The sequence below is a fragment of the Planktothrix tepida PCC 9214 genome (assembly GCF_900009145.1).
GTDB classification, from domain to species: domain Bacteria; phylum Cyanobacteriota; class Cyanobacteriia; order Cyanobacteriales; family Microcoleaceae; genus Planktothrix; species Planktothrix tepida.
In genome coordinates, this window is the sequence record NZ_LN889817.1 from 36,132 (window position 1) to 93,802 (window position 57,671).

A 57,671-nucleotide genomic window follows, 5' to 3' on the forward strand; every position below is an offset into this window, starting at 1 on the left:
TAGAAGAACCAGATTTTTAGCCATTTTAACCGCTTTATTAACCCGTCCCGAAGGCAGTTTAATTGTGATTGAAGAAGTTGATAATGGTTTACATCCCTCTCGCGCTGGTTTACTTTTACAAATGTTACGAGAAATTGGGAAAAAACGGAATATTGATATTTTAGTCACGACTCATAACCCCGCTTTAATGGATGAATTAACCCCTGATTTTATTCCTTTTGTTATGGTTGCTTATCGAGATCAAGATACGGGAGAAAACCAGTTAATTCCTTTAGATGAAATTGATAATTTACCCAAATTAATCGCATCAGGTTCTTTAGGAAAAATCACGCAACAAGGATTATTAGAAAAAAGTTTAGCTGAACATCGGGAATATCAATAATGGGAAAAGTATTAATTTTTGATACTTCTATCCTCTTGTTCAGAGTCAAGGTTTGTGATTCTACTTTGATCTTTTTCAGGAATAAATTCTCCGGTTCCTTCACAGAAAAAACAAGTTTCTTCCCGTTGAATTTCTCCTGAACAATCTCGAATTTCTATATATCCTTTTCCCTCACAGTGAGGACAGGTTTGAGGAATGATTAGGTCTTTTTTCATATTTATAGAGAGGGGAATTAAGCCCTGAAGGGCTTACTACAATTTAATGCTCGATACCGACTATGGGTAAAGATAAAGAATTGAGTTGAGTCACTTTTTCGGGGGTGCTTTTTAAGGGAGTTTGATTTAAACGGTCAAAAATATAGCGGGAAATTTGAGGAAAAACCTTTTCATTTTTTGACCATGCAGGATCATCTCCAAATACGACTAGAATATAAATGGCTTTATCGTTTAAAGTTCTAACAAAGGCAACTTCTTGACGAGAACGACTGGTATAACCTACTTTAGACCCATAGTAAATGTCAGGAGGTAAAGATTCTCCTAAAAATCCTTCAACGGAGTTAGCATCAATATTTTTCCAGGCTTTGGGGTTTAAATCACGAGTTAATAAATAGGCCATTTTGGTACTGGCTACAGGAGAAATGGCTTGTTTTGTATAAATTTCATACATTAATCGTGCGGTTTGGTCTGTGGTGACAAGATTTCCTTTAGAATAGGGGGGATTTTCTCGCAGTTGTAAATCTCGACCTGTGGGTTCTTCTCCTATCCCTGTAATGGGATAATTTTTAGTGGTTAAATTAATCCCTTTATAACCGGATTTTTCAAAAAATTGATTGACTTGACTGCGTTTTTGCACCCATTTATCTAATTGAGGTTTGTCTAAATTTTCCCCCGATTCAGTTTGTGTAATAGCATCAACAATGCGACTAGCGGCATCATTATCGGAAATTCGCATCATGTGGGATAAATCGGTATAAAAGGGGGATTCTTGGGGAATATATCCTTTTTCGGCATAGCCAAAAAATGCCACCATCCAAAATAATTTAGCAACACTGGCGGGAAATCTGAGGGTAGTATTGTTATATCCAGCAATAGTATGGGTTTGAGGATTACTAACATCAATTAAGCTAATCGATAAAGATTCGGTTGGTAATCCTTGGGTTTTGGCAATATTAACAGCCCCATCAACAATAGTTTGTAAGTCTTTACTAGAAGTTAAATTAGGAGGAGTTTTAATATTATAAACAACGGTTTTATCGGTATTGGTAGCTACTGGGGCAGAAATCGTAGTATTTTGAATTTGGGGTTGGGGTTTTGCGGGTGGAAATAATAGTTTAAAAATCCCTCCCATTGTCCAGTTAAAGGTTAATAATAGGGCAATTAAAAATAGAATTCGAGAGTATTTTAACCGTGCTAATGGATGGGGAGGTTTAGTTCTAACTTTAATAGGCGAGTGCCTTAAAGAATAGCCTCGAACAGAAGAACGTCGCACAGACCGACGGTGCTGGGTAAGAGAAGCCATATTAGAGGAAATAGGAAAATTAAATATAGAATAATACAATAGCAGAAGACAGCAATTGTAGAATGATCCATTATCGCCTTATTAACCCAAATCAGGTAAAGTTAAAGCCAGTTGATAGATTTGGCGACGGGAAATGGAGGTGGCTTCGGCGATTTGGCGACTGGCTTCGGAATGGGACATCCCCTCTTGAATTAGACGTTGGAGTTCCGCTTTAATTTGATCTTCTGTCAGAGGAGTTGCCGTTTCCGTAATACCTGCAATCACTAATGTGAGTTCACCTTTGGGGTTATGATCTTGATAGTATTGTACGGCTTCTGCTAACGTTCCGCGCCAAAATTCTTCATGCAGTTTTGTGAGTTCCCGTGCGATGACAATTGACCGTTTTGATCCTAAACTTTGCGCTAAATCGGTTAAGGTTTCCAGAAGACGATGGGGCGCTTCATATAATATTAAGGTTCGAGATTCAGTTTGTAATAAAGTTAAACGGTTTTGACGTTCTTTATTTTTGGTCGGTAAAAAGCCTTCAAAAACAAATCGATCCGTTGGCAGTCCCGCCGCACTTAAAGCTGTTAAACTCGCACTAACCCCAGGAATGGGAATCACGGGAATTTCCGCTTCAATACAAGCTTTAACCAATTCATATCCGGGGTCAGAAATGCCTGGCATTCCGGCATCAGTCACTAAGGCGATCGCATTTCCCTGACGTAGAGATGCAACCAGAGTGGGAATCCGGCGATGTTGATTATGTTCATAATAACTTAGTTGCGACGTTTTGATGTCAAAATGGTGTAATAACTTGGCCGTATGACGGGTATCTTCAGCCGCAATCCAATCAACACTTTGTAAAATTTTTATCGCGCGTAAGGTTATATCTTCCAGGTTGCCAATGGGAGTACCAACAATATAAAGGGTTCCAGCTTGAATCGTCATGTTTAATTTAAGACCTTACGCAAATATAACTGTGATATAACGCACCATACCTCAAGGATAATATTAGGTATCTTAGAGAAGTATAGAGTACATCTCCAGTTCATTTTTGATCTTGAGATTAAGGCTTGTTGCTCTTGACCCCGAAAATCATGAACTGAACCAGAATGCTGACACTATCAGGATTTGGCACAACTACTTTACTGTATAGCAGTCCCACCAGTTTAGTGTATCGGGGCTATTGGGTTGACCATGAACAGCCGGTTGTGCTGAAAGTCTTGCGGGAACAGGGACATAATCCCAAACAGTTAGCTCGGTTTCAGCGAGAATATGAACTGATTCAGTCTTTAAATCTGCCCGGTGTGGTGAAAGTTTACGGCTTAGAACACCATCACCCTCACCCGATCATGATTTTAGAAGATTTTGGGGGAGAATCTCTGACGAAATTGGGATCGGCGGGTCAGTTGAATTTAATTGAATTTTTGCAATTAGCGATCGCCATTACTAAAAGTTTAGGTCAAATTCATGGATTTAATATTATTCATAAAGATATTAACCCTAGTAATATTATCTTAAATCCTCAGACGGGAATTGTTAAACTGATTGATTTCGGCATTGCGAGTGTTTTATCTCAAGAAAACCTTACCTTTATTTCTCCCAATACCTTAGAAGGAACCTTAGCTTATCTCTCCCCTGAACAAACGGGACGCATGAATCGTCCAATTGATTATCGCAGTGATTTTTATGCTTTAGGGGTAACGTTATATGAATTACTCACGGGTCGATTACCGTTTCAAAGTGATGACCCTTTAGAATTAGTCCATAGTCATATAGCTAAAACTCCGATTTCTCCCCGTCACTATACAGCCTTTAGCTTACCTGACATCCTATCCGGTATTATTTTAAAATTAATGGCTAAAAATGCCGAAGATCGATATCAATCTGCTTATGGAATTAAAAGTGATTTAGAACAATGTTTAGAACAAATTAAAACCCAGGGTGATATTGAACCTTTTCTATTAGGAAGCCAAGATTTATCCGATAAATTACAAATTCCAGAAAAATTATATGGTCGAGAACACCACCTACAAACCTTGTTAAAAGCGTTTGAACGGGTGAGTCAAGGAAACCGAGAATTAATTTGGGTTTCGGGCTATTCTGGTGTGGGAAAATCGGCCTTAGTTCGAGAAATTCATAAACCGGTAACGGCTAAACGAGGCATTTTTATTTCAGGAAAATTTGATCAATATAAACGAAATATTCCCTATTTTGCCATTGCTCAAGCCTTAAATGAGTTTTGCCATCAAATTTTAACAGAACGGAAAGAAATATTAGAGCAATGGAAACAAAAAATTTTGGCTTTTGTAGAAAATAAAGGACATCTTTTAATTGATGTAATTCCCCACTTAGAAAGAGTCATTGGCAAAACATCTGCCCCTAAATCTCTGGATTTACAAGCCACTCCGAATTGTTTTTTATGGACTTTTAAAAAATTAATCCAAGCGTTAATTCAACCTCAACATCCGTTAGTGATTTTTTTAGATGATTTACAATGGGCAGATTGGGCATCTTTAAACTTGATTAAAACCTTAATTCAAGATGAAACAATTCAATATTTAATGATTATTGGAGCCTATCGCCATCACGAATTAAATCTCAATCCCCCCTTAAAATCAATCCTAGAAGTGATTAAAGAAAGCCAAGATAAAGGGTTTAAAATTATTCTCAATAATTTAAGCTTATCAGATGTTAATCATTTAATTGCTGAAGGATTAAATTGTTCTCTGGAAATCAGTCAATCCTTAGCAAATTTAGTTTATCAAAAAACTCAAGGAAATCCTTTTTTTACTAAAGAATTTTTGAAATCCCTTTATACAGAAGGATTATTGCAATTTCAATACCCAACTCAATTATCGTGGATACAAGGCAACCACAAAGGCAACTGGACATGGAATCTGGAACAAATTCAGGCTAAAAATATTACGAATTATTGTAATAATCGTCCTAAAAATTTACAGAAACCTGATAATATTAATTCATCCAATTCCTTAGATATTGCCAGTATTTTTAAAGCCTCTCAAGCTCTTTCACGGGAAATTTCTATTGAGCATTTACTCACCAAAATCATGAAAATTGTATTAGAAAATGCGGGAGCCGAGCGAGGATATTTAATTTTAGAATCTGATGAACACTGGTTTATTCAAGCATCGGTAACAACTGTTCCTGATCAAGTTCAAGTTCTACAAAAGATTCCGATTGAATGGATAAATCCCCACACGAATACCCCGGAAGTTTGCAACGCTATTGTTAATTATGTAATTCATACCCAAGAGAGTTTAGTGATTCATGATGCTACGGAAGAAAATAAATTTACCAGTGATGATTATATTCTTCTCTATCAACCTAAATCTATTTTATGTGTTCCCCTCTTGAACCAAGGAAAACTGATGGGAATTTTATATTTAGAGAATAATTTAATGGCTGGAGCTTTTACGTCAGAACGGTTAGAAATTTTAAATTTACTGTCTTCTCAAGCCGCAATTTCCATTGAAAATGCTCGTCTTTATCAAACCTTAGAAGAAAAAGTGACCGAACGAACCCAAGCCTTACAACAAGAGATATTAGAACGTAAACGCATTGAACAAGCACTACGGGAAAGTCAAGAACGATTTGAGTTAGCCATGCGAGGTGCTAATGATGGCTTATGGGATTGGAATATTATTACAGGTGAAGCTTATTATTCCCCTCGATATCAAGAAATGTTAGGATACACCGAAGAAGAATTTAGTTCCAAAATTGATGAATTTATTTATAGAATTCATCCAGAAGATCGAGATTCCGTTCTTAACCAAGTTTATAAATATATTTATCGGAAATATTCTCATTATGAAATTATTTTGAGAATGCGACACAAACAAGGTCATTACATTTGGATTTTAAGTCGAGGAATTGGTTTACCTGAACGTCCTCATAAAATGACTCGAATTGTGGGAATTAATATTGATATTACGGAACGAAAAAAAGTTGAAGAAGCCTTGAAAGAAGCCAAAGAAGATGCGGAAGCCGCGAGTCATGCTAAAAGTGAATTTTTAGCCAATATGAGTCATGAATTACGAACCCCCTTAAATGGAATTTTAGGATATACCCAAATTTTAAAACGTTCAACAACCTTATCTGAAAAAGAACAAGCGGGAATTCAAATTATTCATCAATGTGGAACCCATCTTCTGACCTTGATTAATGATATCTTAGATTTATCAAAAATTGAAGCAGGAAAACTAGATATCTCAGTTCAACCGATCAATTTAGAAACTTTTTTAAAAGACGTTATAGAAATCTGCGCGATTAAAGCTAAACAAAAAGGTTTAACGTTTATCTATATGCCTTTATCTCCACTTCCAACCGTTGTGGAAGTTGATGAAAAACGCTTAAGACAAATTTTAATTAATCTTTTAGGAAATGCCGTTAAATTTACGGACTCTGGAAAGCTAACTTTTAGTTTAAAAGTCATTGATAAAGAAAAATTAACTACTTCTTTATGCACTCATCATCCTATTGATACAACCCTTAAATTTCAAATTGAAGATACCGGAATTGGCATGAATCCTGAACAATTAGAGCGGATTTTTTTACCCTTTGAACAGGTGGCAGAGATGTCCTATCGTGCCGAGGGAACTGGATTAGGGTTAGCGATTACTCAACGATTAATTAAACACTTAGGAGGAGATTTATTTGTAGAAAGTAACCCTGGAAAAGGGAGTAAGTTTTGGTTTGAATTAACTCTTCCGGCTTCAACCCAATGGCAACCGATACCTGACGGTAATTCCTTATCTTCTATTGTAGGATTTAGAGGAAAAAAATTCAAGATTTTAGTCGTGGATGATAAACCTGAAAATCGCTTAGTGTTAGTCGATTTATTGCAACCTTTAGGGTTTGAAGTGTTAGAAGCAAGTAATGGTCAAGAAGGGTTAGAGCAACTGGAAATTACCCAAGCTAATTTAGTGATTGCTGATTTATTAATGCCGATTATGGATGGTTTTGAAATGACTCGCCGCATTCGTTCTTTACCCAAATTCAATAATATTCCTGTGATTGCAACTTCCGCATCTGTTTATGAATGGGATCGACAGCAAAGCCATGATGCGGGATGCAATGATTTTCTTCCTAAACCCTTACAAGTTGAGGATTTACTACATAAACTTAAAACTTGGTTAAAGTTAGAATGGGAATATGATCGCCCCCAAGAAACTTGGCTTCCACCCCTTTCAGAAAATCCGCTTACTTTAGTCATTCCCAGTCCTGAAATTTTAGATAATTTAGTTAAATTAGCCAAGCGAGGGAGAGTTTTAGAATTGGAAGAGGAAGTGATGAAACTCAAAGCTTTTGATCCGCGTTGGAGTTTATTTGCAGATCGGATTAAGTCCATGACTCAAGAATTTCAATTAACACAAATTAAGGAGTTTCTAAATCAATGCACAATCAACTCATTTTAATTGTTGATGATAATCCCACCAATTTAAAAATTCTGTCACAAACTTTAACCAGTGCCGGCTTTCAATTGGCGATCGCAACCAATGGAGAAGAAGCTTTAGAGGAGGTCATGGAAGAATTACCAGAACTGATTTTACTCGATGTAAAAATGCCTAAAATTGATGGATTTGAAACCTGTCGTCGTCTGAAAGCTAACCCAAAAGCTCAGGATATTCCGATTATTTTTATGACGGCATTATCAGAAACGATTGATAAAGTTAAGGGTCTTTCTTTAGGGGCTGTAGATTATATTACCAAACCCTTTGATGAACAAGATGTTTTAGCAAGAGTTCGAGTTCATTTACGGTTAAGAGCCGCCCAAAAACAAATTATTGCTCAAGAAAAATTAGCGTCTTTAGGAACAATTACCGCAGGGGTTGCCCATGAACTTCGTAATCCTTTAAATTTTGTGATTAATTATGCTCAATCTTCTATTGATAGCTTAAATGAATTATTCGTAAATATCCAGGAAAATCCTCAGCTAGAACCCCAGAAAATTATCAATCAATTGCAAGAGGTAATCCAGGATTCTCAGGCGGTTTATGAACATGGAGAACGGGCTAGTCAAATTATTGAAAGTATGATGCAGTTGGCTCGTTCTGAACCGGGAGAATATCAATGTATTAATCTCAATGATCTTTTACCTCAAGCCCTTAAATTAGCTTACCATAGTTTTAGAGCTAAACATCTACAGTTTTTAATGACAATTCATACACAATTTGATTCTAATTTAGAACCCATAGAAGCAATTGCCTCGGATTTACATCGGGCTTTTATTAATATAATTGATAATAGCTGTTACGCCCTTTATTTAAAATTCTTAGAAGAGCAGCATGGAAATACTAATTTTAGCCCTACTTTATCCTTAACGACAAAGAATCAAGAATCTTATATTGAAATTAAAATTCATGATAATGGAATTGGGATTCAACCTGACACGATTGCTAATGTTTTTACCCCTTTTTTTACAACCAAACCCCCCGAACAAGGCATGGGGCTAGGCTTATCTTTAACCCATGATATTATTGTTTTACAGCATGGAGGAAGCATTCAACTTGATACAAAATGGAAACAATATACTGAGTTTACTTTAACTTTACCTAAAATTCAGCAGGAGAATTAATCGCATCGGATTTTGTGTCACGAATAATATCTCATCTAATTCTATTGAACCGGAGGTGATTAAAATAAAAAAATGATGAGGGTCATAAACTACTGTTCCCTGTTCCCTGTTCCCTGTTCCCTGTTCCCTACACGCTATATTATTATGCCTCAAACCCCAGCTTGTATTTTAGTAATTGATGATGAACCGGAGTTACAACGGTTGATAGAAAGACGATTAAAACATCAAATTGAAATTGGAGAATTCCAGTTTTTGTTTACCACCAGTGGTATTGATGCTTTGGATATTTTGCGTTCAACTCCCCATATTTCTATGGTTTTAACCGACTTAAATATGCCGGGGATGGATGGATGGGCATTGCTCGAACAAATCCCTAAAATTGATCCGCTCCTTAAAGCCGTTGTTGTCTCAGCTTATGGCGATATTCAAAATATTAGAACGGCCATGAATCGAGGAGCTTTTGATTTTTTAACCAAACCCATTAACTTTCAAGATTTAATTTTAACCATCCGCAAAACGATTGATATTGTCACTAAAAGTCGCCTGCAAAAAGAACAACTAGAAGCTGCTGTTGAGAATTTACAATATTTGGCTCTTTATGATAAACTTACGGGGCTGCCGAATCAAAATCATGTTTTAGAATGTATTCGAGCCGCTATTGATCAACGGTTAGATTTTGCTGTCTTTTATCTAGCCTTAGATCGATTTAAAGTAATTCGATATGGTTATGGAAAGACTTTAGCTGAAGAGTTTTTAATTCAAGCAGTTGAACGGATAAAATCTTGTCTTCACACTACTGATGTATTAGCTCGAATTTGGAAAGATGAATTTGTTTTGTTTTTACCCGGTATTCAATCAGAAAATATTGCCTTAGAAAGAGCAAATCAAATTCATAAAGCTTTGAAATTATCCCTGCGAGGACACCGAATTATTGCATCAGGAAATACCAGCATTGGGATTGCATTATCAAGTTTTCCCTGTGAACAAGCAGAAGATTTTTTAAGGGTAGCAGATACAGCGATGCACTATGCTAGAATGCAGAATCAAAAAAATTGTACCGTTTTTTTTAATCCTGAAATGCAGATGGCAGTTTTAAATCGATTGCAGTTAGAATCGGATTTAGAATTAGGGTTAGAAAATCAGGAATTTCGGGTTTATTATCAACCGATTTACAGCTTAGACAATCAACATTTAGCAGGGTTTGAAGCCTTAGTTCGTTGGCAACATCCGAGTCGAGGCTTAATTCCGCCCTCAGAATTTATTCCTTTGACAGAAGAAACTGGACTGATTATTCCCTTGGGAGAATGGGTACTTCGAGAGGCTTGTCGCCAATTTAGTCGCTGGTACAAAGAATTTCCTGAACAATTTCCTTTAATACTCAGTGTTAATTTATCCGGTTTACAAATCTTGAATTCGGATTTTACTAGCTTAATTGATAATATTATTCAATCTAATCCCTTGGAAGGATTCACGTTAAAACTAGAAATTACGGAAAGCATTTTAATGGAAAATCCTGAAATTGTAACCCAATACATGAGTCAATTCCAATCCCGAAAAATTCGATTAGCAATTGATGACTTTGGAACAGGTTACTCTTGTTTATCTTACTTGCAATCTCTTCCTTTAGATACATTAAAAATTGATCGTTCTTTTATCTCAAACCTTAACTTAAATCCCAAAAGCTTAGATATTATAAAAACCTTAATTACCTTGGCTCATAGTTTAAATTTGGATGTGATTGCAGAAGGAGTAGAAACAGAACAACAAATTGCTATTTTAAAGGATTTAGGCTGTGAATATGCACAAGGGTATTATTTTTCACCGCCTGTTGATGCCAACTGTATTTTTCGGCTTTTCCAGAAAAAAAAAGTTTATTAAACTCGATTTAACCTTTTGTTAACTTCTCAATTTTTAAAATCATTTTATGGCTAAACAAGGCTTATTTGTGGGATTAATCACCCTTGATTTCATTTATTCGGTTAACACTTATCCCCATAAAAATCAAAAAATTGTGGCTTCAAATTATAGCGTTGTTGCTGGGGGGCCAGCAACCAATGCTGCTGTTACTTTTAACAGTTTAGGGAACCAATCTACCTTACTGGGAGTATTAGGTAGCAATCCTTTAACACAACTGATTCGAGCCGATTTACAATACTATAATGTTAATCTGGTAGACTTAGATCCCACTCGTTTAGAAGCACCTCCCGTCTCATCAATTATTGTGACTCCTGAAACAGGTGATCGGATGGTTGTTTCCATTAATGCGACAAAATCCCAAGTTTCCAACTTCTCAAATTTACCTCAATTTTTAGATAATATTGATATTATTTTAATCGATGGTCATCAAATTCCGATGAGTCAAATTATCATTCAGCAAGCCAAAACCCAGAAAATACCTATTATTTTAGATGGAGGCAGTTGGAAACCGGGATTAGAAACAATTTTACCCCATATCACCTATGCCATTTGTTCTAATGCTTTTTATCCTCCTAACTGCCAAACTTCCGAAGATGTTTTTAATTATCTCAAAGCCTTAAATATTCCTTATATTGCCATTACTCAAGGAGAAAAACCCATTGAATATGCTACCCTTAAAGAAGGAAGTGGGAAAATCTCGGTTCCCAGCATTCAAGCTATAGATACTTTAGGTGCAGGGGATATTTTTCATGGTGCTTTTTGCCATTTTATTCTATCCCAAAACTTTACCACCGCCTTAGCTGAATCCGCCAAAATTGCCGCCCAATCTTGTCAACATTTTGGAACTCGTCAATGGATTCAATTCTGGGAAAACTAACCGGGTTGATTGCAGTTTTTTAATTTCCTATGACTCTGATGATTGTTTTTCTCTTCAATTCGGCTAACAAAACTGAGAATTATAGACAATTTGCAACCCTTGGGATATAATTATAGTATGCTCTTGTGTTTTTTGATTTTATTTTATTAAAATATCCTATTTTTAACGATAAAAGGTTGCCACTCTATGACCGATATTCAACCCTTAAAAATTACCCTTCCCCCTTTACAAATCACCTTAAACGATGGCCAGAAAGTCAGTTTACAATGGCTTCCTCAACCTCCCATTCATGAACCCCAACAACCGTCTCAACCGCCTGAAATAGTTCACCCTCCTCAACTTCCTGATGGTTGGAAAAAATGGGTAGCCGCCAATAAATTAATTAATCAATCCGATGAGGCTTTAATTGAATGTATGGTTAAAAATGGGATTGATGTTAAGCTTGCCATTGAAGAAGTTACAGGCATCACCAATCAACCTTATTTTCAAGCCGGACAAGAAATTCTGCAAAAGTTAGAAAAACTAGAATCTCTTTTACAAATTCAAAATCAACTCGCTGCTTTATCTTCCCATTCTAACACTATTCCTCGAATTCCCTTTTTATCAAAAGATGAATTTTTAGACCAATATTATTCACAAAATAAACCTGTTATTTTAACGGGTCTGATGAACAATTGGGCAGCTTTGCACCGATGGACACCTGAATATTTAAAAGAAAAGTATGGTAATGTTAGCATTCAAGTTCAAGGAAATCGCAACGCTGATCCCAATTATGAAATTAATTTAGAACAACATCGGAAAACGATGTTATTTCAAGATTATATTGATTGGGTTGTTCATGCGGGAGAAACCAATGATTACTATATGGTGGCGAATAACCATACCTTAAACCGTGAAGAAATGCAGGGTCTCTTTGAAGATATGGAAATTTTTCCTGAATATTTAAACCCTGATATTAAAGCCGGAAGAACATTTTTTTGGTTTGGTTCAGCCGGAACTGTAACTCCTTTACATCATGATCCTATTAATATCTTTTTAGCTCAAGTTTCGGGGCGAAAACTAATTAAAATGATTCCCCCTCAACAAACCCCATTTCTTTATAATACCATTGGGGTTTTTAGTCCCATTGATCCGGCTAATCCTGATTATAGCCGTTATCCTTTATATCGAAACGTTCGTTCCATTGATGTGATTCTACACCCCGGAGAAGTGATTTTTCTTCCGGTGGGATGGTGGCATTATGTCAAAGCTTTAGAGATCAGTATTTCAGTATCTTTTATTAATTTTATATTTCCGAATGATTATGATTGGAAAAATCCTTCCTTTGGTCACTATTAAACAAAGGGTGTGCCAACCTATTATAGGACTCACACCCCAATAATTTTAATTTAAGCTATAAACATCCTTGGCTTGACCCATAGCAAATTTGAGAGAAAGGTGAACCGTTTTATTAGAAAATCCTGCAAAGGTGATGACCGCTATTAAAGCTAAAATTGCATCCAAAGCAAAAATACTCGAATAACCTAATTGTTCAGCAAGGCTTCCAAAAATAGGCCCAGCCAGGGCAATTCCGACATCAAAACCCGTTAAACAAAGGGAGAAAAATTGACCTCGTTCTTCTGGAAGACACCGATCTGTAATTAAGGTAATCATCATGGGAATAACGATCCCTGCTCCCATGCCTTCTAACAATGCAGCTAATAAAATAATGTTACTACCTGTTGTTTTAGATAAGAGTAACATTGCCAAAAAATAACAGATTAAACCCCCTGTAATAAATATACCTCGACCATAGCGATCAGAAGCTCGACCTGTAGGAACCCGCACTAAAAAACTAGCGATCGCGGCGGTACTATAAAATAAACCTGAATTAAAACTTAACCCAGATTCTTTCACGGATAAGGGTAAAAATGTCACTAAAGTTCCAAAGATTAAACCCACCATTAACATCACAAATGCGGGAATTCGTAGACGGGGACTCCACAACATTTTGCAGTACCATAATCCTTTTTCTAGGAACGAAGTAGAAGATGAAGTTAGTGTCGGTTGATTTCGTTGGGGTTCAAAGACTTGAGAAATTCCTAGAAATGCTAAAAACGCAAACCCCGCACTAGATAAAAAGATGGGGTCATAGCCAAAAGCGGTTTGCAAAAATCCCCCCAATGCTGGGCCAATTGCCATTCCAATTGGGGCGACTAAACTCATATATCCGATGACTTCTCCCCGTTTATCCACAGGGGCAATATCAGCTACTAAAGCACTATAACCGAGGGTAAATGCCGCTACACTGATGCCATGAAATGCCCGCAAAAACAGCATCAATAAAATTGATTGTGTCCATAAATATCCTAGAGGCGCGATCATCGCCACTATCGTTCCAATGAGTAGGACTAATTTACGACTTTTGCGATCTGCTAAGGGGCCAAACCAAAATCGAGAGGGTAATAAACCCAAGGCAAAAGCGCCCATAACCCAGCCAATTTGTTGTTTTGTTCCACCCAAAAATTCAACGTATAAAGGGAGTGTTGGTAACAGTGCGGTTAGACTTGTCCAAAAACATAAACCGGCGATAAATAGTATCAGTAAACTCCGTTGGCTCTTGGAATCAAAACTACGAAAAGCGTTCAAAATACCTATTCCTTAATAGTGTGCAATATCCACTTAAACCCAACAAGAGTTAGGCGCGTGTTTTTCACTGAATTCTTAACTCATTTCTATTGTGTAACAATTTGTTAATTTTTGCCCTGCTCCTCAAGGGAGTTCAGATTAATATTGGCAATTTGTTGATAAAACCATAGGGCTGCCATGCCGTTATCTACTTGAGTTAATTGTTCTAAAGTTTGTTCTAAAAGGAGAATTGGCAAACCCGAAAGAGCTACAGAATATTCAATTTCTTCATATTTTCCGTTTTCTCCTAACCGAAAAGCAATCACCTGTTTCCCTTTAACATTTGTGACCCAATATTCAGGAATTCCTAATGCGGCATACAGTTGTTTTTTCTCATCTAAATCAGTGGCTAAGGTGGTATCAGAAACTTCTCCCACTAAATCAGGAACTCGCCAACGATTTAAGTCAATACGACGGGGTTCTCCAGCTTGCCAACGAGGTGCATTTTCACCAATATATAAAACATGATCGGGGGCAGATGCGCGAGTGTTCGCTTTTTCGAGTTGACAGCGACCGAGTGAACTAAAACTAGCAACGGGAAATCGAGCAAACCAAAAGGCAAATAGCATGGTTAATAAATCGCTAATACTAGCATGATTAATTCCTTCTGAACCCATTTCACTCCATAAATATCCATCTTGATAAAATACTTTAACTCGTTCTAAAGTAGGATGATCTCGATAGGCTAAATAATCATCCCAAGTTGCAGTTTGCCATTGATGAATTTCAGAATTGTATGAAGGAAGTGTTAATGAGGATAGAGTCATAATAGCAACAACCGATGTCAAAAATTAAGAATCCTAAGCAGGTTCTGAAGATTAAGGGGAATTAGAATAATTTTGTTGTAACTATAGCATATTTTTTTGATTTTAGGGGAGTCTTTCTCAGGATAGACGTAAAAACTTGAGAAAACTTGCAATATTCAGACTATGGGAAAATTAAATTGGGGTTAATCCATGTTATTAAAAGATAAAGTTGCTGTCATTAGTGGGGCGGGTTCAGGAATTGGTCAAGCAACAGCATTGTTATTGGCAAAAGAAGGGGCAAAAGTAGCAACCCTAGATCGCACACCTGCCAAAAGTCAACAAACCGTTGATCAAATTAAACAAGCAGGTGGAGAAGCGATGATGATGGTTGCAGATATTTCCCATTGGGAACAAGTGCAACCATCAATGGATAAAATTGCTGAAAGTTGGGGCAAAATTGATATTGTTTTTGCTAATGCGGGGATTAATGGGGTTTGGGCTCCTTTAGATGAACTTTCACCGGAAGAATGGAAAACAACCATTTCGATTAATTTAGATGGAACCTTTTATACTTTAAAATATGCCTTACCTTATTTAAAAAAACAAGGTGGGAGTGTGGTAATTACCTCTTCTGTTAACGGAACTCGAATGTTTAGTAATAGTGGCGCAACCGCTTACGCTTCTACAAAAGCGGCTCAAGTTGCCTTTGCAAAAATGACAGCGTTAGAATTAGCAAAATATAAAATTAGAGTTAATGTCATTTGTCCGGGGGCAATTACAACAGAAATTGATCAAAATACTGAACGAGAAGACTTAGAAGAAGCTCAAGAACCTGTAGAATTTCCTGAAGGTGAAATTCCCTTAACCAATGGTCAACCGGGAACCTCTGAACAAGTTGCACAACTGGTTTTATTTTTAGTCTCTGATGCCTCTAGTCATATTACCGGAACTGAAGTTTGGATTGATGGCGGACAATCTTTATTACAAGGATAAAGTTTTTTAGGATAGAATTAATTAAGTGCTATATTGTTAATCCCTACGGTCTTAGATTATGCCTCAATACTTTGGACAATTACACACCCTCGATCCCAATTGGTCACAAATTGAATCTGTTAAAACAGTAGAAGTAAGCGATCGCTCTATACTATTTAAATGTGGGAATGTTTGTGTTAAAATTAGTATATTAGCTGATAATTTAATTCGAGTTCGTTATGCCCCATCCGGTGACTTTCTGCCCCGTCGTTCTTGGGCTGTTACGGTGGATGATTCAGACTGGCAACCTATTGAATTTAAAACTCAAGACATCGAACAAACGACAGAAATTGTTACTGAAAAAATTAAAATTATTATTCAGCATCATCCATTCCGTATTCAATGTTATGATAATAATAATAACCCTTTTGCAATTGATGCCGAATTAGGTTTTGCATGGCGACAAGGGTTAATGGCAGTTTGGAAAAAGATTGAAGCAGAAGAGCATTTTTATGGCTTTGGAGAACGCACTGGATTTTTAGATAAAATTGGAGAAGTCAAAACCAATTGGACAGTTGATTCTTTAGATTATGATGCCTTAACCGATGCCATGTATCAAGCCATTCCGATGTTTATGGCATTACGTCCTGAGTTAAGTTATGGCATTTTTTTGAATAGTACCTATTGGAGTCGCTTTGATATTGGAGTTGAACAACCCGGAGTTTGGCGCATGGAAACCCAAGCTTCAGAACTCGATTATTATATTATTTATGGCCCTAAACCTGAACAAATTTTAAATACCTATACCCAACTCACCGGACGAATGCCCTTACCTCCCCGTTGGGCTTTAGGCTATCATCAATGTCGGTGGAGTTATGAATCAGAAATTGTTGTTGAACAACTTGCAAAAGAATTTAGAAACCGCAAAATTCCCTGTGATGTCATTCATTTAGATATTGATTATATGCGAGGATATCGAGTGTTTACTTGGAGTGATTATCGCTTTCCTCATCCTCAAAACTTAATTCAACATTTAAGCCATAACGGGTTTAAAACCATCACCATTATTGACCCCGGTGTTAAATATGAACCCGAAGGACATTATACTATTTTTGATCAAGGATTAGAACAAGATTATTTTGTTAGAAAACCCAATGGTCAATTGTTTCATGGTTATGTTTGGCCGGATAAAGCGGTATTTCCTGATTTTTTAAATCCCCAAGTCCAAAAATGGTGGGGAGAATGCCATCAAACGTTAACAGATATGGGAATTGCAGGCATTTGGAACGATATGAATGAACCCGCCTTAGATGACCGTCCTTTTGGTGATAAAGGAACTAAAATTACCTTTCCATTAGATTGTTTACAAGGGCCATTAGAAGAACAAGCAACCCACGCCGAAACCCATAATTTATACGGGTTAATGATGGCTAAATCCTGTGCAGAAGCACTGGTAAAATTGCGACCGCAGGAACGATCTTTTGTATTAACACGGTCAGGATATGCGGGAATTCAACGCTGGTCATCGGTGTGGATGGGGGATAACCATTCGATTTGGGAACATTTAGAAACTTCTCTTCCCATGTTATGCAATATGGGGTTATCGGGAGTCGCTTTTGTGGGTTGTGATATTGGCGGTTTTGCGGGAAATGCAACAGCAGAATTATTCGCTCGATGGATGCAAATGGGCGTTTTATATCCCTTGATGCGAGGTCATTCTGCTTTATCAACCGCCCAACATGAACCTTGGGTATTTGGAGAAAAAGTTGAACAAATTTGTCGAGAATATTTAGAATTACGCTATCGTCTTTTACCGTATCTTTATACCTTATTTTGGGAAGCCACCCAAACGGGAGCGCCGATTCTCCGTCCCCTATTTTATCACTATCCAAATGATAGCAAAACCTATACCTTATCCGATCAAGTTTTACTCGGTTCAGCAATTTTAGCAGCACCCATTTATCGCCCCGGTGTTGAATGTCGGGCGGTGTATTTACCTGAAGGTATTTGGTATGATTGGTGGACAGGAAAATCCTATTCTGGATCACAATATATTTTAGCAGAAGCACCCTTAGAACGGATGCCTTTATATGTGAAAGCGGGTTCAATTATTCCCTTACAACCCGTGATGCAATATGTCGATGAAAAACCGATTGATTGTTTAACCTTTAAGGTTTTTCCAGGGACAGGAGAGGGGATTTTATATGAAGATGATGGTCATTCTTTTGAGTATGTTCAGGGAATTTATGCAACAACGAAATATCGAATTTATCAAGAGAATCAAGAATTAATCCTTGAAATCGAACCTCGTCAAGGACAATGGATTCCTCCTAACCGTGAGATTATCATTGATGTTGTGGGAGTCGGTGAACAGCGTTTTCAAGATCAGGGTCAGGGGAAACAATTACAGTTTAGTTTGCTCAAAAATTAGAATGATTATCCTTGGAGAGAGAATCATGCTTTGAGGATAAGTTCTATTGATAAAAATGGAAGTATTTTAGATTGAGGTTAACTTTTAACTAAGCACTCAAACTTATTCTCTCACTATCCCAACCCAGGAGAAAAATAACAAGTTTCACACGCGCTCGATTGACAGCATAGTTGACCAAATCTTCACTAATATTAAATTGTTTTGAAGCCATTTTCACAGACATTCCATTGACCTCAACAGCTTCAAAAATGGCAATATCTTGTTTCAACTGAAAATTTTCTTTTCGCTCAAAAAATAGAGGTTTGATTTCATGAATATTTTTTATAATTAATTCTTTTTGATGCTCAATGGTTGAATCAAAACCCTCCACATTTGCGCTCTCACGAATTTCAACCAGTTGCTTTTGGATTGCTTTAATCCGTTCAATCTTGATATGATTGGTGATTATTGGGCTTCTGAAGACTCGGGTATTCGCAATCACTTCCGGGTTGTCTGTATCAAGCTTCACAGTTTGCAGGATCTCCATTATCTCATCCAGAATTGCACCTTTTTGAGAAATTTCACGAATTAAAGCCTGTAATTGGATAGTTAGTACCTTTAACCGTTTGTAATCTGTTTTAGATAATGTGACAGCCATGCTTTAGTCTCTTATGATGTTTAAGTCCCTTTATAGATTGATGGGGATGAATCAGTCAATACCTGACACCGTAACTCAGTTGTTTCACTGGTTTTAGGGAGAGAATTTCTAGGCTATCACAAAGTTGTTCTATCTAGGGGAATTAAGCTGAAGCGTAAATAGAGCAATCCTTGTAGAGATTGTAATAATTTAAAACTGATATGAAACAGCCAGAAGTTTTGCTATAGAGAATTGGTAAGAATATAAGATAAAATAGATTGACATAGAGATTTTATTAATTTACAATAAAAATAATCTATGGTGTTAATGCCAATAATTAGGGCTTTTGAGGGTGCTGTTCACCCTCAGAAGGCTTTTAGTCTTTTTGTTTAGTAAATTAGTCGGGTGCGTAAGCACAGCGCACGCACCAAAAATTTATTAATCAATCAAAGTTGGTACTTGTGGCCTCGCCTTATGCACCCTATGGGTTTTTTAAGGATGCGATCGCGTAGCCCCTACAATTCTAATAATCTTTATTTACCAATTATTTGTTTTTCATTTTCTAAATAGACATCTCCGAAAATCTCCAAATGCCCTCTATCGCTACTTTTGGAATCTCTAGCACTCCTGTGCCGGCTTCTCCAAAAGTAACGGATTCATAGGCTTTTTCAGTCACATTAATAATAACTAATGAATTTTATCTCTGATATACAATTATTTCTCAAAAGAATTCTGGGCAATTCTTAGATGGTAATACAATCGCTCCTATTCGCCATCTTATTAATCCACATACTGTCAAGATTACTGCTTCATAATTTTGCCTCTTTAACCGAAATCTTTCTGAAGCAACTCGATAAATTTTTATCAGTCTTATTAAATGTTCAACTACAATCCTTTGTTGGGCTTTTAACCGATTTTCTTCTCGCTTTTCCGCCGACATCTCTTGATTCCTCGGTTTCTTATACGGTGTATTAATTGCTGTTTCTCCTACATAAGCTTTATCCCCTCTGTATTTTTGATTATTCCCCAATTCCTGGCTTCTTTCTCTCCACAATTTCAGATCACTTGTTGCTCCGGTATAACCCACAGCTACATCCACTATTTCTTTTCCATTTGGCATGACAATGACTTGATTTTTAAAGGTATGTGTCTTTTTCTTTCCTGAGTAATATTTTTTCTGCTCTTCATTGTCTGTTGGTCTTTCCCTGGGCTGTTCATAGCTATCTACTACTAACTCAAATTCCACCAGAATTTTTTCTACCCACTCCCAATCACTCTCGTTTTTTTTTACTTGCTCTAGCAAACTCGCTGGTAGTAATTCTCTCAAGATTTTTATCCAGTTATGGAAAATATCATTCGCTGTTGATTCACTGACTTCAAACTGTAACCCTAACATTTGAAATGTCGGCATTTGATGCAGATAAATTAGAGTCAGTAAGATTTGTTCCTCCACAGATAATTTCTGCCGACGACCCCCACCTGCTTTAATCAACCTGATTTTAGTTTTTTCTTTTTCCTGTCGTTTTTCTTCTTCTAATAACTCCGCAGCTTGAATGAGTTCTATCATCTGTTCATATTCCATCCCTAATAGCCTTTTTGCTTGCTGGGGATTCTTGTCCAGATAGTCTCTTAATTTACTCATCTCTAATCCGGGGTAAAATTTAATTTTATCATCTTTTTACCCCTCCTTTTTTCTATTTTGGAGATGTCTAATGAGCAGTTGTTATTAAATGATTCAATTCCTCTATCGCCATTAAAACCACACTTTCCCCTTCTGGACGATGAATAACAATAATATCTCGATTCGCCACAACTTGCTCACACAATTGAGTGATATTTTCCCTAGCATCTTCCCAAGAAATTTGATTAAATTTCATCAGATTTAGCTTTAGTTTTTCCTCTAATTTAACCGGATTAGTAAAAATTTGATGAAAATTACTACTAAAATAAACTACTTCATAATCAGGTGCTAATTCCTGATCTAACTGTTTCCATAAACTTAATCCTTCCCATTCAAAACGTTCTATTTCTTCCGGTGTAACTTCAGGAGAATCAGAAGGATCAGCCAAGTTTAATCGAGTTTCAAAAGCATCAGCCCAATGATATAAACGTTGAATAGTTTCTTGACTTAAAGGTAAAGATTCTGGCTCTAAATCACCCACTTGATCAGGTTCATCCCACCATAAGGGGTAACATCCATAATCTGTCATTAGTCTAATTTTTATAGGCATATAATTGAACCTCTATAAAGATTATTTTAGTTTTGTTCTCGGATTTGCCCCTACAATATATCCATTATTGCCTATTGTAACTGCAATATATTTAATCTCACCCTTATAAATAAATTGATAAACTGGACGGGGGTTAACTGTGTCTCTACCTTGGGAACTAACAATGGTTCCTTTGGTAATTGCTCCCATAACAACATCAACAATTTCATCTGCATCAATTCCTATTCTAGCAAATTGATCAGCTTTCGCTAAAATATGCTGTAAACCTCGGTTTTCATTTCCCATTTCTAAGAATACAATTTGATCATCTGCACATTTAGCGATTCTTACAATCTTTTCAGGATTATGCTTGATTCTTCTGGCTTGAAGTTCTGCAATTAAGGTAGATCTTTCAGTTTCATAGTCTGGCGTTTGAGTCAAGGGCTTACCTACTATAATGTTAAAATTATAGAACAATATTATAACTAATAAAAATTGCACCTTTATTTAAATTGTAACAAAAAAAGGTGGGCATAGCCCACCCTACAGAATAGAAAATTAAGCTCCAACGGCTTCTTTTGCCGCATACATCACTTCTAAAGAAATTTCATTTAAACCGCGTTCACGGGCAAATTTTTCGGTATTGCGTTTAACTTTACCCCGAACAAACCCCGGAACTTTATTCAGTTCGGCTTGAGCTTCTTTCGTCCAATTCAAATCAGAATCCGCCGAAATTCCTTTGGTAATCACTTCTTTTGTATCGTGTCCGCCGAAGATTTCTAATAGGTGATCTTCCATCCCCAACGTAAAGGAATTATAGATTAAATCGGTAATTTGATTCGTACCTTCATAGCCTAAAAAGGGTTTATAACCGATGGGGAAATTTTGAATATGAATGGGGGAGGCAATAACACCGCAGGGAATATCTAAACGTTTCCCAACATGGCGTTCCATTTGGGTTCCAAAAATAGCAGAAGGTTCAATGCGGGCAATCATATCTCCAATTTGAGCGTTATCATCACTGATGAGAACTTCATCGCAATATTCACTCACTTGTTCCTTAAACCAATCTGTATCATATTTGCAATAAGTTCCCGCACAAACAACATGAATTCCCATCTCCCGCGCGAGAATTTTTGTCATCGCCGCAGCGTGGGTATTATCCCCAAAAACAACAGCTTTTTTTCCGGTTAAATTCTGACAGTCAATGGAACGAGAAAACCAAGCAGCTTGGGAAACATACAGGGTTTGATTATCAATATATTCGCTATAATCAACATTAGCCCCTTGAGCATTAATCACTTGTTGAATTTTGCGAATACAACGGGCTGTTTCTACCACACCCATCGGCGTAATATCCACAAAAGGAGTACCGAATTCCGCTTGTAAATATCCGGCTGCCATTAACCCTAATTCTCGATAAGGAACTAAATTAAACCAAGCACGAGGTAGGTTTTTTAAGTTATGAACCGATGCTCCTTCGGGAATCACTTCATTAACTTCAATGCCTAAATCTGCCATTAACCGTTTTAATTCGGTGCAGTCATGTTGGTTATGGAAACCCAGGGTAGACATTCCAATAATATTAACAGAAGGTTTTTCGGTTTTGCCTTCGGGTAAATCGCCTTTTTTCTTAGCTTTTTCAATATAAAATTGAACGATTTGTTGTAACGTCCGGTCAGCGGCTTGCAGTTCATTCACGCGATAATGATTAACATCCGCTAACATAACATCGCCTTTGGCATCCAGTTGAGCGCGTTCGACAAAATTTTGTAAATCTTCTTGTAAAATACTGGACGTACAAGTGGGAGTTAAGACAATTAAATCGGGATGTTCTTCTTGATCTTTTCTAACAATATTATCAACAACTTTTTCTTGAGATCCCCGTGCTAAAACGTTACGATCTACAACACTAGCTGTCACCGGGGTATAGTCCCGTTCCCGTTCTAACATAGACCGCATCACGTTGAAGTAATCATCCCCTAAAGGGGCGTGCATGATGGCGTGAACATTTTTGAAAGAACTGGCGATGCGAAGGGTTCCAATATGGGCAGGGCCAGCATACATCCAATAAGCCAATTTCATAGTGTCTTTCTCCGTTGATGGGTGATTAGGATAGCCTTGTTTATGTTCTCAGAAATTGTGCCAATCGCTAGTCGTATTTATACTTAGCGATCGCAATTTAATTTCTATTTTAGGATTTATTTTGACACTAAAACAATAATAATGTTGTTTAATTGCAATGATTCTTAAATTTTGAGCAACATTTTGTTAAATTGAATAGAAATGTTAAGTTCAATTTTAAAAACTTGACATAAAATCAAAAGTGTGTTTTCTAATTAATTTTTATTAGGGAAAAAATGCGAACCTCAGAAGATTGGGAATGGTTGGCTGCGAGTTCTGAATATTTAGCTGCGATCGCTGTTCAAGACTTATTACAGGAGAAAAAATGGATGGAAGCAACAGAAGGGTTAGCGGTTTTAATTGAATCTAGCTGATATTCAAGAAGAAGTTCCCAGTTTAAACCTAAATTTTATTAATTCTATTTGGGAACAATGTTTTAAACGAGCCATTAAAGATGCTGAGGGTGAAATGGGTAAAAAATGCTCGTTAATCTCTTTATCTTGGCAAGAAGTATTTGAAGAAGAATCTCGTTTATTTAATTAAAATTAACAATCCGTAGGGTGCGTAAGCGCAGCGCACGCACCAACTTTTTTATTTATCGTTTCTATTTTCCAGTGTATATTTACAAGTTAGAAAACTAATTTAATCTCAACAAAAAGACATTTAGCCCTATTTATTATTATTTTTTACAAGCCAAAATAGCAGCTTTTTGTCCTAAACTATCTTTGATTAAAGGTTTCATTTCTGCATTGCCTCCATAATCTACGCTTTCTAATAAACGACCACTATTAAATTCATAGGTTGTTAGGTTAATAATAGCAAACATAAATGTCTGACAATCTACTAACGTAGAATAATAGTATTTTCTATTTTCTCTTTCATCCTTTATATATTGCAAGTAAACAACAACGCTTCCACCTCTCCCTGAATAACCCCGTATAGAAGCTCTATCAACAAAAAGTTCTTCATTGTTGTTCCCATACCCTATTAATACCCACTGTTGTTGAGTCAATCCAGGGGGAGAGACAACTGTAAAACTAAATAGTACACAAAGAGATGCTATAATTTTACGAAACATCAGCTTTATCCTTTTTAATTGGGCACAAATAAAGACTCAATCAACTAACATTTTATTGACGACCTGTACAAGCAAAAATAGCTCCACTTTCTAATATAGTATTCTTCCGTAAGGGTTCTATTTTTGGATTGTCTCCATAATCTACGCTTTCTAATAAGCGACCACTATTAAGCTCGTAAATTTTTTGGCTGAAAATAGCAAACATTGATGCCTCACAATCCACTAACAATACAGTATAGATTTTTGTATTTTCTCTTTCATTCCTCATATATTGTAAGTAAACAACAGCATTTCCCCTTCTATTTCCATTTGCAAAACGTTTTATAGAAGACTTATCAATAAATAATTCTGTACCCTGATTACCACGTTCTATTAACACCCACTGTTGTTGAGCCAATCCAGAAGGAGAGACAAATATAATACTAAATAGTACAGATAGACAGGTTATGATTTTACGCAACATTAGTTTTTTCCCCTTAGTCTGACTAATTAAATTTGTATTAGCAATAAAGCTAAACCCTACTCCGTGTCATGCTGGGTTAAAGTCTTGACTCGGATGTAGTATTTCTAGGTGAATATTGATGAAACAGTAATGATCACTAACCGAAGTAATTAACTCTGTTCATGTATATATACTTACTTTACCCCTGTTGAATTTGTTTTGTCAGTGAGAAAAAGTCATAAAAAAGTCATAAAAAAGTCATAAATTCTGATAACTTATGCTAAAATTAGTCTCAGTCTTAAGTAGAATTTTACAATTCTTGTTTTTTATATAGAATTTTATACTCTACTTGCAATAATTTTTGACCTATGACTGTTGATGAAGCCCTAACAATTACAGAGATGGTGCTAGATGATCGAGGCTTAAATAAAGTCCAAGAGATTGTTTTTCGCCATGTTTGGGAAGGAAAATCCTATCGAGAAATTTCTACTTTAACTGAATATGATTATGAGTATATTAAAGATGTCGGATCAAAACTTTGGAAGCGACTTTCTGAAGCTTTTGGGGAAAAAGTTAAAAAAGATAATCTCAAGTCAGTTGTGAGGAGATACTTGAAGCGAGAGGAAGTTAATTTATCTCGGAATCGATATCGATTGATTGAGATTAATCTGAGTGGAGCCGAATTAAATGGAGCCAGTTTAAGTATTGGCAATTTAAGTGAAACTCCCCTATTAATTACTAACTTAAATAACTTAAATAACTTAAATAACTTAAATAAATTTTATTCAAGTTCAAGTGATTCATCATTAGATCTCGTGTCTGAACCAGAAGTTACTGAATTAGAGGATTTACGCTCAGATATAGAACATCATCAACAAATTTTCCACAATGGGGATAATAAAATTTACTGTTGGAAAGGTTTGCAATTTTCCTCAGAAGCAGAAGTAAAAATTGCCGTAGCACTCGATCAAACGGGGGTAATATTTTTACCTAAATCCAAGGTAAGATTAACAACTAAAGAGGGGAGATACAATCAAGAAACAGACTTTCTAATTTGTGATCGAGGAAAGTGGGGAATTCTTAATATTGAAGATTTGAAATTAGATAATGATCGAAAAAATTGGAATGAGCATTTAACTCATATCGATAATTATCATAGCATCTCTGTAGTTAAGTATTATAGCTCGGAGCAATGTATAAAAGAAGCAAATAAAGTAGTGCAAGAGTTTTTAGAAATTTTGAATCAAACTTGAGTATTATTGGCTTTTTTCTAGTTTTTAGGTTCTACCCATAAATGAAATAGAGGAGGCAGATCCTCCCATTGTGTATTTATTCCCAGCGTCTCGTTGCGAACAAGGCATCGATCTTGACGTATCCAAGCTGCATCAGGAGAACGATCAGCACCATTAGGAAGGTGAAACCCAGTTGAAGAATCAAAGGTTTTTCCTAATTTTGTTTGATGATTCCATAACCATAATTGACCATTAATATCGGAATTTTTAGCTCCGGTATCACTTCCCGTGGGAGGTATAACAATTAATTCTCCCGTGGTAGTACGTTCTAATTTTAAATCTCGGTTTGCGATCGCAATTTCCCTAAATTGTTCAGGAGTAACGATTAATTGAATTGTTGAGGGAATATTAACAGGTAATGTAGAAGATGATAATCCCATAGTTTTATCCTTAACCTTAAATTCCTATTATAAACCCCCCTAAAATATAAAAGGGGGGTAGCCGAGAAATTCAGAAGTTAAAATTACTTCCGTTTGGTAATGATAGGAGATGTTGTCAGATTAGCAACGGTTTTGGTTTTCACCAATGCGTTTTTAAACATCGGAGTATGGGTAATCGCATCGCTTGATAAGGTAAATAACGGATTCGATAAAATACCTGATAACGAAGTCGCGACCAAAGTTAACACTAAACCCACTTGTAGAGGACGCATTCCGGGTAAATTCCATTGCATAGCCGGATAATTTTTCACCGCATCTGACATTTCTTGGGGCTCTTTCACCACCATCATTTTCACAACGCGAATGTAATAATAAATCGAGACGACACTGGTGACTAACCCTAACAAAACTAAGGCGTATAAACCCGCTTGCCAACCTGCCCAAAACAGATAAATTTTGCCAAAAAATCCAGCTAAGGGAGGAATACCACCCAAGGATAATAGACAAATACTTAAACACAGGGTTAATAGGGGATCTTTTTGATATAACCCACTATATTCACTAATTTGATCTGTTCCCGTTCTCAGGGAGAAGAGAATCACACAAATGAACCCGCCTAAGTTCATAAACAGATAAATCAACAGGTAAAATACCATGCTGGAATATCCGGCTTCTGTTCCAGCAATTAACCCAATCATCACAAACCCAGCTTGGGCAATAGATGAATAAGCTAACATCCGTTTCATGCTGGTTTGAGCGAGCGCCACTACGTTTCCTAAGATCATACTCAGGAGGGCTAAAGCGGTGAATACAAAGCGCCATTCATCGGCGACGGACGGAAAAGCGTTAATCAGTAAGCGAATGGCCAGGGCAAACCCGGCGGTTTTGGAACCCACGGATAAAAACGCCACAACGGGGGTGGGTGAACCTTCGTAAACGTCCGGTGTCCATTGGTGAAAGGGAACAGCCGAAATTTTAAAGGAAATTCCAGCAATGACGAAGACTAAAGCGATGACAACGCCGAGAGATTCACCGCTAGAAGTCGCTAAAACGTTGGCAATTTCAGTTAAATTGGTTTTGCCTCCCGACAGTCCATATAATAGGGATAAACCATAGAGAAATACGGCGGAACTCGCAGCCCCAATTAACAGATATTTCAATGCGGCTTCGTTAGAACGGGGGTCACGTTTGGTATATCCCGTTAATAAATAAGAGGAGATACTCAGGGTTTCCAACGAAACAAAAATGGTGACTAATTCATTCGCCCCGGACAGGAACATCGCCCCTAAAGTTGCAGTTAATAGAATGGCGATAAATTCTGCTAAGGCGGTTCCCGTTTGTTCAACGTAGCGAATGGACATTAAAATCGTGACGGCTGAAGACAGGGCAATAATTCCCCGAAAGACGATACTGAGATCATCCCCATTGAAACTGCCTAAAAAGGCGATGGTATTGGTTGTATCCCATTGAGTGTACAACACCCCAACCGAAAGCAGTAAACCTGCGATCGCCGCATAAGGCGTCCATTGGGAAGATTGAACGCGCCCAACAATCAAATCACCGACTAACACCACCAAGAGGGTTATGATCACAATCCCCTCTGGCCAAATAATCCCAGCGTTTAACTGCGCTGCAAGAGTCGAAAAATCCATAGCCTAACCTAAATGGATAGTATCGTTTACAACGAATTGGTTCTTGAGATATCCTCTCAACGCCCAATTCCCAATCCTTTGAACATTTCTTAACATAACTTCTTTCTTACCATGTATTTGTTTCAATTGCTGATAGGCATTAATTTGGATTAAAGTTTCCAGTTCCTCCAGAATTCCTCAAATCGAATCTCAGCAAGTTTCCGAGAACAGCGTTGGTTGCGTCTGGGAGTCCATGATCCCTCTTTTTACACGCATTAAGAGGAACTTAAACGCCAAGCAATTAAAGGTTCAACTTTACCTTTAACAAAAATTGGATCACAAGGTTCAACCTTGAGTTTCCGATTTAAAGCTTGATACAGGGTATCCGAAAGAGTAATTTCTCCAGCCGGAGTAATGCCTTCTAAACGTTTACCCGTATTCACCACATCTCCAATAACGGTGTAAGTTCTGACTTCCTTTCCGCCAAATAATCCCTCAATCACTTCCCCACAATGAACGCTACAACCTGCTCCCAAACCATAGGAATTCAAGCTATTTTTAGCGGCTTTTTGCATAGCTTGAGCCGCTTGAATGCCTTGTTGGGGGGTAGCATAAATCGCCATAATTTCATCCCCAGCTAGGGTCATTTTTAAGGGATGATATCGTGCAACTTCTGGTTCTACCATTTGATAATAATGGTTTAAAACCTGGGCAGCAATATCCGGTTGTTTTTCTTCACACCATTGAGTAAAGCCCCGAATATCCATAAATAAAATTGTGCGATCGCATTGTTGAAAGGCTAAGGCTTCAGGATTATTTAACGCTGTTGTAACCATATAACTTCCCATCCCCCACTCTGCCATATTTCCTAATAATCTAGCTGTTTGTTGAAGCTGATATCGTTGTTGGGATAGTTGAAAGGCTTGTAACCCTAAAAGTAGCCCAATTAAAATCATACTTAAAGTCAAAAATAAATGAGTTTTGCTTTGCAGAAAATTCAGAAATGTTTGCCAATATAATTGATCAGAATCCACAGAAATCTCAACAACAATATAAAAAGCAATAATCATTAAAGTTCGGGTAATACTTTCCAGAGGAAAGAATAACCAATCTGCTTTTAAATTGCTATGAAACCTTAATCCTTGAAGCGTAGCAATGAGGAAAGAAAAAATTAAGAATACAATATGAATAGGTTCTTTTAAAAACTCTAATCCATCATAAGGTAAATCCAGGACTGTGTACAAACTAACCCCGACTAAATTTCCCCAAAATCGATGGGTTTTTGGACGAGAGAGAACCCAGGCTTGTACTAACATGGCTACAATTAATAAATATTCTGTTGGGTCAGTTAAATACTCAATCCAACTTTTAGAAATAATATTAGAGAGACTTTTTAAAATTAAAAAATAACCACTATTACTCAAAAGCTCACCCCAGAAAGCACTTTGAGGATTTCCTGTAAATCGAGATTCTAAAAGGGATGTTAGGGAATTAGATGAGGTATACATGAATGCAGAATTTAATGCTGATATCAGTTTTAAGAGTTATGATTCTACCAAGACTGCCATATTATCATCAAACCAACTATAATTTGAGTTAAATTTATCAGGACAAAAATTGTTATTAAGTGGTTTAGATTACGGCAATCATAATTGAACTGTGAATCGTGATTTTATTAATCCTTAGCACCCGAATCGTTAATAACTTTTTGAAAAATCAACTTTTTCTATTATAACAAACTTTTTGATCTTGAATATCAGTCATTAATTTCCACACCCAATTCCCTCTCCGTTAAATTTGGATTAACTGGGTTTGACTAAAACGATATTCCCTTCTAGTTTAGCTAGATAACGTTTTAATCCTCGATCAGCCGGCCCTTTAATCACTGCACCATCTGGGGTAAATTGGGACGCATGACAAGGACATCCAAATTCTTTTTTACTCGCTTCCCATTGCACAACACAATCTAAATGGGGACAAGTGGGATTAACAGCAGAAATCTCCTGGGGATTGTTGGGATTACGAATAATTAAAACAGGAATTTGAGAATTTAAAATAGATCCCTGTTCATCGAGTTCTTGAAGGGTTCCCACTTGGATAAACTGATCAGGGCGAGTGACAAGATTTGACGATTTTTTAGAGTTAGAACAAGCGGCTAAAGCAACAGGAAAGAAACTCGCTAAACTTCCCACACTGACCCAAGCTAAAAAAGTACGACGGTTCATAATTAACCTATAAATTTTAGAGTTCAATCCTGAGAACTATGTAGAGACGTTTCCAGCAACATCTCTACATCAGTAAAATTTCAAAATGCAGTAATAAAAAAATAGCTTAAACCTCTAAGCAACACTCAAGAAAAGATTTTCCGCCGTATTACAATCGGGACAATTGGTAAACCCTAAAGTATTGGTTGTATAACCACATTGAGGACAGACATAAAATGTCATTTTAGCTTCTTGCCACTGGCCTAAATTATCCTTCGCTTGAGTATATAAATTAGCGTGTTGCTTTTCCGCATCAATCGCGTAGGTAAAGGTAACAACTGCATCTTGATTTCCTTCAGCACGCGCTTGTTCAATAAATTGGGGATACATAGTATGTCGTTCATAGGATTCTCCCTTAATGGCTTCTTGCAAATTTTCAGCCGTTGATTTCACAGTGGGAGTTTCAATTTTTGCTTCAGGTGTGACACCCAATTTCCGAATCACTGCGCCATGATTAGCCGCATGAATTGCTTCTGCATCCGCCGCAGCTTGAAATAAAGCAGCAACTTGCAGATATCCTTCATCAGTTGCTTTTTGGGAAAAAGCAAGATAACGAGCATGGGCGTTAGATTCCCCATTATAAGCGGCTTGTAAATTTTTCAGCGTCGCTGACGAAGTATTATTACTAGGTGTAACAGAGTTTTGAATTTGAGGAGTCGCTGGAACCGTTTTCACCGTAGGTTGATTAGAATTACAACCGACTAAACTCAACCCGCTTAACAGCGTCACCGTCACGATACTAACGGTTGGGCGAAAGAGGGAACGCAGATTTAAAGAATAATTCATCTTGATTCGGTTTCCTAACTCAGAATTGAACAGATAACTGTTTTGTTACTGAAATTCAAGGTAAACCTAAAAAGTGGCAATCTGGTGACGCAGATTACAGCAAACCCAGCTTTTTACTCCTCTCCTTCATCGATGAACTTTAAACAGTGAAAATTGAGAGCAATATCTCTTTTTTTCATGATCAGGATGATGTTCAAATCAGAATTTTTCTCCTAAGAGTTCAATGGGTACTGTGGCTTTTTAATTTTCTCTATTAAACTTTTATTCATATTGTTAAGAACCTTGAATTTAGTTATAGTATTGTTCAGTTTTGTATCAAGTAGTGGATGAGTCATCCCTTCCGTGAAAATAGAGAGTTTTAAAGCGTTACCATAAAAAAAGTAAAACTTTAATTCTAACTTAAAACTAAAAAATCAATTATGGGCATTGCTACAATTAACCCGGCAACAGGCGAAACAGTCAAAACCTTTACCGCCTTGACGGATGCCGAAATTGAGAACGCTTTAGCTCTAGCGGATCGTGCCTTTAGAGACTATCGGCGAATATCCTTTGATACTCGATCGCAATGGATGCAAAACGCAGCTAACCTGTTAGAAGAAAACGCCGAAACCTACGCCAAAATCATGACCTTGGAAATGGGGAAACCCATTACTGCCGCGATCGCAGAAGCGAAAAAAAGTGCCTCCGTTTGTCGTTATTATGCGGAAAATGCAGCCCAATTTTTAGCGGATGTTCCCGTCTCCAGTGACGCCAGTAACAGCTTTGTTTCCTATGAACCCCTAGGGGCAATTTTAGCAGTCATGCCTTGGAATTTCCCCTTCTGGCAAGTGTTTCGTTTTGCCGCGCCTGCTTTAATGGCGGGAAATGTCGGTTTACTCAAACACGCTTCTAACGTGCCTCAATGCGCCTTAGCCATTGCGGAAATTTTCCAAAACGCTGGATTTCCTGACGGGGTGTTTCAAACCTTATTAGTCGGTTCTAATAAAGTCGCCCAAATTATTACCGATGATCGCGTCAAAGCGGGAACCTTAACCGGAAGTGAACCCGCAGGTGCAAGTTTAGCTTCGTTGGCAGGTCAAAATATTAAAAAAACCGTCCTAGAATTAGGCGGAAGTGATCCGTTTATTGTGCTAGAAAGTGCGGATTTAAACGCAGCAGTTGAAGCCGCCGTTACCGCACGAATGTTAAATAATGGGCAATCTTGTATTGCAGCCAAACGGTTTATTTTAATCTCAAGTATTGCCGATGAATTTGAACGTTGTATGGCTGAAAAATTTGCAGCTTTAAAAATCGGTGATCCGATGTTACCTGATACCGAAGTCGGGCCGTTAGCAACCCCAGATATTTTAATGGAGTTGGATGATCAAGTTCAACGTTGTGTTGAATTGGGAGCCAAAGTTTTAACTGGAGGTCAACCCCTAAATTGTCCGGGGAATTTTTATCCGCCAACTATTTTAACCCAAATTCCTGAAGGAGCCCCTGCTTATAGTGAAGAATTCTTTGGGCCGGTGGCGTTAATCTTCCGCGTCAATTCTTTAGATGAAGCCATTACCCTTGCTAATAGCACCATTTTTGGTTTAGGTGCTAGTGCTTGGACAACAAATCAAGCTGAACAAGAGCGTTTAATTCGAGAATTAGAAGCGGGTGCAGTGTTTATTAACGGTTTAGTTAAATCCGATCCGCGCTTACCCTTTGGAGGCATCAAACGTTCCGGTTACGGACGAGAATTGAGCATCCAAGGAATTCACGAATTTGTGAATATTAAAACTGTTTGGATGAAATAAGGCAGGCGCAACCGGGTTTGTCAGTTTCTGTATAAGCTCTATCGGGTTTATTGTTTTGGGTTTTAGGTTTCGGGTTCTATTTTTCTGGAAAATTATGAATACAGCACAACTGTTAGTTAAATGTTTGGAAAATGAAGGGGTCGAGTATATTTTTGGAGTACCTGGGGAAGAGAATATGCAAATTCTTGAATCCCTCAAAACATCCTCGATCAAATTTATTACAACTCGCCATGAACAAGGTGCTGCTTTTATGGCAGATGTTTATGGTCGCTTAACCGGAAGAGCCGGAGTTTGTTTATCAACATTAGGCCCTGGAGCGACCAATTTAATGACAGGGGTTGCTGATGCGAATTTAGATGGAGCACCGTTAGTTGCAATTACGGGTCAAGTGGGAACCGACCGAATGCACATTGAATCCCATCAATATTTGGATTTAGTGGCAATGTTTGCTCCGGTTACGAAATGGAATGCTCAAATTGTTCGCCCTAGTATTACCCCAGAAATTGTCAGAAAAGCGTTTAAAATAGCGCAAGCTGAAAAACCAGGAGCCGTGCATATTGATCTCCCAGAAAATATTGCTAATATGGCGGTTGAAGGCTATCCTTTAAAAAAGGATAAGCGAGAAAAAGTTTATTCCGCTTATCAAAGTATGAATGAAGCTGCCATCGCAATTTCTAAAGCGAATAACCCCTTAATTTTAGTGGGAAATGGGGCAATTCGAGCCAATGCTTGTGCAGCTTTCACGGAATTTGCCACCCAACTTAATATTCCAGTTGTTAATACCTTTATGGGTAAAGGGGTGATTCCTTATACCCATCCTTTATCGTTATGGACAACAGGATTACAATTGCGGGATTATATTAGCTGTGGGTTTGACAAAGCCGATTTAATCATTGCTGTTGGCTATGATTTAATTGAATATTCCCCAAAAAAATGGAATCCCCAAGGCAAAGTTCCCATTATTCATATTAGCGAAACGCCTGCGGAAGTTGATAGCAGTTATATTCTGATTGCTGAAATTATTGGGGATATTTCTGACTCTCTCCATGAAATTTTAAGACGTTCAGATCGCACAGGAAAAGCTGAACCCTATGCCTTAAAATTAAGAACTGATATTCGCAAAGATTACGAATATTATGCTAATGATAATGGATTTCCAATTAAACCGCAAAAAATTATTTATGATTTGCGTCAAGTTATGGGCCCAGAAGATATTGTGATTTCTGATGTCGGTGCTCATAAAATGTGGATGGCGAGACATTATCATTGTGAACGTCCGAATACTTGTTTAATTTCTAATGGATTTGCTGCGATGGGAATTGCGATTCCCGGTGCAGTGGCGGCAAAATTAGTTTATCCTGATCGCAAGATAGTAGCGGTGACAGGAGATGGCGGATTTATGATGAATAATCAAGAATTAGAAACCGCTTTACGAGTGGGAACACCGTTTGTTACCTTAATCTTTAATGATGGCGGTTATGGATTAATTGAATGGAAACAAAATGATCAATTTGGTGAATCTTGTTTTATCAAATTTGGGAATCCTGACTTTGTTAAATTTGCTGAAAGTATGGGGTTAAAAGGATATCGTGTTGAAGCTACAACGGATTTTGTTCCTATTCTTAAAGAAGCCTTAAATCAAGAGGTTCCTGTTGTTATTGATTGTCCCGTAGACTATCAAGAAAACTCGCGCTTTAGTCAACGCTCTGGTGGGTTGTGTTGTCCGATTTAATCTCTGTTGTTGTGCTTTAGTATCCCAATAGTTCTTCTGCTTTAGCACTATCATTTCTAACTCAAATATGATAAAAATAGCTTTGTGCGATGCTTCACAAAAAATCGTATAAAGCTATTTTTATAAAATTTATCCCTCTTCTGTCAGTCTCCGAGGAGTAAAATTAGAAAATAAACCAGATGGGTAGCTAGAAGGGGGATAGGGTAATGGATGTAGAATTACAGATGATCAAACATTTAGCCCGAGATGCACAACCAACAGTTTCAGTGATTGATGAATATTGTCAAGGTTATAAAGACCTATTCCCAGAAGTGAGAAGTTACGAATGTTTTAAATACTTACATCTAGGAATTATCTCACCAATTCCGAGAAAATCTTTACCGGAAATTGCTAAAATAGTAGGAATTAGGTCGCCACAATCACTGCATCATTTCTTAGCCAATTCGCCTTGGTCAGCAAGGGAATTAAAGGAAAGAAGATTAGCCCGAACTCTAAAAGCATTGAAAGGAGAGAAGATTATAGTAATAATTGATGAGACAGGAGATAGGAGAAAGGGAAAAAAAACCGACTATATAGCTAGACAATACTTGGGAAGTGTGGGCAAAACAGATCGGGGAATAGTATCAGTTAATGCTTACGGTGTTTATAAAAATATAACCTTTCCTTTAGTGTTTAGAGTATTTAAACCCAAAGGAACATTAAAAGAAGGAGATGTCTACAAAACTAAGATTGAAATCGCATCAGAAATTCTAACAGAATTGGTTGATTGGGGATTTCAGATTGAATTGGTATTAGCAGATAGCCTTTATGGTGAAAGTAGTTCGTTTATCAGTACATTAGATCAATTTCAAATTCCTTGGGTACTAGCAATAAGAAGTAATCATGGAGTCTGGATGTCAAGCGAGCAGAAAGTTAGAGCCAACAAATGGTGTAAATTTGAGAGGATTTTTAGCAATCAAGAATCAGAAACCAGATATATTAGAGAAATCATATTTGGGAAAAGAAGTACAAGAACCTATTGGGAAATTACCACAGATCCAGAAACGATGCCAGAAACATCAACTTCGTTTGTCATGACAAATTTAACAGAGAAGAGAAGCCAGATGAAAAAGACATTAGGTAATTTATACGGGTTAAGAACATGGGTGGAATATGGATTTCGACAATGTAAACAAGAACTGGGTTGGACTGATTATCGGTTGACGGATTTTCCAGATATAGAAAAATGGTGGGAAATCATTTTCTGTGTGTATTTAATGATTAGTTTCAACTCCGAAGTTTTCCGGTCTTTAAGTCAAGGCAGTCCCCGAGAATCTGAGAGCAAAAAAAACACCACCGATTGCTCAACTCATCAACAATGGAATCACAAAGAGGGATGGAAAAATGTTTTAAATAATCTGCGTTTAATAATTCAGCCTACTATTATATTGTGGTTGATTGTCCCGTGGCTAGATATTTTTCCCGACCGCCATTTATTAGTGGGTTTTCATAAATTAATTGAGAATATTAATCAATTTCAATCTTATTTTCCCAATGGATAACTCTACTTTTTATTACTTGTTGATTTCGGAGAGTGACAGAAGAGGGATATCCCTCTTCTGTCACTCTCCGAGAGGTCGATCTCTAAAACCTTTATCAGTCAGCCAATACAAGCTATCCTATTACAAAAACGAAGTTTTTGTATTTGTTAGTAGAAATAAATCTTGCGATCGCAAAGCCTGCAAAAGCTCTAAAATCCAGAAATATCAAAAGTTTTCGGAGAGTGACAGAAGAGGGATATGTGGTATGAAACTTTTTATTCAGTTTATGAAAATTCATCACAATTGTAATCAATACTATCTTCAAAACCCAAGCTGCGGCGAATGCAAGTTTTAAGAGCGTTCCTTAACGACCCATTCAAACTTGATAACAATAAAGACGGGTAGCGTGTGAATCCTTGCCGAATTGAAATTAACTGCCTTTGAATAGGCAAAGCTTTGACGGTTGATGAAAGCACTTTTTCCACGAGTGTCGGCGTTCGCCCCTATTGCAACTCTCCATATAATCACACAGGATAAGTTTTACGGGTTTGGAATGGGGGCAGCCCCTATTGCAACTCTCCATATAATCACACAGGAGTCAATGGAAAATTTTCCATTGGCTTTTGTTACATTTGTAGTATTAAAATTACATTTTGACTCTTTCTTTCCACACAAGCCCAAAAAACGGCTAAAAACAGGTAGGGAAAAGTAGGGAAAAAATGCACTATTTTCCCTCTTATTTCCTACGAACAATTCACCCCAATTTAGTAAGTAAAACTACTCATTTGCCGAGAGAAAAGTTTAATTGATTTCAATCGGAATGAATGCAATTTCAATAATTTAAGGTTCCTCTGATTCAGAAGGTTTAACTGTCAGGTCTTAGCGTTACTTTCTGCATGAATGCTACTTAACCCCCTATCCCACAGATTTTTGTTTCACGACCCCAATTTTCCCACATTTCTTTGAGTCACAATCAACTCAAAATCCCCCGACGTTCTTGATCTAATTCAATCGAATCAAAAAGTGCCTGGAAATTTCCTTCCCCAAAACCATTATTTCCTTTACGCTGAATATATTCAAAAAAGATCGGACCAATACTATTTTTAGTGAAGATTTGTAAGAGAAAACCTCCTCCCTGTTCTTCCCCACCGTCAACCAGAATTTTATGTTTATGCAATTTTTCTACATTTTCACTATGGTTTGGTAAACGCTGATCAATTAACTCATAATAAGTATCTGGTGTATCTTGAAACTCAATGCCTTGCATCGATAATTCAGTAACTGTTTGATAAATATTATTACTAGCAAGAGCAATATGTTGGATACCTTCTCCATTATATTCACGAATAAACTCAGCAATTTGTGACTGATCGTCTTTAGTTTCATTCAGAGGAATAATTACACTCCGACAAGGACTTGCTACCACTTCACTATATAAACCTGTTTTTTTCCCATGAATATGAAATGATTTGATTTGTTCAAAACCAAATATTTTTTCATAAAAAGTACGCATACGTTCTACACCACCCTTATTGAGATTATGGGTGAGATGATCTATTCGTTCTAAACAGGTTGCAGGATTAATATTATTAGTACGTTCATAATTAAATAAAGCAAATAAATTTTTCTCCAATTGATCATCGACCAAATAAATAAGAGAAGCACCTACACCTTGAATAGCTGGGAGAGAATAGTCTGTTTTTTCGGCGACAATAGCACCCAAAGCTATTGCTTGAGTAAATGCTTGTTGAGAGTTTTCTACCTTAAAACCAATAGCACTAGCACCTCGACCATGAATACTACGAAATATTTCAGTATTACCACCAAATCCAGGATTAGATATAAAGTGAATATCTCCTTGACAATGCAGTGTAGTAGCAGGTGCTTCACCAAATGATCCTACTTGTCGCATCCCCATTTTGGTAAAAAGAGATAACAACAATTCAGGATGGCTACCGGAAAATTCTAAGAATGAAATAGATGATACTTTAACTTTATCACTTGATTGTAGCATATTTGTAACCTCTATTAAGATAAAACAATCTGAGAGAAATATTAGTTAGTGAAAATTCATTTGCTATCTGTTACAAATTTATAACGTCATATATTTGCTCAATTCTGTAGCTAAACTATCTACATATCCTTTAGTCAATATGCCTAAATGATCACCCTCTATATTAATCACCGTCAATTGCTTAATATATTCTCCCCATCCCAAATCAATTTGCTTGGGTTCAAAATCTGAGCGCTGTGTTGCTCGAAATAATATGACAGGATCGTCGTAAGGCTCTATAACATAAGTATCAATAGCTTTTTTGCGAAAATATTCTCTAACATCAGCAAATTCATCATCTGAATCAGTTTTAGTAGTTAGTTTTCCTTCTTGTCTCACCATATAGTCTTTATTTATCAATTTACTCCATACCTTCGCAGAGAAAGAACCCATGCCCTCATTCATCAAATGAATCATTGCTTTTCGCCAAGTGCTTAGACGATCTGCAAAACCAGGTACATGAGTATCCAGCATGGCAACCAGTTTAACTTCCTCACCTTGCTTAATTAACTCTCGTGCAACTTCTAATGCAATAATCCCCCCAAAAGATTCTCCACACAGAAAATATGGTCCTTGTTGCTGGTATTTTTGAATTGAATTTAAATAAAGTTGAGTAATACGTTTCACATTAGGAAAATCTTGAAACTCCTGTGAATTTACTCCCTTTTGAATAACATCAATTTCTTCTTGCAGGTACACACTACAAACAATATTCTCAATATCCAAACTGCCAGCAAGATCTTTATACAACAACACACCATATAAACAAAATAAAGGGGGTAATAAAACATCTCCCTGTTTTAATATTGTCAAATTTCCCATTTCCGGCACTATAATATCGCCTCTAATAATAGCTGCTATATCTTTAATTGTTGATCGTTCAAGTATAACAGCAATCGGTATAAATTTATCATACCGCTTTTGAACTTCTATGAGAAATTGCACAGCCAGCAAAGAATCTCCACCCAGTTCAAAAAAATCATGATTAACTCCTATTCCTTCAATCTTAAACATTTTTTCCCAGTATGCAATCAATACAGATTCTATATCATCAGTAGATGTTTCAAAAGTTGAACTAACTAAGATGTTATTAATATTTGGTGCAGGTAGTTGACTTCTATCTAATTTAGCATTGTGATTAGTAGGAAGTCTATCCAATTTAACAAAAATAGTTGGTATCATGTAGTCAGGCAGAAATTTATACAAATGCTCTCGGATTTTGATGGCGGTTATATTAGAGTTGATCTTTAAAACTAAATATGCTATGAGAGATATATCGCTATTTTCTTCCATAACTCTGCCAACAACTACACAATCAGCAATCTCTGGAAAACGTTTCAAGTAATATTCAATTTCTGGCAACTCTACCCGCATACCCCGAATTTGTACTTGAAAATCATCTCGTCCCAATAATTCAATATTTCCTTCACTATCAAAACGTCCAATATCACCAATAGAATAAAACCGTTCACCATCAATTTGAATAAATTTTTCAGCCGTCAACTTCTCTAGGTTTAAATAGCCTTTTACTAATCCATCTCCTGCAAAATATAGTTTACCTGGCGTTCCCATCGGTACCATATTGCCATACTTATCAAAAATTCTCACAGACATATTTTGATGCGGTTTACCAACTTTGGTTTTTTGCAAAACCATATCCCTAGATACTTGATAAGTGCAGCCCATACAACTAATTTCGCTAGAACCGTAAATTACATATACTTCGGCATTAATAAAAATTTTCTTCAATTTCTCTAAAACTTCTGGCGGAACCATATCACCACCAGAGGAAACGTGCCTGATATTATTAAATGCACTAAAATCTCCAAAATTTTCTTCAATATAGGGAAGTAACTGTTTTAATAAACTAGGTCCAAAATGAAATACTGTAATCCCTTGTAATTCTTTACATAACTGAGATAAATTGAGAACTATATCCCGATCAACTATTCTCAGTGATCCTCCAACATATAGGGGAGTTAAAATTTTAAACAAACTGATACTAAAAGTAAATCTAGCTGTTGATATAAACCGATCATTACTAGAAAATTTGTATTTGTTGCGAGCAGAAGAAAGGTACTGTACTAAATTTCCCTGGGTAGCAACCACACCTTTCGGTTTACCGGTTGTACCTGATGTAAAAAAGATATGAGATTCATGATCTAAATTAACTTTTATTTCTGGATTATTTACCGGAAAAGCATTGAGAATTTCAGCAGAATATTCTAGGTTGAATTTAGGAATATCAATATTTTCCAGAACTTCCTCCCCTTCCGAGCAAGTCAAAATTAATTGAGGTTTGACTTCTTGCAAAATTGCCAATATTCTTTCTTTAGGAAAAGTTGGATCAATAGGAACATAAACAGCCCCTACTTTATGAATTGCGAAGATAGCGTTGATAATATCTGTTGATCGTGGCAGAAATGCGACAATTTTATCCCCTATAGCAATAGGAAATTGTAGAAAAAAATGAGCTAGTTGATTCGCTTCACAATTCAACTGACCATAAGTAAGGTTTTTCTGACCAGCACTTACTGCCAAAGTATTAGGCGTTGTGGCTGCAAAGAATTCTATATTTTTGTAAATTGGTTTATCAGAAATTTTAACTTTTTCACCTTGAGCAAGTATTAACTGTTGCTTAATTTCATCAGGGCTTAAAATATTAAAAGAATGAATACAATGAGTAGGATTTTTTTCAATATTATTTGCCAGGTTATATAAATGTTCTGGGATCAATTGATAACGACTGGAATCAGTATTTAAAAAAGAAATTTCGACTAATTGTTTACTATTAGTTATGATACAGACAAATTCAACTTTAGTCATTTGCCGCAATGCTTTGGCATCATCTATTATTTGCTGAGAAAGCATTTCCTCAGATAAAAGCACAAGAACGTTTACACTATCATCATTGGTGGTTATTTTTTCAGCAGAAGAACTTTCTAGTGTACACTTAATTGATTTTGATAGTTCATCTAACGTATAGTTTATATTTGAGTCAAATACAAAACTTTTCTTGATAAAATCTTTAGATAGCTCTTCTACATTACTATTGGTATGTAAGTTGGTATATGAGTAAACAGGCACACGAAAAACTTCATTGTATGTGTGTTTATAGAGAACTGTACTTAAAAGGGCTAAAAATGAGGGGACACAAGATTCTACGTATTGAGAATTTATCAACTGAGATAAATCATCATATTGCCGTATTCCAATAGATGTATCAAAGACAGAAGAGGTTTTCATTGTTATCATAATATTTAGTTATGTAAATGGGTTTTAGTGTTTTTTAAACAAACGATATTCTCCTAAATAGATTAAAGTAAACAATATTTAATTCTCGATCCTCTCTTTACATAGTGGTGTTTTATAGAGCCTACCTACTTATAAATAAAAATTGATGAAATTGCAATAGATCAATTGTAAAGATTTGCTGACGGGGTGACAACCCTGTTAAAAGGTTGATAAAATCAAGGACATAGCCCTTAACCCCCTCTGAAAAAAGGCAACTTGTTACGTCTGATCAGCATTAATTCATTGACAATTTCTTGAAAAAACTCCATTCCTATTACCCAAGATGTGCCGTATAACCCCATCCAAAAACTGCTGTGACGGCGTAGCGATCGCCTTTCTTCTTTCAGACGACCTATATAGTTTTGAATTCCCTTCCTTTTAATCTGTTGACCTTGAAGCCCACATTCCGCAGATAGGGGGCAAATTTTCCACTAATTCTAAAAAATAGAAACCTATTCCAATTTTTCGGTGAACTTCCGAAGCTTTAGGCATCACCGTGCCAAAACGGGAAAATTGTACGCTAAGGTTGAAACCTTTATTCCTCAAGCATTTCAACGATACCTATTTTCTTTCACCCGCAAAGGGCGTAAGTTGTCAAAACCGCTTGCCTGCTTTAAATTCCAAACATAATCACCCGTAAGATTAATATGCTCCCAACCCAACGGCGATAAATGCTGCAAATATTCTTCAGGAATATCCACACCCTGTTGTTTCAAATAATCAACAGCTTTTTCTAACCCTCTTCTGTCAATCTCCGAAATCAACAAGTAATAAAAAGTAGAGTTATCCATTCAGAAAATAAGATTGAAATTGATTAATATTCTCAATTAATTTATGAAAATCTACTAATAAATGGCGGTCGGGAAAAATATCTAGCTACGGGACAATCAACCACAATATAATAGTAGGCTGAATTATTAAACGCAGATTATTTAAAACATTTTTCCATCCCTCTTTATGATTCCATTGTTGGTGATTTGAGCAATCTGTAGTGTTTTTTTGCTCTCAAATTCTCTGGGACTGCCTTGACTTAAAGACCGGAAAACTTCGGAGTTTAAACTAATCATTAAATACACACAGAAAATGATTTCCCACCATTTTTCTATATCTGGAAAATCCGTCAACCGATAATCAGNCGCACTCCGCACTTTGTACATTGCACCCAACCGTCAACACTTTTAAGCACTAAACGGCGATTTACCTTCTCTGAATTGGCGGGCCATACCCGATGAGTCGATCCCGGCAGTACGGAAGCGACGGTCTAAATCGGTAGCATCGGGAGAAGCTTTTTCGGCTTCTTCCATTGTGATCCGTGCAGCAACCACCTGTTCAAATAGCGCTTGGTTAATCAGTTGCATTCCTTCGTAAGTATCTGATTCCATTAACTGTAAGGCACTTTCGTCATCACCTTTCAATAGATAATCTCGCATCGCTGGAGTATTAACTAAAATATCGTGAACCGCCGTGCGTTTATTATCAACAGTAGGAACTAATAATTGAGCAATCACCGCCACTAAAGAATCACAAATTTGAATTCGCACGGCGGGTTGTTCATCAATGTTAAATAGGTTTAATAGACGATTAACCGCGTTTAAAGCGTTACGGGTGTGCAGAGTTCCTAATACTAAGTGACCCGTTTGTGATGCTTGTAACGCTGTATTAACCGTTGTGCGATCGCGCATTTCCCCAATCAAAATCACATCAGGATCTTCCCGCAGAACTGCCCGTAAGGCGTTATGAAATTCTAAGGTATGTAACCCCACTTCCCGTTGGCTAATTAAACACATCTTCGAGGGGTGAACAAATTCAATCGGGTCTTCAATAGTAACAATATGCTTTTTCGCACTTTCGTTTAGGTGACGAATCATTGCTGCTAACGTGGTCGATTTCCCAGAACCCGTTGGCCCTGTGACTAAAATTAAGCCTTGGGGAGAATTAATAATATTTTTGAGAACGGGTGGTAATGCTAACTCATCAATGGAGGGAATCTGCAAATGAATCAGACGCAGAACCATCGCCCCTCCAGTCAGGGAATCAAAACAATTCACCCGACACCGCACTAACCCTGGATAAAATATGGCTGTGTCTAATTCTTTTGTTTCCGCAAACTGTTTGCGTTGATGGGGAGTGAGAATTTCATCTAAATACTGTTCAAATAGTTCAGGCGTGACTTTAACATGATCCTTTGCCCTTGCCATTTGTCCTTGAACCCTAAATCGAGGGGTATGTCCGACTCGAATATGAATATCTGAGGCTTTTTTGCTATAAGCATCTTTCACCATCAGTTTAATCGAGGAAGCCGAGGCTATAGAAACCGAGGAAGACTCCACTGAAACAGCACTAGGGGGTGGAGGCATTTTGGGCAGAGGTTTGGGGGAGGCGGAGTTCGTCATAAGCTTAGGGTTGTTTAGCTGACTTCAACGCAATTTAAGATTAATTGAATTATAGGCAATATATTTCTTACTTGTAGTCTTTGTAAACATTTTTTGACCTTTTCCTTTCCTCGGATCAAGGACGTTGAGGTATTAATAACCTTTATTCGGGGATTTCCATCGAACTTCTGATGTACTAATTCTCCTCTCAAATGACAACTTTATCAATAAATTGAATATTCATATAAAGATACAATACACAGAAACCTGCTACAATCTTTCCAATCCCCAAGGTTTTGAATTCATGAAAAACCATCGATTTCGCCTACAACACTGGTTAGAATCCCATTGGGTCGCCCCAGCTTATGCAGGGGGATTACTCATGGCATTATCCATCTTTTTCTTTGGTGCAGCTACAAATACCATGGCAGGATGGCTTTATGTTATTAGTGGTATTAGTTTTGCTTTATTAGCCATTGCTGCAATTTTACCCCAACGTTCTCTTATTTCTCTACAAGTTCAACGAGAAATCATTAATCCCGTTAGTGTTGGAGACGATTTAACCCTAGAATTAACGATTAAAAATGCCAGCAATCAAGCTAAAACTCTGATTCAAGTTCAGGATTTATTACCTCCGAATTTAGGACAATCGGCAACCGTAATCGAGCTTTTACCTGCCCATAAATCTTATCAATGGGTAACTTATATTCCTACCCAAAAACGGGGGATTTATCATTGGATGGGAGTTAAATTAAGAACCGCAACACCATTAGGATTATTTTGGTGTAGTCGAGAACGAAAAGTTCCTGCAAGTGCCATTGTTTATCCGTTAGTTTTACCGTTAACCACCTGTCCGTTAATCGATGAAATCGGAAAAGAGTATAATCCCAATATTTATGAACATCGTCAGTTTCAAATGGCAACTGAAGGTGTTACCCGCACCTTAAGACCCTATCGTTATGGTGATCCCACTCGTTTAATTCATTGGCGTTCTAGTGCGCGATATGGCGAATTACGAGTTCGAGAATTAGAAACCTCCCACGGAGGTCAGGAAATTATTATTGCATTAGATAGTTCTTTTTTCTGGCAACCCGATGATTTTGAACAAGCTGTAATTGCTGCTGCATCCTTATATTTTTATGCCTGTCACAGTCAATTAAATGTTCAGTTATGGACAGCAAAAACCGGATTAGTTTACGGAAATCGAGTCGTTCTTCATACCTTAGCAGATGTTAATCCTGGGGAAGATGTATTTGTTAAAGAACCTCCAAATTATCCGATTATTTGGTTAACTCAAAATCCAGCTTCCTTAAGAACCTTACCTTTGGGAAGTCGATGGTTACTTTGGCCGTCTGATTCTCAATTAACCAGCCAAACTCACGATCAAATACAAAAATTATCCCATTTAGGATTAGAAATTAAGCTTGATCTTTCTCTACAATCTCAACTTCAATCTTCATTAAAATTATCCAATCTTTAGGTAATAATTCTCAATTTTAATTGAATGTCCATTTTCTGAACAGGCAAGATGCCTGTTCCACAGAGACTCCTAGTTTGCCTGATTGACATCCATTGCGGTACAATTAAAAATAATATTGTTATAAAATTACACGCTGATCCATGACCCCAGAAACTAACGATAAATTAGCCAGCCAAAAAAGCTTAATCGCAATGAAACAGTTCTCGGAACAGTATGCTAGACGCACGGGAACTTATTTTTGTGCTGAACCCTCCGTTACTGCTGTTGTTATTGAAGGGTTAGCAAAACATAAAGATGAGTTAGGCGCACCTCTTTGTCCTTGTCGTCATTATGAAGATAAAGAAGCTGAGGTCAAAAGCACATTTTGGAATTGTCCCTGTGTTCCTATGCGAGAACGTAAAGAATGTCATTGTATGCTATTCCTAACTGATGATAATGATTTTGCAGGAGATCAGCAAGCAATTTCCCTAGAAGAAATTGAAAAAGTTCGCGCTACGATGGTATAATTATTGACTATTGGTGTCGGGTTTGGTGTTAAAAATTAGGGTAATTAATCGTTAATCCATCATTTTTATTATTCTGATTTGAGGTTAAAAATTAAAATCCATGACAGAAGAAATTCCCCTGGCGTTTTGGCAAGGTGTTGAAGAATTTAACCAACAAGAATTTTATACTTGTCATGACACCTTAGAAGCGTTATGGATGGAAGCCTCAGAACCGGAAAAGAAATTTTATCAAGGCGTTTTACAAATTGCCGTCGGACTCTACCATTTAAGCCAAAAAAATTGGAAAGGGGCTGTTATTTTAATGGGGGAAGGACTGGGACGCTTAAACTATTATTATCCTGATTATAGTGGAATTAATGTTGAACAATTCATCGATGAAACCAGCCAACTTTTAAAAGCATTACAAAACGCTGGTGCTGAAAACGTTGAGACGTTTCTTCCTTTAATGCAACCTCAAGGAACTGTTCAAGGTTTAAAATTACCCAAAATTCAAAAAGTGATAGGGAATGGGGAATAGGGAATAGGCAATGGACAATAGGGAATGGGCAATGGCACTCTTGCATTCTTGGAATAGGGAAGAAATCATTGATTCTCCCTCATCCCCTCATCCCCTCATNGCTGTCCCCTTGTCCCCTTGTCCCCTCATCCCTGCTATAGTATTCGAGAAATTTGAAACTGCGTTTTGAGTAATATGACTAAATTACGGGTAGGATTACTATTTGGTGGGTGTTCCGGCGAACATGAAGTTTCCATTAGTTCCGCTAGAGCGATCGCAAAAGCCTTAACAACCGATGAGAATGCAAATCGATATCAAGTGCTACCCGTATATATTCAAAAAGATGGGGTTTGGAAAGATCGGGAAATCGCTCAACAGGTTTTAGAGTCTGGAAAACCTCTATTGATCAGCGATGAAGCTCGACCGGGTGATCGCATTCCTCAGACGATTAATTTATCAGAAATTGATGTTTGGTTTCCGATTTTACATGGGCCTAATGGAGAAGATGGAACCATTCAAGGATTATTAACCTTAATGCAGGTTCCTTTTGTCGGGTCTGGGGTTTTAGGTTCAGCAATGGGAATGGATAAAATTGCGATGAAAATGGCATTTTCTCAAGCGGGTTTACCCCAAGTTAAATATCAGTTGGTGATGCGATCGCAAATTTATTCTAACCCTTGTATTTTTCCGAAATTATGTGATCAATTAGAAGCTGAATTAGGTTATCCTTGTTTTGTGAAACCTGCTAATTTAGGATCATCGGTAGGAATTTCTAAAGTTAGAAATCGTCAAGAATTAGAAACCGCTTTAGATAATGCAGCTAGTTATGATCGGCGGATTATTGTAGAAGCGGGAGTGGTCGCGAGAGAATTAGAATGTGCGGTATTAGGAACTGATTATCCTAAAGCTTCTGTTGTGGGAGAAATTACGTTTAATAGCGATTTTTATGATTATGAAACTAAATACACCGAAGGAAAAGCAGATTTATTTATTCCCGCAAAAGTTAGCGATGAAATCACCCAGAAAATTCAAGAGATGGCGATTCAAGCCTTTTTAGCGATTGATGCTTCTGGATTAGGACGAGTTGACTTTTTCTATGTGGAAGAAACTGGAGAAATTCTCATCAATGAAATTAATACGCTTCCCGGTTTTACAGCCACCAGTATGTATCCCCAACTTTGGGCGACTACGGGTGTTCCCTTTCCTGAATTAGTCCATCAATTAATCCAATTTGCCTTAGAACGTGATTCAGAAACGAAACGGAACTGAATTCCTCAAAGATGGCTTGCATAAATAGCAATTTGCATTTATAATACTATCATTCCCTTTTCCCATCCTTTATTCCCTTGTTCCAATACGCTGTATTGGAATCCCCCGTCGGAGGCTCTGCCTCCGACCCCTCTGTAAAGTTGATGCAGAATCAGGATTAACTCATGGGTCTGGAATAACAGGGACGACAAGGCGAACCCATACAAACTTGGCCCGAAGGCATATTTTTAAAGACACTACTGCGCGCCCCAATTACAACATTGACTCCAATTTCAACCCCAGGGCCGATAAAGCAATCCGTAGCCACCCAAGCTCCATCTTCAATGACAATCGGAGCCGTTTTTAATTTAAAGTCCGGTGTTTTAATATCATGACTTCCGGTACATAAATAACTTTTTTGAGAGATGACGCAATGTTCGCCGATGGTAATTTGATCTAAACTATAAAAGACAACATCATCTCCAATCCAACTATAATCTCCAATGGTGACTTTCCAAGGATAGGTAAATCGGGCTGTTGGACGAATAATCACCCCTTGACCAATTTTAGCTCCAAATAATCGTAAAATTTGACAGCGAATTCCATTCAAGGGATGTAGTGTTAAGGGAAATATCACGCCTTGAACTAGCCACCAGAATAACACAAACCAACCGGGTTTTCCCCGATCAAAATCCGACTGGTCATATTTCCTTAAATCTACAAATGTTGTTTTTTCCATGCTTCAAACCTTCAAAAGTTAGTGTAGTCATCCGTTTAAAAACTGAGTTTGGGCGGGGATAACCCACCCCTACGAATGAAATTAATGGGTAGTTACAGAAGGTTCAACAGAGGATTGAGAGGGTTTTGGAGTAACGTTTAATTGTCCGCCAAACTTACGCAATTCAAATAATTTAACCCCAATTTGATATTCGTATTGGCTTAACAGTCTGCCATAGATGTATCCCGCTTTGCCATCTAAGAATCCCAATTGGATAAAATAGAATAAAATAAACCGCAACAGAGGTTTCAAGGGTAATCTCACCCAAATTTTCTTTAAAAATCGCTTGCGTTTAACCGAATCACCAAAGAGACTGGCTCCAATAGTTTTACTATCATCAGCACCCGTTAAGAGATTATAATAAACTCTTGCTTCCCAATTAGAATAACGGTTATGGCGTTCAATCCAGTGGAATAAATCTCGGAAATCTTCATGCAGCATATCCTCTTTAAGATATCCCACTTTCCCTGAAGACATAACAACGTGCTCGTGAACTTCATTATCTCCAGTATTGGGAACATCTTCCGTTTGTAAGTTTTCATAGCGTCCCAATTTATGTTGAAATAAACGTAAATTCCAGTCAGGATATTTGCCGCCGTGACGAATCCAAGTGCCTAAAAAGAACACCCGACGATTAATATAATATCCCGTATATTCTCGGTTTTTAATCACTTCAGCAATTTCATCCCAAGATTCAGGCGTAATCCGTTCATCACAATCAACAATTAAAACCCATTCATTTCTAAACGGTAAATTTTCTAACGACCAATTTTTCTTCTTCGGCCATCCGCCTTTAAAATAGAATTGAACAACTTTGGCTCCATAACTTTCAGCAATTTCCACACTGCGATCGCTACTTTGGGAATCGACAACAAAAATCTCATCGGCTCTAGCAACACTCGCTAAACAAGCAGGTAAATTGGCTTGTTCATTTCGAGCCGGAATTAACACAGAAACAGGAAGTTTAGATAAGTTAGAAGTCATGGTTAAACTTAACAATAAATCAAAGGATTTCTACGAGGTATAAATTCACCATTCCAAATAGGAGTTATTGCGGGTTATTCCCTCGTTGAGACGTAGAACGAACTAAACCGGAAAGGGCAGCACTAAGATAGCCGATTTGACCGTAAGCATACACGAAATTATCAAATCGTAAGGCAGGATTGCCAAAATATTTAATAGTTTTGTACAATCCTCGCAGAATGCGTTCTCCTCCGCGTCCCAGTTGGATCATGCCGTCTCGTCCCGCTAATTGTTCGCGATAACATTCGCTAATGCCTTGCCACCATCCCCGTTCCATAAACCAAGATCGGTTCACCCGTTCCGGTGCAACATGATGGGCGACTAAGGCTTCAGGAATATAGGCAACTTGCCAACCGTCTTGGAGTGCGAGTTCAGTCATCTGTAATTCTTCATTGGATAACAATCGTTTTCCCACCCGGCCTAAATTAATATCAAAACCGCCAATTTTTTCTAAGAAACTGCGACGGATGGAGTAATTTAACCCTCTGGGTGTCAAACCCGGATTTTTAATGTCCACCCACTGCTCCCCTAAATTATAGACACCCAAATTTCCCGCTAAATTATCCGATAACCAGAGTGGGGAAGTAATTCCTTCTGGCCAAATCAAAGTAACCTTGCCCCCAGCAATGGCGAGTTTCGGATGATTTTCATAAGCTGAATATAACACCCTTAACCATTGAGGTGTGGCAATAGCATCGTCATCTAAATAAGCAAGAATCGGACTTTGAGCAATTTTTGCCCCCGTATTCCGGGCGACCGATAAACCTGTAATCGGTTCATAAATATATCGCAATTTGGCATGGGGAAGACGAGCTTCCACCACTTGACGGGTTCCATCCGTGGAAGCATTATCCACCACAATCACTTCAAATTCCGGGAAATCCTGTTGCAGCAAACTATCAATCGCTAACCCTAAATATTGTTCTCGATTGTGGGTACAAATAATTGCAGAAATAAGCGGTTGTGACATCGCTAAGACTCCATACTTGACAGTCAACCGTCAACCGCCAATTATCAACTAAGTTAACAATTGGGAGATGGCTTTGACTAAGTGTTCAGGATCAACGGGTTTAGAAAGATGCTGCTGAAATCCTGCCGCTAACGCCCGACGTTGATTAAATTCTCCCGCATAAGCGGTTAATGCGATCGCCGGAATTTGTCCCCCAACTTCTAAAGGACGTTGGCGAATCTTGTGCATTAACATATAACCATCCATACCGGGCATTCCAATATCACAAATCAGCATCAGAGGTTGAAAATCCTCCCAAACTTGTAGAGCTTCCCTGGCAGAAGATGTTGTTAAGAGTTTAGCTCCTAGAGGTTCTAAGATGACCTGAATCAAGTCTCGCATATCCTCATCATCATCTACCACTAAAATTCGCATTCCCTCTAAATTAACCGTTGCTTGTGTTTCCTCAACCCTAGCACAGCATTCACAACAATTTTCCATCAGGGGTAAACGCACCGTAAAGGTTGTCCCTAATCCTTCCCCTGGACTTTCGACGCTGACCGTTCCGCCATGAAGTTCACACAAATGACGGACAATGGCTAATCCTAAACCTAAACCGCCAAATTGACGAGTGGTACTGCTATCTTCCTGACGAAAACAATCAAAAACTAAGGGTAAAAAATGACGATTAATTCCCCGTCCATTATCTTCAACTTGGATTTCGACTTGATGTTCAATTTGCTGTAAACGCACTTGTATCCGTCCGCCGTCGGGTGTGAATTTCACCGCATTGGAGAGCAGATTCCAGATGACTTGTTGTAATCGTCCTCCGTCTCCCCAGACTAAACCAATATGGGAAGAAAATACTGTTTCCAGGGTAATATTTTTCGCTTCTGCGGCTAATCGTACCGTATCTAAGGCAGCTTCTACTGTTTCGCTGAGGGAAACTGTACCTACATTCAGCACCATTTTCCCCCGTAAAATTCGAGAAATATCTAATAAATCCTCAATCAGTTGGGCTTGTAATTTGGCATTGCGTTCAATGGTATCTAATGCTCGGTCGGTGGTAGTGGAATCAAAGGTTCGTGAACGCAGTAACTTTGTCCAGCCTAAAATTGGATTCAAGGGCGATCGCAATTCATGGGACAAAACCGCCAGAAATTCATCTTTAATCCGATTCGCATCTTGAGCTTGTTGATACAGTTGAATATTATCTAAAGCTAAAGCCGCCCGATACGCTAATTCTTCAGCAAAAGTCAAATCAGCATCGGTATAATGACGATGGGATTGGGCCGTTAAACAAAACGTTACCGCCCCTAATTTGCGATCGCGGGCGATTAACGGAACAGATATCCAAGAGGTAGGGGCGACGATATGCAGAAATTCGACTTGTTCAGGAACCGTCGTCATGGTTTCGATCCAATCAGGATCAATCTGGGGCAATAATATAGAGTGACCCTGAGCTAAAACTTGAGCAATGGGATGATGATCATGGAGAGTCAGAACCCAGTTTTGACGTTGACTCAAGTGTTGATTTTTGCTGGAATCACGATGATAAACCGCTAACCGTCGTAAACTGCCATCGCTTCCGGCCACATCAAAGAAACAACAATCGCCTAGAGTCGGAACTAATAATTGCGCTAAATTCATTAAGGTTGTCCGCGAATTCAAGGAACTAACCAAGACTGAACTCGCTTCTGCTAACACTTGTTCCAACTGTTCCGCCCGTTTGCGGGCTGTTAAATCCATTACGGTCATCCCCACACCCAAAACCTCACCATTGGGTAAACCTACGGGATAATAACTCACTAAACTATATTGAAAGGTTTTAACATGAGGAATTTCCAGATTTAAGGGTTGATTTAATAACGGTTGTTGCGTCTCAATCACCTGGCGTAAGATCGGTGTAATTTGAGCCGCCCATTCGGGTAAAACCGTCGCTAAAGGTTGTCCAATCAATTCACTCAAGGGTAAGCCCTGAATCATGGCTAAGGCTTCATTGGCGTGCACATAGCGTAAATCATGATCCAAAAAGGCAAGACCAACCGGAGAACTGGATAATAACGCCTGCAATAAAGTTTCGCTGCGATGTAGAGCTAATTCAATCTGTTTGCGGTCTGTAATATTGATAGCTGCACAGGTAACACCTACCACTTGTTCGAGTTCATTAAATAAGGGTTCTACGGTTAAATCAAAACAGAAGTCTTGACCTTGTGGACTTACCCAAACTTCTTCACGGGTTCCAATTCCTGTCTTTAAAACCCGACCTTTTATCCGAGTCAATTTTTCAGCATCATGAAGATCAAACAAATCAGTTTCTAATAAACCAATAATGTCTTCATCGGGAGGATATTTTTGTTTAGGACAATTGTAGATCCAGGTATAACGCAAATCTTGATCTTGACTAAAAACAGTAATGGGGGAATTTTTCAGCGCCACTCGTAGGCGTTCTTCTGTAAGATGCCATTTCGCCTCAGAAAGCCGCTGTTGGGTTAAATCCAAAACAAAAAAAATCCCCCTATCTAACTCTACGGAAAAGGCTGTACCACTAATTAAAACAGGAATGCGTCGTCCTGATGGGTGTACATATTCCTTTTCCAACGGTTGACAACAGCCGGATGTTTGAATTTCGGCTAAAGCTTTTTCATCTAACCCTTGATATTCTGGGGGGGTTAAGGTTCGCCAGTTAAGTTCACCAGCTTCTAATTGTCGCCGAGTATAACCCAAAAGATGTAAAAGGGCATTATTGGCTTCTATAATTTCACCCGATTTTGTCCACACTCCAATACCAACCGCATTACATTCAAATATCCGCCGAAAACGAGCTTCACTATATCGTAGAATCTCCTCGGTTTGTTTGCGTTGGGTAATCTCTTGGAAATAAACCGCTAATCCTTCTACACAGGGATAAGCTTTGAGTTCTAACCAATTTTGTTGAGTCTCATAGAAGGCTTCCCAACTCAAGGTTTGTTGTTGGGTAATAGCCTGTTGTAACGGAGTCGCGAGAAACGGTAGGGTTTCCCAAAGAATTTGCTCTTTTAAAGTTGAAGGGGACAGTTGTAGAATTCGAGTTGCAGCCGGATTCAGGTAGAGACAATAGCCTTGTTGATCTAAGATAACAAACCCGTCCGTAATTTGATCGAGAATATTCACCCCATCCCAATTCATCCCTTGGGTTTCCGTCCCTTCTGAGGCAATTCTACCCTTTCGCTTGGTTTTGTCCGAGCTTTTTGAAGACTGCCAGATTTTGGGGGTTAACGGTTCTTTTCGGTCAGTTTTCCCTTGAGGAGATTGGGAAACAACGGGCGCAGGAGCATCCATCATTGTCACATCCTTGCTGGTCTCAGGGGCAGGGGTGATATTGGGGTAAGCTTCCGAGAGGATAAGAGATGGTGTCATTCTAAGTTATGTGCAGAACAGTATATCTTGGGAGATCGGCAGGTTTGAATAGAGGGAATTAAAGCCATAAAAAGTTATTCCATGTATGTTGAACTCAGACTTAATTTGAGGGTTTACTCAATGAACATCCCCCTATAGAATGAAAAATAAACCGAATTCCTCCTATTTTTCGTCTCTCTTAGGATAGAAATTATTCAAAATTGTCATCGATTTTTAAATTAGCTTAAAGATCAAACTTGATGTTATGTTCTCTCAAAAGATAGATTGAAGCTTAGTCAGAATTGGGAGTATAACGATAAAAGGTTAGCTTTGGAAGTTGGAGATGGGGCTCAATGAATTCCTGAAGCAGGATAAACCCTTAACTTGAGACTATTAACCGACAACAGATCATTGATTAAAGCCTAAAGGAGGTTGTGTGGTTAGTTGGAGAACGGTTTGGCGACTGCTCAAAGAAACGTATCAAGAATGGAGTCAAGATAATGCCTCGCAATTGGCAGCAGCTTTAGCTTATTACACCGTATTTTCTTTAGCTCCTTTATTGGTTATTGTTGTCGCAATTGCGGGTTTTTTCTTAGGGGAAGAAGCAGCACGGGGAGAATTGGTTGGACAAATTCAAGGGTTAGTGGGGAAAGACGGAGCAACCGTTATTCAAACCGCATTAGAAAATACCAACCGTCCGGGGGAAGGAAATGGAATTTTTGCATCCTTAGTAAGTCTTGGCTTTTTGATTTTTGGCGCGTCAGGGGTCTTTGTTCAGTTACAAGATTCTTTAAATACAATTTGGAATATTACAGCTAAACCCACAAATGCAGTGGGAAGTTTTGTTAGAAAACGAGCATTATCTTTTGCTGCGGTGATTAGTATTGGATTTTTATTATTAGTTTCTTTAACGGTTAGTGCCGTATTAACAGGATTAAGTCACTATGCCAGTGAACTTTTACCGGGTGCAGATAGTTTATGGCAATTGCTCAATTTAATCGTTTCTTTTGCGGTTACTACCTTATTATTTGCTTTGATTTTTAAATATTTACCTGATGTTTTGATTACTTGGAATGATGTTTTAATTGGGGCAATGATTACGGCTTTATTTTTTACATTAGGTAAATCTTTGATTGGAATGTATTTAGGAAGTAGTAGTTTTAGCTCAACCTACGGGGCGGCAGGATCATTAGTGATTTTTCTAACTTGGATTTATTATTCTGTACAAATTCTATTTTTTGGTGCAGAATTTACCCAAGTTTATACCCGCCATTATGGCTCTAATATTATCCCAGATCGCCATGCAGAATTTAAAAGCTGATAGAAGATCAGTTATCAGTTATCAGTAGAGACGTGCCATGGCGCGTCTGTACCAGTTATCAGTTTATTTTCTATTCCCCCTTTGTAATTCGTAATTCGTAATTCGTAATTCCCTGTTCCCTATTCCCTATTTAGGCTGATGGGAACTCACCCGACTTAACAACCACAAACTGACTGCAATTCCTGCCAATTCTGCGGCCATGGCATTCACCATTGCTTGCATCGCAATTAAATTAAAAGGGGTAATAATAGAACCCGCATTTAAAACCGTTGTTCCTGGAAGGGGAGTGAGAAGTTTAGACCCACCCGGAGGTAAGGTAAGCATCCGATATAATAAACTTCCCACCATTAAAAACCCCACTAAAATCACACAAGCCATTCCGATTAAATTAGCAGTAATTCCTAACCATAAAGCATGAATCACCTCTGCTTTAGCAGGCCGTTGGTTGGGATCTTCTAATTGATTGCCAATTTGACTATATCGGAAACACCAATACAGAGTAAAAATCAAAGCAAATAAACATCCATATCCTAAAACAAGACCTAGGGCAGAATTTTGGGGATTAGAAGGAGAAGCAGGTCTTAAAAACAAAACAAAAATCAATAGAAATATGGGAATTATGCCCAATATAGATTGCACCCAAAACCCAAACCAACCCAAACGACGAAAATCTTGGGCAATTTCATTAACATTAGGAGACGGAGATTCATAATTCGTATAGGGTTCAACCATCTTTTTTCCTGGATTTAATCTGAATATTGACAGTAATATTTTTTTGTAAAAAAACAATATTAGATAGTTTAATCGAATATCTGAAACAAGTCAAGGATTTTAGACCCTATCGAGGACGATAACCTAACAACGCTTCGAGGGTAGACCCAGCAGCTATCAAAATCCCCTCTATATAGCCTTGCTTAAGATTTTTAATCCTTCTGAATAATATAAACCAACTGACCAATAAGCTCTTAAGGATCTAAATGAGTTATTAAGTAATCATGAAACCATTGTATTGCCAGTGTCCTCGGACTGCGTAGATATAGAGTTTAAATGCAATATAGCTTAAGCGATTAAATATTAATAATTAACAGAAAATTTCCATGAAATAGTTGACAAAAATAACGAATATTGCTAGAGTTTAACCCTCATGGCTATTATGGCATCGGGAGTAATATTGTGACTGAGGGACAAAAAACTAATAAACCTCTATTTTCTCAACATTATTTAGAGCATCGCCTTCAGGACTGTCCAGAATGGCAAATTGATGTGACTGAGGGGTTTAAGCAGTTAAAAAATCTCTATCAGTCCAAACAAGATTTATTACCGACGTTGAGTGAAGCGCAAACGGAGGATTTATTAATTCAACCGATATTAGAAATTTTAGGATTGAGTTATATTCCTCAAGTCACAATTCGGGCAAAAGGTCGTGCTGAACGTCCTGATTATGCTTTATTTAACAATGAAATAGAACGGGATCAAGCCTATCCTTTACAAACTGATGAAACCGCGTTTTATTCTAGGGTAATTGCGATCGCAGAAGCTAAATATTGGCAACGTCCCCTCAGTAAAGTTTCGACTAACGATCAACGGGATATTTATAAAAATACTAACCCATCCTTTCAGATTGCTAACTATTTAATGGGGACGGGAGTAGACTGGGGAATTTTAACCAATGGTCGAGAATGGCGACTCTATTATCGTCAAGCTTCTTCCAAAGCAACGGAATTTTATCAAGTCGATTTATTAGAGCTTTTATCAGCAGAAAATTTAGATCAATTCAAATATTTTTGGTTATTTTTTCGTCAGGAAGCCTTTGTTAAAGACCCCCAAGGACGTAATTTTTTAGAACGAGTACGCGAAGGAAGTACCACATACTCAACGCGAGTGGGGAATGAGTTAAAAGCCTTAGTATTTGATCGAATATTTCCTAATTTAGCCGGAGGTTTTGTTGCAGATGCAACTCAACGGGGACAACCTGTGACCTCTGAACAGGTTTATGAAGCCACTCTATCATTTCTTTATAAGTTGTTATTTTTGCTTTATGCGGAAGCCAGAAATCTCCTCCCAATTCAGGGCGATTATCGAGATTATAGCTTGATTCAATTAACACAAGAAGTCGCTGAAAATCTTGATCGTCAGAAGAAGTTAAGCCAAACTTCAACCGGAATGTATGATAAATTATTAAATTTATTTAAAATTTTTGATCGAGGCGATCGCGGCTTAGAAGTTCCTCGATATAATGGAGGTTTATTTCATTTTAATTTTAGTCAAACTGAAGATCAATTAGACTATTCTGCTAATTATTTCTTATCTCAATTTAAACTATCTGATGCAGTATTAGCTCCTGTTTTAGACTTATTAGCGCGATTTGAAGGACAACCCATTGATTATAGTTTTTTAGGCGTGCGACAGTTGGGGTCAATTTATGAAGGGTTATTAGAATATCGAGTGATTATTAAAGACGCGCTGACAGGAAATATTTATTTAGAAAATGATAAAGGCGATCGCAAAGCAACGGGCTCTTATTACACCCCTGATTATATCGTTAAATACATTGTTAGTCATACTTTAAAACCTATTTTAGAACAGCGATCACAACGATTTGCTGAACTGATGACGCAAATTCAGCAACTGCAAAATCAATTACAAGATCAACGGTTAGGACAGCAAAGTTTAAACGGATTAAAAAAGGATTTAAAACGCTTACAGCGAGACGCACAAACCACTTTACTCGATATAAAAATTTTTGATCCAGCAATGGGAAGCGGTCACTTTTTAGTTGAAGCAGTGGATTATTTAACGGATGAACTTATTCATATTTTATCCC

Annotated in this window: 46 protein-coding genes and 2 pseudogenes (1 of these 48 only partly in view); 20 read left to right on the forward strand and 28 right to left on the reverse strand. The window is 37.6% G+C overall.

Translation table 11 applies throughout. The features are described 5' to 3' along the window. Positions 1-382 (forward strand): AAA family ATPase (locus PL9214_RS28370; protein ID WP_139295198.1); only part of this gene is annotated, 382 nt, incomplete at its 5' end. Positions 383-393: 11 nt separating this feature from the next. On the opposite strand, the gene PL9214_RS28375 is transcribed toward PL9214_RS28370, so the two are convergent. The 3 genes from PL9214_RS28375 to rsmI form a co-directional block, all read right to left on the reverse strand. Continuing rightward, positions 394-597: a hypothetical protein gene (locus PL9214_RS28375; RefSeq protein WP_072722659.1), complete on the reverse strand. Its 204-nt coding sequence runs from the start codon at positions 595-597 to the stop codon at positions 394-396. Positions 598-640: 43 nt separating this feature from the next. Beyond that, positions 641-1,900, reverse strand: coding sequence for a serine hydrolase (locus tag PL9214_RS28380; RefSeq protein WP_072722660.1), 1,260 nt, complete (start codon positions 1,898-1,900; stop codon positions 641-643). Positions 1,901-1,981: 81 nt separating this feature from the next. Beyond that, positions 1,982-2,830: a 16S rRNA (cytidine(1402)-2'-O)-methyltransferase gene (gene rsmI / locus PL9214_RS28385; RefSeq protein ID WP_072722661.1), complete on the reverse strand. Its 849-nt coding sequence runs from the start codon at positions 2,828-2,830 to the stop codon at positions 1,982-1,984. A 164-nt stretch (positions 2,831-2,994) separates the two neighbouring features. Here rsmI and PL9214_RS28390 point away from each other — a divergent pair, with 164 nt between their 5' ends. The 5 genes from PL9214_RS28390 to PL9214_RS28410 all read left to right on the forward strand — a co-directional run bounded on the left by PL9214_RS28390 (position 2,995) and on the right by PL9214_RS28410 (position 12,612). Continuing rightward, positions 2,995-7,320, forward strand: a complete 4,326-nt coding sequence (locus PL9214_RS28390) for an AAA family ATPase (protein WP_072722662.1) — start codon at positions 2,995-2,997, stop codon at positions 7,318-7,320. Then, positions 7,299-8,480, forward strand: a complete 1,182-nt coding sequence (locus PL9214_RS28395; protein ID WP_072722663.1) for a hybrid sensor histidine kinase/response regulator — start codon at positions 7,299-7,301, stop codon at positions 8,478-8,480. The genes PL9214_RS28390 and PL9214_RS28395 overlap by 22 nt, the downstream gene beginning before the upstream one ends. Positions 8,481-8,624: 144 nt before the next feature. Beyond that, a complete protein-coding gene (locus PL9214_RS28400) occupies positions 8,625-10,358 on the forward strand; it encodes a putative bifunctional diguanylate cyclase/phosphodiesterase (protein WP_072722664.1) in 1,734 nt (577 codons plus the stop codon). Positions 10,359-10,404: 46 nt separating this feature from the next. After that, entirely contained in the window at positions 10,405-11,274 is an 870-nt protein-coding gene (locus PL9214_RS28405) for a sugar kinase (RefSeq protein ID WP_072722665.1), read from the forward strand. A gap of 186 nt (positions 11,275-11,460) precedes the next feature. After that, on the forward strand, positions 11,461-12,612 hold the full coding sequence (locus tag PL9214_RS28410; RefSeq protein ID WP_072722666.1) for a cupin-like domain-containing protein: 1,152 nt from the start codon (positions 11,461-11,463) through the stop codon (positions 12,610-12,612). 45 nt (positions 12,613-12,657) lie between these two features. Here the strand turns inward: PL9214_RS28410 and PL9214_RS28415 are convergent, their stop codons facing one another. Together PL9214_RS28415 and PL9214_RS28420 are read right to left on the reverse strand one after the other, a co-directional pair. Then, positions 12,658-13,902: an MFS transporter gene (locus tag PL9214_RS28415; RefSeq protein WP_072722667.1), complete on the reverse strand. Its 1,245-nt coding sequence runs from the start codon at positions 13,900-13,902 to the stop codon at positions 12,658-12,660. Positions 13,903-14,006: 104 nt separating this feature from the next. Beyond that, positions 14,007-14,708 (reverse strand): Uma2 family endonuclease, encoded by a 702-nt coding sequence (locus tag PL9214_RS28420; protein WP_072722668.1) that lies wholly within the window; start codon positions 14,706-14,708, stop codon positions 14,007-14,009. A gap of 189 nt (positions 14,709-14,897) precedes the next feature. Here PL9214_RS28420 and PL9214_RS28425 point away from each other — a divergent pair, with 189 nt between their 5' ends. Both PL9214_RS28425 and PL9214_RS28430 read left to right on the forward strand, forming a co-directional pair. Beyond that, the gene (locus tag PL9214_RS28425) at positions 14,898-15,680 is read left to right on the forward strand and encodes an SDR family oxidoreductase (RefSeq protein WP_072722669.1); all 783 of its coding nucleotides are present in this window, start codon (positions 14,898-14,900) and stop codon (positions 15,678-15,680) included. Between the two features lie 58 nt (positions 15,681-15,738). After that, positions 15,739-18,090, forward strand: coding sequence for a glycoside hydrolase family 31 protein (locus tag PL9214_RS28430; protein ID WP_072722670.1), 2,352 nt, complete (start codon positions 15,739-15,741; stop codon positions 18,088-18,090). A gap of 88 nt (positions 18,091-18,178) precedes the next feature. Here PL9214_RS28430 and PL9214_RS28435 read toward each other — a convergent pair whose 3' ends face one another. The 5 genes from PL9214_RS28435 to bchB all read right to left on the reverse strand — a co-directional run bounded on the left by PL9214_RS28435 (position 18,179) and on the right by bchB (position 23,001). Further along, positions 18,179-18,727: a hypothetical protein gene (locus PL9214_RS28435; RefSeq protein WP_072722671.1), complete on the reverse strand. Its 549-nt coding sequence runs from the start codon at positions 18,725-18,727 to the stop codon at positions 18,179-18,181. A gap of 700 nt (positions 18,728-19,427) precedes the next feature. Then, a complete protein-coding gene (locus tag PL9214_RS28440; RefSeq protein WP_072717485.1) occupies positions 19,428-20,348 on the reverse strand; it encodes an IS5/IS1182 family transposase in 921 nt (306 codons plus the stop codon). A gap of 67 nt (positions 20,349-20,415) precedes the next feature. After that, positions 20,416-20,937, reverse strand: coding sequence for a type II toxin-antitoxin system Phd/YefM family antitoxin (locus tag PL9214_RS32960; protein WP_139295194.1), 522 nt, complete (start codon positions 20,935-20,937; stop codon positions 20,416-20,418). Positions 20,938-20,958: 21 nt separating this feature from the next. Further along, positions 20,959-21,357, reverse strand: a complete 399-nt coding sequence (locus tag PL9214_RS28450) for a hypothetical protein (RefSeq protein WP_072722673.1) — start codon at positions 21,355-21,357, stop codon at positions 20,959-20,961. A 117-nt stretch (positions 21,358-21,474) separates the two neighbouring features. Continuing rightward, positions 21,475-23,001 carry a ferredoxin:protochlorophyllide reductase (ATP-dependent) subunit B gene (gene bchB, locus PL9214_RS28455; RefSeq protein ID WP_072722674.1) on the reverse strand — a complete coding sequence of 509 codons (1,527 nt, stop codon included), beginning with the start codon at positions 22,999-23,001 and terminating at the stop codon, positions 21,475-21,477. A gap of 275 nt (positions 23,002-23,276) precedes the next feature. Between bchB and PL9214_RS32530 the strand changes: the two genes are divergently transcribed. Both PL9214_RS32530 and PL9214_RS32535 read left to right on the forward strand, forming a co-directional pair. Continuing rightward, positions 23,277-23,414, forward strand: coding sequence for a hypothetical protein (locus PL9214_RS32530; protein ID WP_242048842.1), 138 nt, complete (start codon positions 23,277-23,279; stop codon positions 23,412-23,414). Next, positions 23,401-23,583 carry a hypothetical protein gene (locus PL9214_RS32535; protein ID WP_072722675.1) on the forward strand — a complete coding sequence of 61 codons (183 nt, stop codon included), beginning with the start codon at positions 23,401-23,403 and terminating at the stop codon, positions 23,581-23,583. Before PL9214_RS32530 ends, PL9214_RS32535 begins: the two co-directional genes overlap by 14 nt. Before the next feature lie 136 nt (positions 23,584-23,719). Here PL9214_RS32535 and PL9214_RS28465 read toward each other — a convergent pair whose 3' ends face one another. Both PL9214_RS28465 and PL9214_RS28470 read right to left on the reverse strand, forming a co-directional pair. After that, positions 23,720-24,118: a surface-adhesin E family protein gene (locus PL9214_RS28465; protein ID WP_072722676.1), complete on the reverse strand. Its 399-nt coding sequence runs from the start codon at positions 24,116-24,118 to the stop codon at positions 23,720-23,722. Between the two features lie 52 nt (positions 24,119-24,170). Beyond that, complete coding sequence (locus PL9214_RS28470; RefSeq protein ID WP_072722677.1) at positions 24,171-24,581, reverse strand: surface-adhesin E family protein; 411 nt, start codon at positions 24,579-24,581, stop codon at positions 24,171-24,173. Between the two features lie 347 nt (positions 24,582-24,928). Between PL9214_RS28470 and PL9214_RS28475 the strand changes: the two genes are divergently transcribed. Then, positions 24,929-25,813 carry a helix-turn-helix domain-containing protein gene (locus tag PL9214_RS28475; protein ID WP_072722678.1) on the forward strand — a complete coding sequence of 295 codons (885 nt, stop codon included), beginning with the start codon at positions 24,929-24,931 and terminating at the stop codon, positions 25,811-25,813. 17 nt (positions 25,814-25,830) lie between these two features. Here the strand turns inward: PL9214_RS28475 and PL9214_RS28480 are convergent, their stop codons facing one another. From PL9214_RS28480 to PL9214_RS28500, 5 genes are all read right to left on the reverse strand, one after another. Next, on the reverse strand, positions 25,831-26,232 hold the full coding sequence (locus PL9214_RS28480; RefSeq protein ID WP_083580237.1) for a Uma2 family endonuclease: 402 nt from the start codon (positions 26,230-26,232) through the stop codon (positions 25,831-25,833). Positions 26,233-26,315: 83 nt separating this feature from the next. Further along, positions 26,316-27,884, reverse strand: coding sequence for an NAD(P)H-quinone oxidoreductase subunit N (locus tag PL9214_RS28485; RefSeq protein ID WP_072722679.1), 1,569 nt, complete (start codon positions 27,882-27,884; stop codon positions 26,316-26,318). A 254-nt stretch (positions 27,885-28,138) separates the two neighbouring features. Next, positions 28,139-29,371 (reverse strand): adenylate/guanylate cyclase domain-containing protein, encoded by a 1,233-nt coding sequence (locus PL9214_RS28490; RefSeq protein ID WP_072722680.1) that lies wholly within the window; start codon positions 29,369-29,371, stop codon positions 28,139-28,141. 294 nt (positions 29,372-29,665) lie between these two features. Next, entirely contained in the window at positions 29,666-30,088 is a 423-nt protein-coding gene (locus PL9214_RS28495; protein WP_072722681.1) for a QcrA and Rieske domain-containing protein, read from the reverse strand. Between the two features lie 114 nt (positions 30,089-30,202). Continuing rightward, positions 30,203-30,913: a rubrerythrin family protein gene (locus tag PL9214_RS28500; protein WP_072722682.1), complete on the reverse strand. Its 711-nt coding sequence runs from the start codon at positions 30,911-30,913 to the stop codon at positions 30,203-30,205. Between the two features lie 419 nt (positions 30,914-31,332). Here PL9214_RS28500 and PL9214_RS28505 point away from each other — a divergent pair, with 419 nt between their 5' ends. The 3 genes from PL9214_RS28505 (at position 31,333) to PL9214_RS28515 (ending at position 35,970) form a co-directional block, all read left to right on the forward strand. Further along, the gene (locus PL9214_RS28505; protein ID WP_072722683.1) at positions 31,333-32,697 is read left to right on the forward strand and encodes an NAD-dependent succinate-semialdehyde dehydrogenase; all 1,365 of its coding nucleotides are present in this window, start codon (positions 31,333-31,335) and stop codon (positions 32,695-32,697) included. A 94-nt stretch (positions 32,698-32,791) separates the two neighbouring features. Beyond that, complete coding sequence (locus PL9214_RS28510) at positions 32,792-34,429, forward strand: acetolactate synthase large subunit (protein ID WP_072722684.1); 1,638 nt, start codon at positions 32,792-32,794, stop codon at positions 34,427-34,429. A gap of 206 nt (positions 34,430-34,635) precedes the next feature. Beyond that, on the forward strand, positions 34,636-35,970 hold the full coding sequence (locus PL9214_RS28515) for an IS701 family transposase (protein ID WP_072718077.1): 1,335 nt from the start codon (positions 34,636-34,638) through the stop codon (positions 35,968-35,970). A gap of 952 nt (positions 35,971-36,922) precedes the next feature. Here the strand turns inward: PL9214_RS28515 and hppD are convergent. The 6 genes and pseudogenes from hppD to PL9214_RS28545 form a co-directional block, all read right to left on the reverse strand. Further along, positions 36,923-37,963, reverse strand: coding sequence for a 4-hydroxyphenylpyruvate dioxygenase (hppD, locus tag PL9214_RS28525; protein ID WP_072722686.1), 1,041 nt, complete (start codon positions 37,961-37,963; stop codon positions 36,923-36,925). A gap of 78 nt (positions 37,964-38,041) precedes the next feature. Then, positions 38,042-41,248, reverse strand: coding sequence for a non-ribosomal peptide synthetase family protein (locus PL9214_RS28530; protein WP_072722687.1), 3,207 nt, complete (start codon positions 41,246-41,248; stop codon positions 38,042-38,044). Positions 41,249-41,567: 319 nt separating this feature from the next. Further along, a pseudogene (locus PL9214_RS33320) lies at positions 41,568-41,694 on the reverse strand (IS4 family transposase); the annotation flags it as partial. 153 nt (positions 41,695-41,847) lie between these two features. Beyond that, complete coding sequence (locus PL9214_RS32540; RefSeq protein ID WP_437126738.1) at positions 41,848-42,087, reverse strand: Tn3 family transposase; 240 nt, start codon at positions 42,085-42,087, stop codon at positions 41,848-41,850. Further along, positions 42,080-42,429, reverse strand: a pseudogene (locus PL9214_RS33325) (IS701 family transposase); the annotation flags it as partial. The pseudogene PL9214_RS33325 and the gene PL9214_RS32540, both read right to left, overlap by 8 nt. A gap of 45 nt (positions 42,430-42,474) precedes the next feature. Next, positions 42,475-43,689, reverse strand: a complete 1,215-nt coding sequence (locus PL9214_RS28545) for a type IV pilus twitching motility protein PilT (protein ID WP_083580239.1) — start codon at positions 43,687-43,689, stop codon at positions 42,475-42,477. 283 nt (positions 43,690-43,972) lie between these two features. On the opposite strand from PL9214_RS28545, the gene PL9214_RS28550 reads away from it, so the two are divergent. The 4 genes from PL9214_RS28550 (at position 43,973) to PL9214_RS28565 (ending at position 47,419) form a co-directional block, all read left to right on the forward strand. Next, entirely contained in the window at positions 43,973-45,148 is a 1,176-nt protein-coding gene (locus tag PL9214_RS28550) for a DUF58 domain-containing protein (RefSeq protein ID WP_072722689.1), read from the forward strand. Positions 45,149-45,288: 140 nt separating this feature from the next. Then, entirely contained in the window at positions 45,289-45,654 is a 366-nt protein-coding gene (locus tag PL9214_RS28555; RefSeq protein ID WP_072722690.1) for a ferredoxin-thioredoxin reductase catalytic domain-containing protein, read from the forward strand. A 100-nt stretch (positions 45,655-45,754) separates the two neighbouring features. Further along, positions 45,755-46,171: a DUF309 domain-containing protein gene (locus PL9214_RS28560; protein ID WP_072722691.1), complete on the forward strand. Its 417-nt coding sequence runs from the start codon at positions 45,755-45,757 to the stop codon at positions 46,169-46,171. Positions 46,172-46,345: 174 nt separating this feature from the next. Then, positions 46,346-47,419 carry a D-alanine--D-alanine ligase family protein gene (locus tag PL9214_RS28565; protein ID WP_072722692.1) on the forward strand — a complete coding sequence of 358 codons (1,074 nt, stop codon included), beginning with the start codon at positions 46,346-46,348 and terminating at the stop codon, positions 47,417-47,419. Positions 47,420-47,576: 157 nt separating this feature from the next. Here the strand turns inward: PL9214_RS28565 and hpsU are convergent, their stop codons facing one another. The 4 genes from hpsU to PL9214_RS28585 form a co-directional block, all read right to left on the reverse strand. Continuing rightward, positions 47,577-48,137, reverse strand: coding sequence for a hormogonium polysaccharide biosynthesis acetyltransferase HpsU (hpsU, locus tag PL9214_RS28570; protein ID WP_072722693.1), 561 nt, complete (start codon positions 48,135-48,137; stop codon positions 47,577-47,579). 81 nt (positions 48,138-48,218) lie between these two features. Next, positions 48,219-49,160: a glycosyltransferase family 2 protein gene (locus PL9214_RS28575; protein ID WP_072722694.1), complete on the reverse strand. Its 942-nt coding sequence runs from the start codon at positions 49,158-49,160 to the stop codon at positions 48,219-48,221. 64 nt (positions 49,161-49,224) lie between these two features. After that, the gene (locus PL9214_RS28580; protein WP_083580240.1) at positions 49,225-50,169 is read right to left on the reverse strand and encodes a glycosyltransferase family 2 protein; all 945 of its coding nucleotides are present in this window, start codon (positions 50,167-50,169) and stop codon (positions 49,225-49,227) included. A 48-nt stretch (positions 50,170-50,217) separates the two neighbouring features. Beyond that, positions 50,218-53,547, reverse strand: a complete 3,330-nt coding sequence (locus PL9214_RS28585) for a hybrid sensor histidine kinase/response regulator (protein WP_083580241.1) — start codon at positions 53,545-53,547, stop codon at positions 50,218-50,220. Between the two features lie 415 nt (positions 53,548-53,962). On the opposite strand from PL9214_RS28585, the gene PL9214_RS28590 reads away from it, so the two are divergent. Continuing rightward, on the forward strand, positions 53,963-54,847 hold the full coding sequence (locus PL9214_RS28590) for a YihY/virulence factor BrkB family protein (protein WP_072722697.1): 885 nt from the start codon (positions 53,963-53,965) through the stop codon (positions 54,845-54,847). A gap of 126 nt (positions 54,848-54,973) precedes the next feature. Here the strand turns inward: PL9214_RS28590 and PL9214_RS28595 are convergent, their stop codons facing one another. After that, positions 54,974-55,579 (reverse strand): DUF3611 family protein, encoded by a 606-nt coding sequence (locus tag PL9214_RS28595; RefSeq protein ID WP_072722698.1) that lies wholly within the window; start codon positions 55,577-55,579, stop codon positions 54,974-54,976. 393 nt (positions 55,580-55,972) lie between these two features. On the opposite strand from PL9214_RS28595, the gene PL9214_RS28600 reads away from it, so the two are divergent. After that, positions 55,973-57,671 carry the beginning of an Eco57I restriction-modification methylase domain-containing protein gene (locus PL9214_RS28600; protein ID WP_245824390.1) on the forward strand. It continues 2,291 nt past the right edge of the window, so the window shows 1,699 of its 3,990 coding nt (coding positions 1-1,699); the start codon lies at positions 55,973-55,975; its stop codon lies beyond the right edge, outside the window.

Excerpts from the sequence above, each read along its gene's own strand:
- PL9214_RS28375 (WP_072722659.1), bottom strand. The coding sequence starts at position 597 with ATGAAAAAAGACCTAATCATTCCTCAAACCTGTCCTCACTGTGAGGGA.
- PL9214_RS28495 (WP_072722681.1), bottom strand. The coding sequence starts at position 30,088 with ATGAACCGTCGTACTTTTTTAGCTTGGGTCAGTGTGGGAAGTTTAGCG.
- PL9214_RS28440 (WP_072717485.1), bottom strand. The coding sequence starts at position 20,348 with ATGAGTAAATTAAGAGACTATCTGGACAAGAATCCCCAGCAAGCAAAA.
- PL9214_RS28410 (WP_072722666.1), top strand. The coding sequence starts at position 11,461 with ATGACCGATATTCAACCCTTAAAAATTACCCTTCCCCCTTTACAAATC.
- PL9214_RS28550 (WP_072722689.1), top strand. The coding sequence starts at position 43,973 with ATGAAAAACCATCGATTTCGCCTACAACACTGGTTAGAATCCCATTGG.
- PL9214_RS28395 (WP_072722663.1), top strand. The coding sequence starts at position 7,299 with ATGCACAATCAACTCATTTTAATTGTTGATGATAATCCCACCAATTTA.
- PL9214_RS28465 (WP_072722676.1), bottom strand. The coding sequence starts at position 24,118 with ATGTTTCGTAAAATTATAGCATCTCTTTGTGTACTATTTAGTTTTACA.
- PL9214_RS28515 (WP_072718077.1), top strand. The coding sequence starts at position 34,636 with ATGGATGTAGAATTACAGATGATCAAACATTTAGCCCGAGATGCACAA.
- PL9214_RS28390 (WP_072722662.1), top strand. The coding sequence starts at position 2,995 with ATGCTGACACTATCAGGATTTGGCACAACTACTTTACTGTATAGCAGT.
- PL9214_RS28545 (WP_083580239.1), bottom strand. The coding sequence starts at position 43,689 with ATGACGAACTCCGCCTCCCCCAAACCTCTGCCCAAAATGCCTCCACCC.
- PL9214_RS28505 (WP_072722683.1), top strand. The coding sequence starts at position 31,333 with ATGGGCATTGCTACAATTAACCCGGCAACAGGCGAAACAGTCAAAACC.
- PL9214_RS28560 (WP_072722691.1), top strand. The coding sequence starts at position 45,755 with ATGACAGAAGAAATTCCCCTGGCGTTTTGGCAAGGTGTTGAAGAATTT.
- PL9214_RS28530 (WP_072722687.1), bottom strand. The coding sequence starts at position 41,248 with ATGAAAACCTCTTCTGTCTTTGATACATCTATTGGAATACGGCAATAT.
- PL9214_RS28490 (WP_072722680.1), bottom strand. The coding sequence starts at position 29,371 with ATGTATACCTCATCTAATTCCCTAACATCCCTTTTAGAATCTCGATTT.
- PL9214_RS28595 (WP_072722698.1), bottom strand. The coding sequence starts at position 55,579 with ATGGTTGAACCCTATACGAATTATGAATCTCCGTCTCCTAATGTTAAT.
- PL9214_RS28485 (WP_072722679.1), bottom strand. The coding sequence starts at position 27,884 with ATGGATTTTTCGACTCTTGCAGCGCAGTTAAACGCTGGGATTATTTGG.
- PL9214_RS28430 (WP_072722670.1), top strand. The coding sequence starts at position 15,739 with ATGCCTCAATACTTTGGACAATTACACACCCTCGATCCCAATTGGTCA.
- PL9214_RS28470 (WP_072722677.1), bottom strand. The coding sequence starts at position 24,581 with ATGTTGCGTAAAATCATAACCTGTCTATCTGTACTATTTAGTATTATA.
- bchB (WP_072722674.1), bottom strand. The coding sequence starts at position 23,001 with ATGAAATTGGCTTATTGGATGTATGCTGGCCCTGCCCATATTGGAACC.
- PL9214_RS28585 (WP_083580241.1), bottom strand. The coding sequence starts at position 53,547 with ATGACACCATCTCTTATCCTCTCGGAAGCTTACCCCAATATCACCCCT.
- PL9214_RS32960 (WP_139295194.1), bottom strand. The coding sequence starts at position 20,937 with ATGCCTATAAAAATTAGACTAATGACAGATTATGGATGTTACCCCTTA.
- PL9214_RS28420 (WP_072722668.1), bottom strand. The coding sequence starts at position 14,708 with ATGACTCTATCCTCATTAACACTTCCTTCATACAATTCTGAAATTCAT.
- PL9214_RS28425 (WP_072722669.1), top strand. The coding sequence starts at position 14,898 with ATGTTATTAAAAGATAAAGTTGCTGTCATTAGTGGGGCGGGTTCAGGA.
- PL9214_RS28480 (WP_083580237.1), bottom strand. The coding sequence starts at position 26,232 with ATGGGATTATCATCTTCTACATTACCTGTTAATATTCCCTCAACAATT.
- PL9214_RS28405 (WP_072722665.1), top strand. The coding sequence starts at position 10,405 with ATGGCTAAACAAGGCTTATTTGTGGGATTAATCACCCTTGATTTCATT.
- PL9214_RS32530 (WP_242048842.1), top strand. The coding sequence starts at position 23,277 with ATGCGAACCTCAGAAGATTGGGAATGGTTGGCTGCGAGTTCTGAATAT.
- PL9214_RS28575 (WP_072722694.1), bottom strand. The coding sequence starts at position 49,160 with ATGACTTCTAACTTATCTAAACTTCCTGTTTCTGTGTTAATTCCGGCT.
- PL9214_RS28510 (WP_072722684.1), top strand. The coding sequence starts at position 32,792 with ATGAATACAGCACAACTGTTAGTTAAATGTTTGGAAAATGAAGGGGTC.
- PL9214_RS28475 (WP_072722678.1), top strand. The coding sequence starts at position 24,929 with ATGACTGTTGATGAAGCCCTAACAATTACAGAGATGGTGCTAGATGAT.
- PL9214_RS28565 (WP_072722692.1), top strand. The coding sequence starts at position 46,346 with ATGACTAAATTACGGGTAGGATTACTATTTGGTGGGTGTTCCGGCGAA.
- PL9214_RS28400 (WP_072722664.1), top strand. The coding sequence starts at position 8,625 with ATGCCTCAAACCCCAGCTTGTATTTTAGTAATTGATGATGAACCGGAG.
- rsmI (WP_072722661.1), bottom strand. The coding sequence starts at position 2,830 with ATGACGATTCAAGCTGGAACCCTTTATATTGTTGGTACTCCCATTGGC.
- PL9214_RS28380 (WP_072722660.1), bottom strand. The coding sequence starts at position 1,900 with ATGGCTTCTCTTACCCAGCACCGTCGGTCTGTGCGACGTTCTTCTGTT.
- PL9214_RS28435 (WP_072722671.1), bottom strand. The coding sequence starts at position 18,727 with ATGGCTGTCACATTATCTAAAACAGATTACAAACGGTTAAAGGTACTA.
- PL9214_RS28500 (WP_072722682.1), bottom strand. The coding sequence starts at position 30,913 with ATGAATTATTCTTTAAATCTGCGTTCCCTCTTTCGCCCAACCGTTAGT.
- hppD (WP_072722686.1), bottom strand. The coding sequence starts at position 37,963 with ATGCTACAATCAAGTGATAAAGTTAAAGTATCATCTATTTCATTCTTA.
- hpsU (WP_072722693.1), bottom strand. The coding sequence starts at position 48,137 with ATGGAAAAAACAACATTTGTAGATTTAAGGAAATATGACCAGTCGGAT.
- PL9214_RS32540 (WP_437126738.1), bottom strand. The coding sequence starts at position 42,087 with ATGGATAACTCTACTTTTTATTACTTGTTGATTTCGGAGATTGACAGA.
- PL9214_RS28580 (WP_083580240.1), bottom strand. The coding sequence starts at position 50,169 with ATGTCACAACCGCTTATTTCTGCAATTATTTGTACCCACAATCGAGAA.
- PL9214_RS28555 (WP_072722690.1), top strand. The coding sequence starts at position 45,289 with ATGACCCCAGAAACTAACGATAAATTAGCCAGCCAAAAAAGCTTAATC.